Source organism: Leifsonia sp. Leaf336 (assembly GCF_001423695.1).
Classification (GTDB): domain Bacteria; phylum Actinomycetota; class Actinomycetes; order Actinomycetales; family Microbacteriaceae; genus Leifsonia.
The window spans coordinates 1,291,705-1,347,161 of record NZ_LMOZ01000001.1 but is presented as its reverse complement, the minus strand read 5'-3'; the positions used below and the strand labels follow the sequence as shown (position 1 = coordinate 1,347,161).

Sequence of the window (55,457 nt, the reverse complement as noted above, 5' to 3'; positions counted from 1 at the left end):
GAGGCCCTCGACGCGCTCGAGGCCGACCACGACTTCCTCACCGCGGGCGGCGTGTTCACCCCGGAGCTCATCGAGACCTGGATCGAGTACAAGCGCGAGAAGGAGATCAAGCCCCTCGCGCAGCGCCCGCACCCGTTCGAGTACGAGCTGTACTACGGGGTCTGACGACCGCAGTCACCAGTGGAAGGGCCGCATCCCGAAAGGGTGCGGCCCTTCCCGCGTTCCGGTGCGCGCGCGGCCGCTGACCGCTACGGTTGTCATTGGCTGTTGCGGAGCGAACACCGAGGAGGTGCCCGATGGGCGACAGGGATCTGAACGCGGTGCTCGCGGAGATCGACGGACAATTGTCCAGCCCGGCCTGGACCCGCATCCGCAATGACGATCGTGCCGAGTGGCTCGGCCACTTCGTCGGCGGCATCGCGCTCGCCGTCGGTCTGCGACCGATCGAGCACCTGGACTCGGGGGTCAGGATCGACGACGGAGGGATCTTCTCGGCGAAAGTGGTCGTCTTCACCGACCGGACCATCGTGTTCGCGGACGCTGCCGGTGCGAGCATCAACCCGTACGACGTCAAGACGCTCGTCGTCGCCCGGCCACGCCACGGCCTCTCGCAGCTGACCATCTCGGACGCGAACTCGACGAACCGGCGCGATGTCTTCGATCGGTGGCCGGGCGACTTCACGGTCACCGCGGAGTGGTCCTACGGGGCCAAGGTGACCTTCCCGCTCAGCCCGATCGAGTCGGACGACCATCGCCTGCGGTTCACTCGCTTGTATGCATCGCTGATCGAGGCGCTGGGCGAATAGGGATCACTTGACGCACGGCACTCCACCGGACGGCAGAGGTGCTGTCGGGTCGGTGTAGGTGCCGTTCGGGCCGGCCGGATGCGTGGGCGCAGGTGTCGGCGCGGGCGTGGGTGCCGACGAGGTCACCGGTGGGGTCGCCGGCGAAGGCGAAGCCGTCGCCGCTCCCGCGTTCAGCAGCTGCTGCACGACGGCGTGGATCTGCGCCGGATCCACCAGGTTGACATCCTTGCCGTCCTTCACCCCGTAGCCGGTGATCGGCAGGGTCGTGAAGGTGATGTTGCCGCCGGCGAGGTGCTGCGCCTCCGACGCGAAGCTCAGGAGGTCGAAGCCGGAATCCAGGGCGATGTTCTGCTTGGCCGTCGAGATCAGGGAGGACAGCGTCGCCGGGTTCGCGAAGGTGTCGGCTTTCTTGAGCTTGGTGGCGAGCGAGACGATGAACGCCTGCTGGCGACGCTCTCGGTCGAGGTCGGTGAAGTTGAGAGCCGGGTTGCTCTCGTCGCGTCGCTGACGCACGAAGCTGACCGCCTGCGACGCCGTCAGCTGCTGGACCCCTGCCGCGAAGTCGGCGCCCGAGTACGGGTCCTTCGTGGCCTGCGCAACGCATACCGTCACGGGCTGCACGGCCTGGGCGACCTGGTAGAACGCAGCCATCGTCACCTCGACGAAGTGGTCGATGCGCACGCCGCCGAGGAAGTCCGAGACCGTCTGGAGCTCGGTCTGGCGCGCGAAGGTGCGCGCCTGCTGGTATGCGTCGGCCTGGCTGAGGCCTCCCGCGTTCGTCAGCTCCGTCAGCTTCTGATCGAGGGCGAGTCCGTAGGCCTCCTTGATCTTCGACGCGGACACTCCATCGGGGCTGCCGGAGAGCGGGGCGTAGTCGTCGCGCGGGATCGAGATGCCCACGGCCTTCTTGCCGCCGGCCGGGATGTGGATCAGCATCAGGACGTTGGCGTTGTAGCCGCCGTCCGACTGGTCGCCGGCGTGCAGTGCGTCGTACACGTCCTTCGGCAACGGGTCGCCGTTCTCGTCGAGGCGGCTGTCGAGGCCCATCACGAGGATGTTGGTCTCCGCGACGTCGTGCTTCTTCCCGGCGCCTGGGAGCGCGACCGTCGAACGGTGCAGGCCGTTGGACAGGTCGACATACGAGTACAGGGCGAAGCCGCCGACCGCCACGACCAGAGCCGTCACGACGGCGACGACCGAGAGGACGATCCGTTTGCGCACGGAGGGACGCCGAGCCCCCGCGTGCGCGACGTTCGCCCTCTCGGGCACGTCGGAGCCGTCCGAACCGGACGGGAAGGCGGGGTCGGGTTGCGCAGTCGGGTTCATCGGCCCGATCGTCCCACCGTTCTGCAGGAGGGAAAGGAAACGGGCGACGGACTCCCAGGTAGACGTGTTCCCGCGAAGCACCCGTCGGACTAGATTCGGTCGCGCCGGGGCCGATCGGACTCCGCGACTGATCGGAGACCACCATGGCCCGCTATCTCCTCCTCTACCGCGCCGACCCCGAGGCGATGGCCTCGATGCCGGAGCCCACTCCCGAACAGGCCGAGCAGATGAACGCCGCGTGGAACGCCTGGGCGCAGCAGGTCGGCAGCGGCCTGATCGACTTCGGCGCGCCGACCGCGGCAGTCTCCGACGGCGCCGACCGCAGCGTCGGTGGCTACACGCTCATCGAGGCGGATGGCGCCGATGCCGTCGAGAGCCTGCTCACCGGCCACCCGCACCGCGCGATGGGCGGCACGATCGACGTCTACGAGCTGACGCCGGTTCCGGGGATGTGAACCGCGATTCCCTGAGATTCGACCTGGCAGGACACGCCGACAGGGGTCGGGGATGGACGGGAGCGCCCTGCCAGGCAGCTGGTGCGCTCACCCCGACGGGATGAGCGTGAAGTCGTCCTCCGGGCGCACGATGCCTGTCGCGAAGGCGGCGAGGGAGTCGGCGCGGGAGTCGATCCGCCAGTCGTTCGTGGAGCGCTCCCCTCCGACGTAGCTGGTGATCGCGAGGCTGAACCAGGAGAAGCCGATGATGTCGGCGTTCTTCGGGTCGGCGAAGCCGTCGAAGAAGCTCTTCACCCACGTCGGTTTGTGGCCGTCCGTCTCGGAGGCGCCCACCTCGGCGAGGAGGATCGGCTTGGTCGTGAGCGTTCGCAGCTGGGCGAGGCTGCGGTCGAACGTGTAACCGAACGTGAAGTCGTTGCCCGCACGCCACGGCGGCCGCAGGTAACCCGACAGGCCGACCCAGTCGACGTAGTCGTCTCCCGGGTAGTAGCCGGCAAGGAACTGCTGAGTCGCGTGCGTGGCCGGCTCCAGGTTGTTGACGATGTTCGGAGCCCACAGCCAGATGACGAGATCGTTGGCACCCTCCTGCTGGAAGATGTCGTGCACATGCCGCCACATCGTCACGTAGTCGCCGACGCTGTTGCCGTTGATGGGCTGATTCGATCCGTTCAGCTCCGACCAGGGGTACCAGGTGCCGTTCATCTCGTGGTCGAGACGAATGGCGAGCGGGAGGCCGGTGGCCACGATGGCCTTGGCGTACTGGTGCAGGTAGGCGTCGAAGCCTCCGCCGATGATCTTCGGGAGCGAGTAGTCCGGAGCTGAGTTGCTGTTGTTGCCGGCGGAGATGGGCCGGGACTCCCAGGTCATCAGCGGGAGCCTGCCCTGCTGCCACGCTCGCGTGACGGCGCTCGCCCGGAAGTTCTCGTCCCAGCCGGAGAAGTATCCGACCAGATCGGGCGAGACCCCGATCTTCTTGGACGTCGCGTCGAAGGTCGCCCAGTTGAACGGCGCCTGATCGGTGTACATGCCGAAATAGCGCTTGTCCGGGTGGAGGAGCGTCGCGCGGTCCGGAGCGGTGATGGCACTCGCAGTCCGGGCGCCACTACCGCTGCTGCCGACGTGGTTCGCGGTGGCGCCGCCCGAGGCGGTGTGCGGCGATGCCGCCGTGCCGCCCTGCTGCTGCGCCTGCAGCGCAGAGACCTGTCCCCTCGCCGCGGCGAGCTGCTGGTGCAGAGCAGCGATCTGCGCGGCGTGCGCTGCGGCCGCGGCCGACGCGGCCTGCTTCGCGCTCGTGAGTCTTCCCTGCTGCGATCCGATCGTTCCCTTGGCCGCCGTCAGCTGCTTCTTCAGGACGACGTTCTGGGCGGCGAGAGGGTCGACGGCCTGCGCTATCGTGTCCGCCGCCTTCCGCACCGGGCTGTCGGGCGACGACCAGACGAACCAGGAGATGGCCCCGAGCAGCACGACGAGAGCGGACGCCGCCACGGCAGTGAACCGGGCGTTGGTGCGGCTGCGCGCCCAGAAACGGGAGGAGGAAGTCGACATGGTGTCACCTCCGGATCGGGAGGGTGGTGCGTCCACATCGTCGGGAACTCTGGTGGCCCCATCTTGGGGGTCACCCTGCTCATCAGCAACGGCCGAGAACGAGAGTTTACGAGCCGGAAACGTCAGCCGGTCGGCGTCGGGCGCTGCTGGACCCCGTAGAACGAGCGCTCGAAGACCGCGCGGGCCCGTCGGGTGACTGCCAGGTAGTCCTCCTCGACCCGGCTCGCGGAACCGGGCGGGTACTCCATGAGCCTGGCCACGCCCTCCAGCGCCACCCGGTCGGCCGGCAGCACGTCGGCGGTCTTGTTGGTCCACAACGTCATCGCCGATCGGGCCCGGGAGGCGAACAGCCAGGCGTCGTGCAGCTTCGCGGCGTCCTCCGCGTCGATGAAGTCGTGCTCCACCGCGACCGCAAGAGCCTCCAGGGTGGAGGTCGTGCGCAGCGCGGGGATCGCTGCCGCGTGCTGCAGCTGGACGAGTTGCACGAACCACTCGACGTCGCTGAGCGAACCGCGGCCGAGCTTGAGGTGGCGCGACGGGTCGGCGCCCTGCGGCAGCCGCTCGTTCTCGACGCGCGCCTTGATGCGTTTGACCTCACGGATCTCCTGCTCGCCGATGCTCGCGGGATACCGCACCTCGTCGGCGACCGTCTCGAAGTCTGCGAGCAGAGCGGCGTCGCCCGCGACGCCGCGGGCGCGGAGGAGCGCCTGCGCCTCCCAGGTGAGCGACCAGCGGCGGTAGTACGCCCGGTAGGCGTCGAGGGAGCGCACCGCCGGACCGTTCTTGCCCTCCGGTCGCAGTCCGATGTCGAGGTCGAGCGGGAGGCGGCTGTCTTCGGTGAGACGGTTGAGCTCGGCGACGATGGCGAGAGCCGCCTTGTGCACCCCGTCTTGGTCGGCCGCGAGCGGTCGGAAGACATACATCACGTCGGCGTCGGAGCCGAAACCGAGCTCGCGGCCCCCGAAGCGCCCCATGCCGATGATCGCGAACTCGAGCGCGTCGGCGTCCCCGCGCTCGGCGCGGATCGCCGACAGCACGCCGACGATGACGTTCTCGGTGACATCCGTGAGCCCCCGGGCGAGCTCCTCGATCGTGCTGAAGCCCAGGATGGCGGAGAACGCCAGGCGAAGCACCTCGCGCCGGCGGACGGCGCGCAACGACGCCGCAGCCGTGGCCGCCGACTCGTGCCTGCCGAGGATCGCGACGGTCTCCTCCCGCAACTCCTCGGCGGTGCGCGGACGGAGGTCCTCCTCCGACTCCAGCCACGCCACCGATTCGGGGATGCGGCCCAGCAGTTCGCCGGCGAACCGCGAGCCCGACAGCACGCGCGTGAGCCGTTCCGCGGCGCCGGTGGAGTCGCGCAGCATCCGCAGATACCAGTGCGTCGAGCCCAGGTCTTCACTGAGGCGGCGGAAGGTGAGAAGGCCGTAATCGGGATCCGGTCCGGCGGCGAACCATTGCAGGAGGACCGGCAGAAGGTGACGCTGGATGGTGGCCCGCCGCGAGACGCCCGCGGTGAGGGCGGCGATGTGCGCCAGCGCACCGCGCGGATCGCGGAACCCGATCGCGGCCAGACGCGCCTCCGCCTGCTCGCTGGTGAGCCCGGCGCCACCGTCGGCGGTCGTCGCGTCTGTGAGCCGGCTGTCTTCGTTGGTCGCCGCGACCGCGCTCAGCAAGGGCCGGTAGAACAGCCGCTCGTGGAGGCCGCGGACGCGGTGCTTGATCTCGTTCCAGCGCACCATCAACTGCTCGGCGCTCGGCGCCAGCCCGGTCGCCCGGGCGAGCACGCGGACGTCGCCCTCGTCGCGCGGCATCAGGTGCGTGCGGGTGAGGTGGCGGAGCTGGAGGCGGTGCTCCATGAGCCGCAGCGTGCGGTAATCCTGCGAGAAGGCCGCCGCTTCCTCGCGCCCGATGTACCCCTGGGCGGCGAGAGCGGCGAGTGCGGAGAGGGTGTCGCGCTGGCGCACCAGCTCGTCGGTCTGGCCGTGCACGAGCTGCAGCAGCTGCACGGTGAACTCGACGTCGCGCAGGCCGCCAGGCCCGAGTTTCAGCTGGTAGTGCACCTCGTCGTCGGGGATGTTGTCGGTGACGCGCTCGCGCATCCGCTGCACTGACTCCACGAAGTTCTCGCGCGACGCGCTGCTCCACACCTTGGGGGCGAGCGCGGCGACGTAGCGGGCTCCGAGGTCGGCGTCACCGGCGAGCGGGCGGGCCTTGAGCAGCGCCTGGAACTCCCAGCCCTTGGCCCAGCGATCGTAGTAGGCGATGTGGGATTCGAGCGTGCGCACGAGGGCGCCGTCCTTGCCCTCCGGCCGCAGGTTGGGGTCGACCTCCCAGAGCCCCGGCTCGATGGCCGGCTCGTGGATGCCGCGCTGCGTGAGCATCGCCAGCCGGGTCGCGATGTCGACCGCCCGGCCCGCACTGAGGCCGGCGGACTCCACGCCCTCCGTCACGTAGATCACATCGACGTCGCTCACGTAGTTGAGCTCACGCGCACCGGCCTTGCCCATGCCGATGACCGCGAACGGCGTCGCACGCACCTCGGCCTCCGGGAAGCGACCCGGCCCGGTGCCGATCGTCTGGCGGCGTGCGACGGCGAGGGCGGCCTCGAGCGCGGCGGCGGCGAGGTCGGAGAGCGCGGCGGCGACCCCGTCGAACCCGCCGACCGGGTCCTCCTGCTCGAGGTCGAAGCTCGCGATCTGGACGAGACGCCGGCGGTAGCGGACGCGTAGGGCGACGCGGGCCTCGTCGTCCTCCAGTGTCGCGACGCCGTCGACGGCTCCCACCGACTCGAGCAGGTCGGCGCGCAGCTCGTCGGCGGTCGGCAGCGAGGTGATCGGGTAGTCGAGAGCGCTCAGCTCCGTCGGCTGCCGCAGGAAGAACTCGGCAGCGCCCTCCGACGCCCCGATCACGCGCAGCACCCGGCGGGCGTCGTTGCGCGACGGCACGTAGCGGGCCGACTGCACCGGAGCGTGCCGCAGCAACCGCAGCGCGAGAGCCAGCGCGGTGTCCGGGTCGGCCGCCGCCGAGAGTGCGGGCAGCAGATCGTCGACGTCGAAGCCGGTCAGCTCGACCAGCTCGTCCAGCTGACCGCGCACCGAGCTCAGCCCCACGAATCCGGCGCGTGCGAGCGCGGTGAGGGAGAGCTGCTCGCGCGTCACGACTTCGGTCAGAGGATCTCGAGGTTGGTGCGCAGCTCGAACGGCGTCACCTGCGCGCGGTACTCGGCCCACTCCCTGCGCTTGTTGAGCAGGGCGTAGTTGAACACCTGCTCCCCCAGCGTCTCGGCGACGAGCTCCGAGTCCTCCATGAGGGCGATCGCGTGGTCGAGGCTGGCGGGGAGCTGGTTGTAGCCGAGAGCACGGCGCTCGGCGTCGGACAGCGCCCAGACGTTGTCCTCGGCCTCCGGAGGCAGTTCGTACTGCCCCTCGATGCCCTTGAGGCCCGCGGCCAGCATGAGCGAGAACGCGAGGTAGGGGTTGGCCGCCGAGTCGATCGCCCGGTACTCGACGCGCGAGCTCTGGCCCTTGTTGGGCTTGTAGAGCGGCACCCGCACGAGCGCCGAGCGGTTGTTGTGACCCCAGCAGACGAAGCTGGGAGCCTCGTCGCCGCCCCAGAGGCGCTTGTAGGAGTTGACGAACTGGTTGGTGACCGCGGTGATCTCGGGAGCGTGCTTGAGCAGGCCCGCGATGAACTGGCGGCCGACCTTCGACAGCTGGTACTGCGCACCGGCCTCGAAGAACGCGTTGGTGTCGCCCTCGAACAGCGACATGTGGGTGTGCATGCCCGAGCCCGGGTGCCCCGAGAGCGGCTTGGGCATGAACGTCGCGTAGACGCCCTGCTCGATCGCCACCTCCTTGATCACCGTGCGGAAGGTCATGATGTTGTCGGCCGTGGTCAGCGCATCGGCGTAACGGAGGTCGATCTCGTTCTGGCCGGGGCCGGCCTCGTGGTGGCTGAACTCGACCGAGATGCCGAGGTCTTCGAGCATCCGCACCGACCGGCGACGGAAGTCGTGCGCCGTGCCGCCCGGCACGTTGTCGAAGTACCCGGCCGAGTCGACGGGCTCCGGGCCCTCGTCGCCGAAGGTGGAGGACTTGAGGAGGTAGAACTCGATCTCGGGGTGCGTGTAGAAGGTGAACCCGCGGTCGGCGGCCTTCTCGAGCGTGCGCTTGAGCACGTTGCGCGGATCGGACACCGACGGCTGCCCGTCGGGCGTCGTGATGTCGCAGAACATGCGGGCGGTCGGGTCGACCTCCCCGCGCCACGGGAGGATCTGGAAGGTGGTGGGGTCGGGATGCGCGAGGAGGTCGGACTCGAACGCGCGCGTCAGCCCCTCGATGGCGGAGCCGTCGAAGCCGAGGCCCTCGGAGAACGCGCCCTCGACCTCCGCCGGCGCGATCGCCACCGACTTGAGCGTGCCGACGACGTCGGTGAACCACAGCCTCACGAACTTGACGCCGCGTTCCTCGATGGTCCGAAGAACGAAGTCGCGCTGCTTGTCCATCCTGCCCCTTTCGTCAGCTTTCCCAGACTAGTGGCTTCGTGCTCGGATACGAGCCGAATCGCGCCTCGGACGCGTCACTAGACTGAGGCGCATGAGCGAGCAGTCCCCTGTGCCCTCCGTCCACCCCTTCACCTCGTCGATGGAGTCGCTGAAGCGGGTGCGCACCCGCCACTTCCAGGCGGCCAAGGAGGAGGGGTCGCCGTTCACCGGCCTGACCAGCTACGACATGCTGACGGCCCAGATCTTCGACGAAGCGGGGATCGACTTCCTGCTGGTCGGCGACTCCGCCGGCAACAACGTCCTCGGCTACGACACGACCCTCCCGGTGACGGTCGACGATCTCATCCCGCTGACCCGCGCGGTCGCCAAAGCGGTCAAGCGCGCGTTCGTCGTCGCCGACATGCCGTTCGGCTCGTACGAGACCGGCCCGCAGGAGGCGCTGCACACCGCCGTGCGCTTCATGAAGGAGACGGGCGCGCACGCGGTCAAGCTCGAGGGCGGCGAGCGCAGCGCGAAGCAGATCCGGCGCATCGTCGACGCCGGTATCCCGGTGATGGCGCACATCGGCTTCACCCCGCAGAGCGAGCACGGGCTCGGCGGCCACCTCGTGCAGGGCCGTGGCGAGGGGGCGGCGCAGGTGCTGGCCGACGCCCACGCGGTCGAGGAGGCCGGCGCGTTCGCCGTCGTGATGGAGATGGTTCCCGCCGACGTCGCGCAGCGCGTGACGCAGGAGCTTCGCATCCCGACGATCGGCGTCGGCGCCGGACCGCACGTCGACGGCCAGCTGCTGGTGTGGACGGACTGGGCGGGGTTCACGACCGGCCGCATCCCGCGGTTCGTGAAGCAGTACGCCGACCTGAAGGGCGTCCTCTCGGAGGCCGCGCGCGCGTACAAGGAGGACGTCAAGGGCGGGCAGTTCCCGACGGAGGAGCACAGCTTCTAGCCGGCGGCCCGATCAGCCGGAGGTCGCCCGCCGTTCGACCCGTCTCCGGTCGTCCCGGTGCGCGTCGCGCAGGGCCTCCAGGGCGCGGTCGAGCGTGGCCGCGCCGGGGTTGACGACGCAGACCCAGCCGAGGGCTCCGTAGAGCGGATGCGGGAGGAAGACGTCCTCCGCGCCGTAGTCCACCTCGGCGCCGGGATCTCCACCGGCAGGAACGACGAGCTCGGCGGCGGTCTTCGCCCCCACGTGGATGTTCAGCCGCCACCGGTCGGGGGCGTCGAGACGGGACGCGGCGTCGTCGGGGTAGTCCTTCGTCACGATCGTCGCGTACGGCTGCCGGTTGGTCGGCACCTGCCCGTCCGGCGCGAAGTAGAAGAAATGGTCGCCCCAGGAGACCTCCGGGAACACGCTGCCCGCCTGCGGAGCGAGCTCGAGCACGCCGTCGAGGCCCCTGACCTCTGAGAGAATCCGTTCCATCGTCATGGTTCGAGTGTCTACTTGAAGTGGTTATGGAGGGTTTGCCGATGAGCGATCCGGGCGCCGATGCCGGCGGGTCCTTCTCGACCAGCCGGTTGGCCTCAGCGAGCGGCTACTCCGTGCAGCAGATCCGCGATCTCGAACGGCTCGCGGTGATCCCGCCTGCGGTTCGTCTGCCGAACGGCTACCGCCGGTTCAGCCGGCAGCACCTCGTCGCCCTGCGCGCGTACCGCGGCCTCGCGGTCGCGGTCGGTCCCGTCGCGGCGCGCGCAGCGATGCGCGAGCTCCGTGCGTCCCCGTTCGACGAGGCGGTCGCTCGAATCGTGGCGCTGCACGTGGTGCTCTCCGGTGCGCGCGACGACACGGTGGCCGCTCTGCGCGCGCTCGAAGCCATCGTCGACGAGCGCGTCCACGACGCTGCCGCCCTCCCCGAGGATGCGCTGACCATCACCGAGCTCGCGCTGGCGCTCGGCGTGCGTTCCTCGACACTGCGGTTCTGGGAGCAGGAGGGCCTGGTCTCGCCGGAGCGCGATGACGCCACCGGCGCACGCCGGTATCCGCCGGAGGCGGCGCGGGACGCTCGGATCGTCCGCGCACTTCGCGCCGGCGGCTACGGCATCCCGCAGGTGCGGGCCGTGCTGGCAGCACTGGTCGGCGCCGGCGGCTCCGGCGAGGCGCGCGAAGCCCTGGAGAGGCGGCTCCGGAGCATCGCGGAGCAGTCCGAGGCGCTCCTGCGAGCCGGCGCGGATCTCGCCGACTTACTGACGCCTCCGGCCGGCGGCACTGCGAAGAGTACGGGCTAACGGCCCTCTTCGGCGTCCTCTTCCGCCCACTTCGCGCTGTTCTCGCGGAGCTTCTCGAGGGCGTTCTCGGCCTCGGCCCGGGTGTCGAACGGGCCGACACGGTCGGGTGCGGGCGACAGGAAGCCCTGCTCGACCTGGCCGGTCTTCATGTTGTACCAGTACTTGTGCTCGGCATCCTGGCGGATCCCGTAGTCGTTCTCGCCGGTCATAAGCTTGATCCTATGCCCAAGGATTCCGCCGGTCACCTGATCCCGGGCCGCGTCACCGCGATGCGCCCCGTCCCCTCGCGCATCCCGCGACCGGAGTACGTCGGCAAGCCCGGTCCGACGCCGTCGGACCGCGGTGACGTGTACACGCCAGAGGAGGTCGAGCTGATCCGCGAGTCCGGCCGGATCGCGGCACGGGCGATCGAGCGGGTCGGCCAGGCGGTGCGCTCAGGGGTCACCACCGAGGAGCTCGATGCGATCGGCCACGAGTTCCTGATCGAGCACGACGCCTACCCGTCGACCCTCGGCTACCGCGGCTACCCCAAGTCGCTCTGCAGCTCGGTCAACGAAGTCGTCTGCCACGGCATCCCCGACGACACCGTTCTGGAGGACGGCGACATCATCAACATCGACATCACCGCGTACAAGAACGGCTTCCACGGCGACAGCAACCAGACCTTCATCGTGGGCACGGCCTCCCAGGAGGTCACGCTGCTCGTCGAGCGCACCAGGGAGGCGCTGAACCGCGGCATCAAAGCCGTCGCGCCCGGACGCCAGGTCAACGTGATCGGCCGCGCGATCGAGTCGTACGCCAAGCGCTACGGCTACGGCGTCGTGCGCGACTTCACCGGGCACGGCGTCGGGGCGACCTTCCACTCGGGCCTGATCATCCCGCACTACGACTCGGCGCCCGCGTTCGACGACGTGATGGAGGTCGGGATGGTGTTCACGATCGAGCCGATGCTGACCCTGGGCACGTACGAGTGGGACATGTGGGCGGACGACTGGACGGTCGTCACCCGCGACCGGAGCATCACCGCCCAGTTCGAGCACACTCTCGTGGTCACCGAGCAGGGCGCGGAGATCCTGACGCTGCCGTGACCGGCGCCGGTGACGGCGCGGGCGTCGATGCGACCGCAGCCTTCGCGGCCCCGGCCGACGGGAGCACGAACGAGATCCCGGCGCCGAGCAGGGTGGCGGCCGACGCCACCCAGAACGCCAGGTCGAACGCGGCCGTGAGGCTCGCCCCGCCCTGCACCGCCGCCTGCAGGAGCACCGCGAACAGCGCAGTGCCGAACGACCCGCCGAGCTGCTGGGCCGTTCGCGTGAGGATGCTCGAGTGCGCGATCTGCTCACCGGCGAGGCCCTGGTACGACGCGACCATGAGCGGCATGGTGACGGCCCCGAGGCCGAAGCCCCTGACGAAGAGCGCGACGAGAAGCAGCGGGTCGGCGGCGGAGGCCGGGCTCAGCGCGAACGGGACCGTCGCGACGGCGACGATCGCGAAGCCGACCACGGCGATCCAGCGCGCGCCGACGCGATCGATGAGCCGACCGGCGATCGGACGGCAGGCCAGCGTTCCCAGTCCTTGCGGCACCAGTAGGAGGCCGGCGCCGAGCGCGTCGGTGCCGCGCACCTGCTGCCAGAAGAGCGGGAGGAGCAGCATCGCTCCGTAGAGCGCGACGCTCGACAGGAAGAGCAGGGTGGAGGCCGACCAGACGGATCGCACACGCAGCAGCCGCACATCGACCAGCGCGTTCCCGCGCCTCCGGAGCGCCCAGAATGCGAACGCCGCGACGAGCCCCGCGCCGCCCGAGAGCGGAAGCCAGGCGTCGACCCGGCCGAAGCCGCCGGGCTGCACCGAGTTCGAGAGCCCCAGCAGGAGGCCCGCGAGACCCGGAACCAGCAGCACGACACCGACGACGTCGAGCCGGCGCTCGGGGTCGCGACCGCGGTCGGAGGGCAGCATCCGCCAGGCCAACAGGAGGCCGACGACCGTGAACGGGATGTTGACCCAGAAGATCCAGCGCCAGTCCCCCAGCGCCAGGATGAGCCCACCGAGCACCGGACCGAGCACGGGGCCGGCCATCGCCGGCAGCCCGATGACGGCCGACACCCGGCCGAGCTGCCTGCCGCCGGCGACCTCCATCACCAGCGTCGTCATCACGGGCAGCATCAGGCCGCCCCCGACGCCCTGCAGGACGCGGAACGCGATCAGCGACTCCGCGTTCCACGCCAGCCCCGAGAGGATCGAGCCGGCCAGGAAGATCGCCAGCGCTACCATCCAGACCCGCTTGCCGCCGAACCGGGCCAGGAGCCACGCGGAGAGCGGCACCGTGGCGGCGAGCGCCAGCAGATAGCCGGTCGTCACCCACTGGATCTGCGCGACCGAGGTGTGCAGGTCGATCGCGAGCGTATGCAGCGCGACGCTGAGGATCGTCGTGTCGAAGACGACCGCCAGCGCGCCGATCACCAGCGCGGTCGCGGTCCGGACGACCGTCTTGTCGAGCTTCTCCGCCATAGCTGCTCCTTAAGATGCGGACATGTATCTAATTCACCATCACGATAGCTCTCTTCGATAAGATGCACAAATGGATCTTGACGAGTCCCCCGCCCGCCGCCGGCGGGGCGCCGAGCTCGAGTCGGCGCTGCTGGAGGCCGCGTGGGACGAGCTGGACGAGAACGGCTACTCCGCCCTGACGATGGAGGCCGTGGCCGCGCGCGCAGGCACCAGCCGTCCGGTGATCGCACGCCGCTGGCCCACGCGCAGCGAGCTCGCACTCGCGGCCATCCGCCACCATTTCGCCGCCGAGCCGATCCAGGTACCCGATCACGGCACCCTGCGCGACGACCTCCTCGACTATCTGCGGCAGGCGAACGAGCGCCGCAGCCAGCTGGCGGTGCCGCTGATGCTGCGCTTCAACGGCATCCTGGGAGACGGCAACGGCGGCCTCGCCGACCTCCGCGATCAGCTCATCGGCGGCCGCCCCACCGGACTGGACGTCCTCCTCGACCGCGCGCAGGCCCGCGGCGAGCTCGACCGCGTGACTCTGCCGCCGATGGTGGAGCAGCTGCCGTTCATGCTGCTGCGCCACGAGCTCCTGATGCGGATGGGCCCCGCCGATGACGCGACGATCGTCTCGATCGTCGATGACGTCTTCCTGCCGCTCGCCACCGGCGGAGCCGCCGCAGGGTAGATTCGTGGGCATGAGCGCGCAGAACCACGCAATCGGAATCGACGTCGGCGGAACGGGCATCAAGGGGGCGCTGGTCGACCTCGAGACCGGGGAACTGCTCAGCGACCGGGTCAAGCTGCCGACCCCGGAAGGCGGAAAGCCCGACGACATCGTGGAGACCACGAAGGAGATCGTCGAGAAGCTGGCCGCCGAGGATCCGGACGCGCCGGTCGGCGTGTGCTTCCCGGCGATCGTCAGCCATGGCGTCACGCTGTCGGCGGCCAACGTCTCCAAGAAATGGATCGGCCTCCACGCCGAAGAGCTCTTCGAGAAGGGGCTGGGCCGCGACATCCACTTCGTCAACGACGCCGATGCAGCCGGCTACGCCGAGACCCGGTTCGGCGCAGCGAAGGGACGGGACGGGCTGGTCATCATGACGACGCTCGGCACGGGCATCGGCTCGGCCCTCATCTACGACGGAGTGCTCATCCCGAACGCGGAGCTGGGTCACCTCGAGATCGACGGCCACGACGCGGAGTCCCGCGCCGCCTACTCGGCGAAGGAGCGCGAGGAGCTCTCCTGGGAGAAGTGGGCCAAGCGCCTCCAGAAGTACTACTCGACGGTCGAGTTCCTGTTCACGCCCGACCTCTTCATCGTCGGCGGCGGGGTGTCGAAGAACTATCAGGACTTCCTGCCGCTGCTGGATCTCAAGACCGAGATCGTGCCTGCGGTGCACCGCAACAACGCGGGCATCCTCGGGGCGGCGGCGCTGGCGGTCCGCGGCGAGCGCCGCGACGCCGGCGAGCGCGGGCGGTCGGCCGAGGTGGGCATCCCGCCCGAGAGTTAGGAGCGAGAGCCCATGTCGCGTGGTCATCTCCGGGTCATGCTCGGCGCGGCACCCGGCGTCGGTAAGACCTACGCCATGCTCGAAGAGGGCAAGCGACTCCGGGCTCTGGGCAAGGATGTAGTGGTCGCGGTCGTTGAGACCCACGGCCGCGCTGCCACCGCTGCCCTCCTCGGCGGGCTGGAGGTCGTGCCCCGCCGCACGGTCGAGCATCGCGGCGTCGAGCTCAGCGAGCTCGATCTGGACGCCGTGCTCGCCCGCCGGCCGGAGGTCGCCCTGGTGGACGAGCTGGCCCACACCAACGCCCCCGGCCTCCAGAACGAGAAGCGCTGGGAGGACGTGGAGGCGATGCTCGCCGCCGGCATCGACGTGATGTCGACGGTCAACATCCAGCACATCGAGTCGCTGAACGATGTCGTCGAGCAGATCACCGGCGTGCAACAGCGCGAGACGATCCCCGACGCCGTGCTGCGCCGCGCCGACCAGATCGAGGTCGTCGACCTCGCACCGCAGGCGCTGCGCGACCGGCTGGCCGAGGGCGTCGTCTATCCGGCAGCGCGGGTGGACGCGGCACTGTCGAACTACTTCCGCCTCGGCAACCTGACCGCACTGCGCGAGCTCGCCCTGCTCTGGCTGGCCGACGAAGTCGACTCCGCGCTGCAGAGATACCGCGCCGAGCACGGCATCGCCGGCAAATGGGAGGCTCGCGAGCGCGTCGTGGTCGCCCTCACCGGCGGCCCGGAAGGCGAGACGCTGCTGCGCCGCGGCGCGCGCATCGCCGCCCGCTCGGCCGGCGGGGAGCTGCTGGCGGTCCACATCACCAGCCAGGACGGCCTCCGCGAGGCCACGCCAGGAGCACTCGCCTCCCAGCGCGCCCTGGTCGAGCAACTCGGCGGCAGCTACCACCAAGTGGTCGGCAGCGACATCCCGCGCGCGCTCGTCGACTTCGCGCGCGGTGAGAACGCGACCCAGCTGGTGATCGGCGTCTCGCGGCGCAGCCGGCTCGCCGCGCTGCTCACCGGGCCGGGGATCGGCGCGACCGTTATCCGGGAGTCCGGAGACATCGACGTGCACATCGTGTCCCACTCGCGAGCGGGAGGGCGGTTCCCCCTCCCCCGGCGACGGGGCGCGCTGACCCTGCGGCGACAGGTCTACGGCTTCCTCCTGGCGCTGATCGGCGGACCGCTGCTGACACTGCTGCTGGTGAACTCCCGCTCCTCCGACTCGATGACGGCCGACGTTCTCAGCTACCAGTTGCTGGTCGTGATCGTCGCCCTGGTCGGCGGGATCTGGCCCGCACTGTTCGCTGCACTGTTCTCCGGGCTGACGCTCGACTTCTTCTTCGTGGACCCCCTGTACACGATCACGATCGCCGAGCCGTCCCACCTGGTCGCGCTCGTGCTCTTCCTCGTCATCGCCGCGCTGGTCAGCCTGGTCGTCGACCAGGCCGCGCGCCGCACCCGGGCGGCGCAACGGGCGGCGGCCGAGGCGGAACTCCTTGCCACGGTCGCCGGCGGCGTCATCCGCGGTGAAGACGCCCTGCAGGCGCTGGTGACCCGCACGCGCGAGGCGTTCGGCCTGACCGGCGTGCGGCTCCTCGACGGCGACGAAGTGATCGCCACAGACGGAGAGCCGGCGGACCCCGCCCACACGCAGCGCATGCCGGTCGGCGAGCGCGGCACGCTCGAGCTCTCGGGCCGCGACCTGGAGGCCGCCGACCGGCGCCTGCTGGCCGCGATCATCGCCCAGCTGGATGCCGCGCTGGAGCACAGGGACCTCGCCGCCACCGCCAGCGAACTCGGGCCGCTCGCCGAAACCGACCGCGTGCGGAGCGCCCTCCTCGCGGCGGTCGGCCACGACCTCCGCCGTCCGCTGGCCGCCGCGACCGCGGCCGTCACCACCCTGCGACAGACCGACGTCTCCCTCGACGAGGCCGACCGGGAGGCGCTCCTGGAGACCGCGGAGGACAGCCTCCGCGCGCTGGCGACCCTCGTCACCAACCTGCTCGACGCGAGCCGGGTGGAGGCCGGCGTGCTCGGGGTGTCGCTCGCACCGACCGAGATCGACGATGTCATCCCGCCCGCTCTGGACGAGCTGGGGCTCGGTCCCGCCGAGGTGGACCTCGACCTTCCCGAGGGAATCCCCGCTGTGATCGCCGACGGCGTGCTCCTGCAGCGGGTCCTGGTGAACCTGCTGGGCAACGCACTGCGTTTCTCGCCGCGCGACCAGCCTCCCGTCATCGCGGCGAGCGAGTTCGGGGGCACGGTGCAGCTGCGGGTGATCGACCACGGGCCTGGCATCCCCGGCGAGCGCCGCGAGGCCGTCTTCCAGCCGTTCCAGCGTCTCGGCGACACCGACAACGACGCGGGGATCGGCCTCGGCCTCGCGCTGTCGAAGGGATTCGCCGAGGGCATGGGCGGCACACTGGAGGCCGAGGACACGCCGGGAGGCGGCCTCACGATGGTGGTCTCGCTCCCCGCGGCCACCGACCGCACGGCCACCGACCGCACGGCTACCGAACACACTGCTACCGATGACACGGAGGGACAGCGATGAGGATCCTGATCGCCGACGACGACCAGCAGATCCTCCGCGCGCTCCGCATCCTGCTCGGGGCGCGCGGTTACGAGGTGATCACCGCCCAGACGGGCGCCGAGGCGCTGTCGCAGGCGGTCGAGCACCATCCCGACCTCGTCATGCTCGACCTGGGAATGCCGGAGCTGAACGGCATCGAGGTCATCGAAGGGCTGCGTGGCTGGTCGTCGGTGCCGATCCTCGTCGTCTCCGGTCGCACGGGCTCCGCCGACAAGGTGGACGCGCTCGATGCCGGCGCCGACGACTATGTGACGAAGCCCTTCGCGGCGGACGAGCTGCTCGCGCGCATCCGCGCCCTGACCCGCCGCCAGTCGAGCTCCTCCGACGAGCCCGCGGTGCGGTTCGGGGACGTCACGGTCGACCTCGCGGCGCACCAGGTGCTCAGACGCACGGCCGACGGCGAGAGCCCCGTGCGCCTCACCCCCACCGAGTGGGCGATCCTGGAGGTGCTGCTGCGCAACCCGCGCCGGCTGGTGACCCGGCAGGCGCTGCTCACGCAGGTCTGGGGTCCGCAGTACACGAACGACACCGGCTACCTGCGGCTCTATCTGGCGCAGCTGCGCAAGAAGCTCGAGCCCGTGCCCTCCGCCCCGCGCTACCTGCTGACGGAGGCAGGCATGGGCTACCGCTTCTCCCCCGACCCCGAGCCAGGGGCCGAGTGAGCGGAAGCTCGTGAGCGGAACGGGACGGCCGATACGCCGGGTTCTGTCACGGCGCTCGCGCGCCGCGGACGGCCATCTCTCTCGGGACGACGTTGCCGCCGCCCTCTAGCGGTCTACCCGGGGACGAGGCGAGCCACCTCATGGTCCCCTGTCTGACCTTGCTCCAGGCGAGGTTTACCCAGCCGGCCGAGTCACCCCGGCCGCTGGTGGTCTCTTACACCACCGTTTCACCCTTACCGCGCACTCGCGTGCGAGGCGGTCTGCTCTCTGTTGCACTTTCTCGCGGGTCACCCCGGGTGGGTGTTACCCACCACCCTGCTCTGTGGAGCCCGGACGTTCCTCGGCAGCCCGCTCGCGCGGGCCGACGCGACCGTCTGGCCGTCCCGTTCCGGCCTCCACCCTAGCGCAGAGCAGCTGGCCGGCAGCCCGGCGATCACAGTCGGGTCAGAGTCCCGATTCCTCGTTGCGGATGAGGATGGCGCCGCTGTCCGGGCACAGCACGACGTCGTCGTCGGCCGCACGGCGGATCTCGGCGAGGTCGGACTCGGTGAGCTTGACGTTCGAGCCCATCGACACCCCGCGCACGAGGAGGGCGGCGCCCAGACCGTAGCGCGCGCGCTGGCGCTCGTACAGGGCGACCAGGTCGTCCGGGAGTGCTCCGGCGATGGTGGCCCGGTCGCGGGCGAGGGCGTCGCGCTGGGCGCCGACGGTTCCGGCCTCGGCGTCGCGCGCGGCCTCCAGCGTCTGCACCCGGCTCTCGAGCTCGGAGCGCTCGGCCTCGATGGCCGCCAGCGCGCCCTCGAGGGATTCGACGCGCTCCATGACGGTGAGCTCGATCTCCTCGAGGTCGTTCTGCCGCTTGCCGAGGGAGGCGAGCTCGGCTTCGAGCGCCTGCACATCCTTCATCGACGACGTGTGCTGCACCCGCTCGGTGTCGCGGCGCTTGCGCGCCTCCACGATCTCGACGTCCGACTCGACACGCTTGAGCTCGGACCGGGCGTCCTCGACCTCGCCGGTCGCCGCGATCCAGCGCGCCCGGAGAGCGTCGACCTCCGGCTGAAGGGCGGCGAGCTCTTTGGCCTGCGGGAGGTTCTTGACGGCGTGGTCGAGCTGGCTGAGCCGCGTGTCGGCGGCTTGCAGCCTCAAGAGCTCGTTCTGATCGGAGGGGCTGGCTTTCACAGTGCTCTGCTCTCTGCTGTCGTGTTCATCGCTGTCGTGTTCATCGCTCGGGTGCTCGGTGTGTTCATCGTCGCTGATGGAGGCTCATTGCAGGATGGCGAAGTCCCACGGGTCGGTGCGCAGCTCGCTGACCGTGACCTCCACACCGGGGAGAGCGCCGCGCAACGCCTCCGCCGCCGTGTCGAGCCACAGCCACTCGCTCGCCCAGTGCGAGACATCGAGCAGGGCGGGGCCGCCGCCGAGCACCGCCTGCTCGCGCGCCTCCGACGCGGGATGATGCCGGAGGTCGGCAGTGATGTAGACGTCGGCGCCTCGGACGGCCTCCGTCGCGAGCAGCGAGTCGCCCGCGCCGCCGCACACGGCGACCCGCGAGACCGGCTGGTGATAGTCGCCCGCCGCGCGCACGCCGCCCGCGGTGGGCGGCAGCAGGTCGGCGACGACCCGGGCGAGGGCTCCGAGCGTCGTCGGCTCGCGGAGCGTGCCGACGCGCCCGATGCCGGTGATGCCGTCGGGCGCCGGCTCGATCGGAGCGGTGTCGACGAGTCCGAGCTTCGCGGCCAGCACGGCGCTGGTGCCGTCGGCGACGACGTCGGCGTTGGTGTGGGCTGCGATGAGGGCGCAGTCGGCGCGGATCAGCGTGGCCAGGAGGGCGCCCTTGTAGCGGTCCTCGGCGATGGAGGTGACACCGCGCAGCAGAAGCGGATGGTGTGCGATGACGAGGTCGGCATCGAGGCCGACGGCTTCGTCGACGGTGGCGGCCACGGCGTCCACCGTGAGGAGGATGCGGTCGACCGGAGCCTCCGGATCGCCCGAGACCAGGCCGGGCGCATCCCACCCTTCCGCGCCGGCGATCGGCCAGAGCGATTCGACGACCTCGCAGACGGAACGGAGAGTGTGCGGCACGCAGTAGAGCCTACGTGATCGGCCTCCGGCCCGGCTGCGGCGGCAAAGGAGGAGAGGCAAAGGAGGAGATCCGGCCCCGCGACCCACGGATCTCCTCCGTCGACCGCCCTTCACGACCTCCACAGCTCGGATCTCCTCCGTTGGCCACGGACACGGCTATGCCTGCGCGCGCTCCTGGCGGCGGACGGCGGGCACGGCCGAGACGATCGGGGTGAGGAGGCCGACAGCGAGCGCGATCACGACGCCGATGTTGCTCGCGCCGATGCCCGCGTTCGGGTCGGCGCCCAGCAGCCGGAAGAGGTAGCCCTCCCACGCGAGCCAGGGCAGCGGCGAGCTCACGAATCCGAGGCCCACCGCACTGGCCACCACGAGCATCGCCAGGTTCGTCCACCGCCAGTCCGGATAGACGCCGCCGCGGTTCACCAGCGACGCCTGATGGAACCGACGGGTGCGCAGCATCATCTCGCCCGTGAACAGCCCGGCCCACGCCGCCACCGGAACCGCCAGCGTGGTGGGGAGGCCGCGCAGCACGTCGTCGAGGTCGCGCACCGTGAGCGCCAGGGCGATCCCGGCGAGCGCGATCGCACCGCCGACGACGACGGTGCTCCACCGCCTCCCGATCCGGACGCCCAGCGCGTCGAGCGTGAAGCCTCCCGAGTACATCGTCAGCACGAGAGCGGAGATCAGGCTGAGACCGACCGCGAGCAGCAGCGGCACCGGGTACCAGACCGGCAGGCCGAGCCGGGTCAGCCCGGCGACGGGGTCGCGCGCGAGGGCGGCGGCCAGCGGCGGGTCGGAGGCGGCGAGCAGACCGCCGTAGGAGACGAGCACGAACGGCGGCACCCCGGCTCCGAAGGTCGCCCAGAGCATGCCGGCGGCGCCGGAGGACTTCGGGTGCTGATAGCGGGCGACCTCCGCGCTGCTCATCGCCCACGCCAGCCCGACGTAGCTGAACACGAGGACGGCTCCGGTGACGACGTGGGTCCACAGGGCGTCGGGCACGGCGAGCGCCCGCGAGAGGTCGACGTGCCGCCAGGTGGCGGCGATCATCACGACGATCAGCACCGCGGAGGCGATCGTCAGCACCAGCTGCACCCGCGCGAGCAGCCCGTAGCCGTAGAACGCGACGGCGCCCGCGATCCCCACCGTGAGCAGGAGCGCGAACGCAGTCGGTCCGACACCGAGCAGCGACCAGCCGCCGGCGATCGCCACCGATCCCGCCGCCGAGCCCGCCAGCCACAGCAGCACTGCGCCCCAGAACACCTTGGTGACCAGGGCCAGCGCGGTCGGCACGGCGTTGCCGAGCAGCCCGAAGGTGGCGCGGGAGACGACCATCGTCGGCTGCCCGCTCCACTTGCCCGCCAGCGTGCCCAGCCCCAGCGGGAGGAACGAGAGCGCGACACCGACGAGCGTCGCGACCAGCAGCTGCCGGAGGCTGAGCCCGAGCAAGAAGAGGGTCGCGCCCACCCCGACGCTGATCAGGGAGGACGTGCCGGCGAACCACAGCCAGAACAGCCGGGACGCCCTCCCGGCCCGCTGCTCCAGCGGCGTCGGCTCCAGATCGGCGGTCTCCGGGACGAACGGCGGGGGCGGCGCCGGCGGGGCGCCGAAGAGAACGGAGCCGTCGGCCAGCCGCGGCGTCGCCACAGGCGTGGGGGCGCCGGCCCGCACGTCGTCGGCGTCGTCTGCGACATCCCGGTCGATGTGGTCGGGACTCGTGGTCGTCGCGCCGAGGTCGTGCGCGACCAGCGGCTCCTGGGCGGCGAGCGGCACGACCGCCGGCGCGGACGGCAGCACGTCCGAGACGAGGGGCACGGGCTGGGAGTCGCGCGGAGCGAACTCCTCCGGGACGAACCCGAGCGGCTCGATGCGCGCGGCCGACGTGGCGGCCTCGCCGTGCCCGCCGCCATCGGGCTCGCTCTCCTGCGGAGCCGACGGCGCCTCCATCGCGACGGTCGGGAACTTCGGGGGCGCGACCTCGTCCGCGACCTCCTCTGCGACCCCGGCCGCCGGTGCCGGAGGCTGCGCTCGCGCCACGCGCTGCGGCTGCGGCACCGCCGCGCCGACCCAGGCGCTGTACGTCGGCTGCGGTCCGGTGTCGCGCCTCCGCACCGGGAGGTCGTCGAAGCTGATCAGCTGCGTCGGCGGCCCGACCCAGGCGTCTTCGTCCTCGTCGTCCGCGGGTCGCTCGGTCGCGGGCTCGGTCTCGGGCTCGGCCTCTGGCGCCGGGGCTACAGACCCCTCCGCCCCCACGACCGGAACGGCCGACGTCGCCGCCCGGGCCTGCAGCACCGACTGCAGGTGGGCGATCGCCGCCGTGGTGTCGTGCACCCGCAGGTCGGCGTCCACGATCGCCGTGACCTCGTCGTCGCTGAGCGATGCGGCATCGGGCCGCGACGCGGTCGGCCCGGCGATGATCGGGATGGCCGCGGTGACGCGATCGACTTCGGCCTGGAGGGCGTCGGCCAGCTCGTCGTCGCTGTGACGGATCCTGCGGTCCGGCTCGGCGATGCCTTCCCCCTCCACACCATCGGCCATGCCCGAAGCCTACGACGCGAACGTCTGGCGGGTCAGGGGTCATCCGCGCCCTGGGCGAAGTACCATCGTCTCGATGAGCACGCCGATCCCGACTCCGTACGAAGACCTGCTGCGCGACGTCCTCGCGAACGGCAGTCACAAGTCCGACCGCACCGGGACAGGCACGCGCAGCGTGTTCGGCCGCCAGCTGCGGTTCGACCTCGCAGAGGGCTTCCCTCTGATCACGACCAAGCGCGTCCACTTCAAGTCGATCGCCTACGAGCTGCTGTGGTTCCTCCGCGGCGAGAGCAATGTGGGCTGGCTGCGTGACAACGGCGTGACGATCTGGGACGAGTGGGCCGACGAGCGCGGCGAGCTCGGCCCCGTTTACGGCGTGCAATGGAGGTCGTGGCCTGCTCCGGACGGAACGCACATCGACCAGATCCAGCAGGTGATCGACACGCTGCGCCGCGACCCCGACTCCCGCCGGATCATCGTGTCCGCGTGGAACGTCGCCGACATCCCGGACATGGCCCTCGCGCCCTGCCACGCGTTCTTCCAGTTCTACGTCGCCGACGGCCGGCTCTCGTGCCAGCTCTACCAGCGCAGCGCCGACATGTTCCTCGGCGTCCCCTTCAACATCGCCAGCTACGCCCTCCTCACCGCGATGGTCGCGCAGCAGGTGGGACTCGAGCCGGGCGAGTTCGTTTGGACGGGCGGCGACTGCCACATCTACGACAACCACGTCGAGCAGGTGACCGAGCAGCTCACGCGTGATCCGTATCCCCCGCCGACGCTGCGCTTCACCCGCACGCCGGAGAGCATCTTCGACTACCGGTTCGAGGACTTCTCCGTCGAGGACTACCAGCACCACCCGGCGATCCGCGCGGCCGTCGCCGTATGAGCCTCGCGCTCATCTGGGCCGAGGCCCACGACCGGGTCATCGGCGCCCGCGGCGTGATGCCGTGGCACCTCCCGGAGGATCTGAAGCACTTCCGCGAGCTGACCGGAGGCGACCCCGTGGTGATGGGACGCCGCACCTGGGAGTCGCTCCCCGAGCGGTTCCGTCCGCTTCCCGGCCGCGACAACATCGTGGTGACGAGACAGGCCGATTACTCCGCGCCGGGGGCGACAGTCGTCCACGCGCTGGAGGACGCACTCGCGTCGTCCGCGGCCGCGACCACCTGGGTGATCGGCGGCGCCGAGCTCTACGGCCAGGCCCTCCCGCTCGCCGACCGCGTCGAGGTCACCGAGATCGACCTCGACGTGGCGGGCGACACCGTCGCGCCCGCGCTCGGCATGGAGTGGACCGCGACGGCGGACGCCTGGCAGGAGTCCGCGGGCGGGCTGCGCTACCGCTTCATCCGCTACGTCAGGTGAGGCCGGCCACCAGGTTCACCGTCGCCGCGACGATCACCGTTCCGAAGACGTAAGACAGCAGTGTGTGACGGAGGATCGTCCGGCGGATGTAGGAGCTGGAGATGTTCGTGTCCGACACCTGGAACGTCATCCCGAGAGTGAGGGAGAGGTACGCGAAGTCGCTGTACTGCGGCGGATCGTCCTGGTTGAAGTCCACACCGCCGTCGTTGCGGTAGTAGATGCGCGCGTACCGCAGCATGTAGATCGTGTGGACGAGCAGCCAGGACAGCGCGACGCTCAGCACGGCGAGCAGGGCGACTCCCAGCTGCGCGCCGCCCTTGAGGTTCCGTGCGTCGACGAGAACCCACACGACGGCCACGACGCTCGCCAGGGCGGCGATGATCAGCACCAGGTCGGCGGTCCTGCGGCCCGGGTCCTCCAGCGTCGCGTGGCTCCGGGTGGTGGAGGCGTCCATGCGCCACACGCTCGTCCAGATCCACAGGATGTAGACCAGGCACGCGGCCGCCCAGCCGGCGATGACCGCGTGGTGGACGGCATCGAAGAACGACGTCGCGACCGCGACGACGACGCCGACGGCCAGGGCGATGTACATCTTCAGCCGCGTGTGCCCCCGCCCGCGCTTCACTTCGTTCGTCACACTCCGGATGTTCGCACAGCGCGACCGGGCATCCCGCTCAGCGCGCCGGTACGATCGGATTGTGACCACCGCTCCCGCTCCCCTCGCCGACCTCGACACCGAAGCGCTGCGCGCCGCACACGCGGAGTTCGCCCGTGCCTACGACGACCTCAAGTCCCGCGGCCTCGCGCTCGACATCACGCGCGGCAAGCCGTCGGCCGAGCAGCTCGACCTCTCGAACGAGCTGCTGCACCTGCCCGACGGAGCGTTCCGCGACGCCGCCGGCACCGACCTGCGCAACTACGGAGGCCCGAACGGCCTGCCGGAGCTGCGCGCGATCTTCGCCGACGCACTGCGGGTGCCTCCCGCGCAGCTCCTCGCGCTCGGCAACGCCAGCCTCACGATCATGCACGACACCGTCGCGCAGGCCCTCCTCCACGGCGTCCCCGGCGGCGACCTCCCCTGGAGCCACCAGCCGATCTCGTTCCTCGCGCCGGTGCCGGGCTACGACCGCCACTTCACCATCTGCGAGCGCTTCGGCATCCGCATGATCGCGGTCCCGATGAACGACGACGGCCCCGACATCGAGACGGTCGAGACGCTGCTCGCCACCGACGACAGCATCAAGGGCATGTGGTGCGTGCCGGTGTACTCCAACCCCACAGGTGCGGTCTACAGCGAAGAGGTCGCGCGGGCGCTGGTCTCGCTGCCCGCGGCGCCCGACTTCCGGCTGTTCTGGGACAACGCGTACGTCGTGCACCACCTGACGGACGAGCGCCCGGAGCCGATCGACGTCCTGGCCCTGGCCGCCGAGGCGGGCAACCCCGACCGTCCGCTGATCTTCGCCTCCACGTCCAAGGTCACGTTCCCCGGGTCCGGTGTCGCCTTCATCGGCGGCTCCGAGACGAACATCGCCTGGTTCCAGCACAACTCGGCGGCGCAGAGCATCGGTCCCGACAAGCTGAACCAGCTGCGTCACGTGCAGCTGCTTCGCGACGCCGACGGGCTGGCGGCGCACATGGAGAAGCACCGCGCCATCCTCGCGCCCAAGTTCGCCGCCGTCGACGAGGCGTTCCGCGCTCGTCTGCAGCCGTGGGGAGCCGGCGCGTGGAACGCACCGCTCGGCGGCTACTTCGTCAGCCTCGACGTGCTCGACGGCTGCGCGAAGCGAGCGGTCCAGCTGGCCAAGGAGGCCGGGATCGCGGTCACGCCGGCCGGCGCGACCTTCCCGTACGGCGAAGACCCGCGCGACGCGAACATCCGCATCGCGCCGACCTTCCCGCCGTTGGCGGAGCTGTCGGAGGCCCTCGACGGCCTGTGCACGGCGATCCTGCTCGCGGAGGCCGAAGCGCTGCTGGCCGAGCGGAACTGACGTGGGCGCGCTTCCGCGCGACTCGACGGGTTCCTCCGGGGCCGAGCGGCCCTGGGTGGTCCGCCCGGCCGTGGAGGCCGACTGGCAGGCCTATCGCGCGATCCGGCTGGAGATGCTCGAGGACACTCCCATCGCGTTCCTCGAGACGCGGGAGGCCGCCCAGGCGCACCCCGAGGAGCACTGGCGCCGCCGCGCGGCGAACGGCTCGGCCTCCAGCGAGCTGTTCGGCGCGGTGACGCCCGACGGGCGCTGGATCGGCACCATGGGCGGCTTCCACGCGGCGAGCTCGCCCGACCCACACCTGGTCGGCGTCTACGTGACACCCGGATGGCGCGGCCGGGATCACGGTGTCGCGGACGCGCTCCTCACGGCCGTCCTGGCGTGGGCACGCCGGCGCTCCGGCCGCCTCCTGCTCGAAGTCCATGAGAGCAACGTGCCCGCCATCCGCTATTACGAGCGCCACGGCTTCGCCTTCACGGGCCGCACGCTGCCCTATCCGCTCGATCCCACGACCCTCGAGCTGGAGATGGCGGTCGACCTCTAGTTCCGCGATGCGGTGAGCCCGGGTGAGCCCGGAGTGAGCCCGGGGTTCAGACCTCTCCGAAGCCGCCCTCGATGATCTCGACCAGTGCGTCGACCGCGGCTTCGCCGTCGTCGTCGGACGACGCGATCGTCGCTGTCGCGCCGGCGGTCAGCCCGAGCGACATCACGCCGAGCAGGCTCTTGGCGTCCTTGCCGTTGACGGTCACCTTCACGGGGAAGGTGTTCGCCAGCTTCACGAACTCCGCGGCGGGGCGCGCGTGCAGCCCTTGCGGGTTGCGCACCAGCACTTCACGCACATAGCCGGCCTCGCCGCGCGTGCCGCCCTCGGCAGGCTGTGGGGCCGCAGCCTCGGCCGGCGGCGCCTCGGCGGCCTCCGCGCCGCCCCACGCCGCGCGCGCTCCCTCGACGGCGGCGGCCACGCCCTCCAGGTCGGCGCCGGTCTCGGCGGCCACCGCCGCCGCGACGCCGCCCTCGACGAACGGCCCGTCGACCACGCGCACGCGCGCACGCTCGTCGTCCGGCAGGAGGTCCAGCACCGTCTCGGCCGTCAGCAACGCGGAGCCGAGGTCGCTGACGACCACGACGCCTGCGCCCTGGTCGGCCTCCCCCACCGCGGTCATGACCTTGCCGAAGCTCGTGCCGATCCCGTCGTCGTCCGTCCCGCCCGCGGGCAGCAGCCTCACCGACGGCGCCATCTGCCCGGCGAGGGCGACGGCGCCGGCGGCGAGCTGCGAGCTGTGCGAGACGAAGACGATCCCGACCGTCGCGCTCATTCCGCGGTCTCCGCCGCGGCCCTCAGGATCAAGGCCGTCGACTGGGCTCCGGGGTCGCGGTGGCCGGCGGAGCGTTCACCGAGGTAGCTCGCGCGGCCCTTGCGGGCGACGAGCGGGATGGTCGCGTCCGAGCCCTTCTCGGCCGCATCGGCGGCGGCGGCCAGGATCGCGGCCGGGTCGGCCCCCGCGGCGAGGGAGGCCGAGGCCGCCTCCACCGCGGGGGTCCAGGCGTCGATCATCGTCTTGTCGCCCGGTTCCGCCTTGCCGCGGGACACGATCCCGTCGCGCGCCGCCGCCAGCAGCGCCACGAGCGCCTCCCCGTCGATCGCCTGCGCATCGCCCACCGGCTCTGCCGCCTTGAGGAAGGCGGTGCCGTAGAGCGGTCCGGAGGCTCCACCGACCGTGGAGATGAGGGTCATCGCGATCGAGCGCAGCGCCGCCGACGGCGTCGCGTCGTCCGGCAGCTTCGCCAGCGCGTCCACGGACGCGCGCATGCCGCGGTCCATGTTCTCGCCGTGATCGCCGTCGCCGATCTCCCGGTCGAGCGTGTTCAGCTCGCCTTTGTGCTCGGCCACGGCCTGCGCCGCTGCCGAGATCCAGGACGAGACCCAGTCCGTGTCCAACGCCATGCGTGTTTCCTTCCTCTCGTCACCCGTGTCGTTCGGTGTGCTGTCGTTCTGCGGGCCCGTCAGACGCCCCAGCGGAGCGCGGCGGTGTGCACCGGAGCGTCCCACAGGGCGGTCAGCTCGTCGTCCAGCTTCAGCACCGAGATGGAGGCGCCCTGCATCTCGAGCGAGGTGACGTAATTGCCGACCAGCGACCGGCCGAGCACGATGCCCTTCTCGTCCAGGATCTCCGCAGCGCGGCGGAACAGGATGTAGAGCTCGGACAGCGGGGTGCCGCCCATCCCGTTCACGAACAGCAGCACCGTGTCTCCCGACGAGAACGGCAGATCCGTGAGGATCGCGTCCATCATCCGGTCGACGAGCCGGTCGGCCGGCTCGATCTTGATGCGCTCGCGGCCCGGCTCGCCGTGGATGCCGACGCCGAACTCGATCTCGTCCTCCGGGAGCACGAAACCGGGCTCGCCCGCGTGCGGGACCGTGCCGTCGGTCAGCGCGAGGCCGATCGAGCGGACGTTGGCGTTGACCTTCTCGGCGACCGCGGTCACCGCGTCGAGGTCGTCGCCGCGGTCGGCTGCCGCCCCCGCGATCTTCTCGACGAGCACGGTTCCTGCGACGCCGCGACGCCCGGCCGTGTAGAGCGAGTCCTGCACCGCGACGTCGTCGTTGGTGACGACGGCGCGCACCGTGATGCCCTCCGCGCCCACCAGGTCGGCGGCCGTCTCGAAGTTGAGCACGTCTCCCGTGTAGTTCTTGACGATGTGGAGCACGCCGGCGCCGCCGTCCGCAGCCTTGGTTGCCTCCACGATCGGCATCGGCGTCGGGGAGGTGAACACCTCGCCGGGAACCGCGGCGTCCAGCATGCCCTTGCCCACGAATCCGGCGTGGAGCGGCTCATGGCCGCTGCCGCCGCCGCTGACCAGGCCGACCTTGCCGCGCACCGGGCCGTCGGCCCGGGAGACGAAGCGGGGGTCCTGCGACACCGCGACGATGTCAGCGTGAGCTCGGCCGAAACCCGCCAAGGACTCGGCCACGACGTCGGGTACGTCGTTGATGAGCTTCTTCATTGAAAACCCTTCCTTCCACTTGCTGTCGGTGCTTGCTACATCAGTGCGTAGCCGCCACCCATTCCTCGAGCTTCGCGGCCGCAGCCCCGGAGTCGATCGCCCGGGCGGCGACCTCCATTTGTGTACGGAACCGATCCAGGATGGACTCCTGGACCCTCGACGGGTCGGACGCGAGCTCGTACGACACGAGCCCGGCCGCCGCGTTGAGCAACACGATGTCGCGCACAGGGCCATCCTGGCCCGCGAGCACGGCACGCACGACAGCCGCGTTGTACGCGGCGTCCTTCCCGAGCAGATCCTCGATCCTGGCGCGCGGGATGCCCAGATCGCGCGGGTCGATGTCGTGCTCGGTGACGAGCCCCCTGGAGACCTCCCAGACGTGGCTGTGACCGGTGGTGGACAGCTCGTCGAGGCCGTCGTCTCCGCGGAAGACCAGCGCGGTCGCACCGCGGGTCTGGAAGACGCCGACGATCAGCGGGATGCGATCGAGCGTCGCGACCCCCACGGCCGACGCCTCCGGGCGCGCCGGGTTGCACAGCGGCCCGAGGAAGTTGAACACCGTCGGCACCCCGAGCTGCGAACGGACGGGGCCCGCATTCGCGAAGCCGGGGTGAAAGGCGCTGGCGAACGCGAACGTGATCCCGGTGCGGCGCAGCACCTCGGCCACCCGCTCGGGCGGCAGCGTCAGGTCGATGCCGAGCGCCGCGAGCACGTCGGACGATCCCGACGACGAGCTGGCCGCCCGGTTGCCGTGCTTGATCACGGGCACCCCCGACGCCGCGGCGACGATGGAGGCCGTCGTTGACACGTTCACGGTGCCGAAACGGTCTCCTCCGGTGCCGACGATGTCGAGCGCCATCGGGTCGACGGGGAGCGGGACGGCGTGGTCGAGGATGGCGTCGCGGAACCCGACGATCTCGTCGACGGTCTCGCCCTTGGCGCGCAATGCGATCAGGAACGCGGCGAGCTGGGCCTCCGTGGCCTCGCCCGACATGACCTGATCCATGGCCCAGGCCGCGTCCGCCACGCTCAGGTCCTCGCGGGCGAGAAGTGAGGTGAGCACGGACGACCAGGACTGCATTTGCGTCATAGTGCGATCCTATTGGGAGGCGACACGCCACGGGGAGCAGGGGCTTTGTACCAGGTGTAAGGCTGCCCTTACCCGAATCGAGGCGAATTCGTGCCTTTCAGGTGAGAAAACCACGGCTTCTTTTCAGCCATAATGGGTTTTGTGACGAGCACCTCCATTTCTCCTGCAACGAGTGCGCCGGCGATCAACCGGCCCAATGTCGTGGCCGTCGGCACGATCGTCTGGCTCGGCTCAGAGGTGATGTTCTTCGCGGGTCTCTTCGCGATCTACTTCACGCTCAAGTCGACGTCGCCCGATCTGTGGGCCGCCGAGACGCAGCACTTGAACATCCCGTACGCGGCCGTGAACACCACGATCCTGGTGCTGTCCTCTGTGACCTGCCAGATGGGCGTGTTCGCCGCGGAGCGCCTCCAGCCGCGACGCAGCGGCGGCGTGCTCCAGTTCTGGAAGTGGGGCCTCGTCGAGTGGTTCGCCCTCTCGTACATCATGGGCGCCATCTTCGTGTCCGGCCAGGTGCTCGAGTACGCAACGCTCGTCTCCGAGGGCATCGCGTTCGACGCCAACGCCTACGGCTCCGCCTTCTATCTGACGACCGGCTTCCACGCCCTCCACGTCACCGGCGGCCTCATCGCCTTCCTGCTCGTCATCGGCCGCGCCTTCGCGGTCAAGACCTTCGGCCACAAAGAGGCCACGAGCGCCATCGTCGTGTCGTACTACTGGCACTTCGTCGACGTCGTGTGGATCGGACTGTTCGCGGTCATCTACATCATCCGATAGATCAACAGGAGCTGACCTCACCTCATGCGTCCCCGCGTTCCCGGCACCCAGAAGTCTCGCGCCACGGCACCCAGCCGCACTAAGGCAGCGCGCAAGACCGGTCGCCGCCACCCGCTCGCCACCGTCGCCCTGCTCGCCATCGGCCTCGGCCTCACCGGCGGCGCGTACGCCGCGTTCACCACCACGACGGCCTCGGCCGACACCGCTTCGGTCCAGACGGCCTCCCAGTCGCAGATCGCGCAGGGCGAGAAGCTGTTCCAGGCCAACTGCGCCACCTGCCACGGCATGGACGCCCAGGGCACGGTCAACGCACCGACCCTGATCGGCGTCGGCGCCGCCGCTGTCGACTTCCAGGTCGGCACCGGCCGCATGCCCATGCAGATGCAGGGGCCGCAGGCCGAGCAGAAGCCGGTGCAATTCTCCGACGCCGACGTCGCGGCCCTCGCCGCCTACGTCGCGTCGCTGGCTCCCGGCCCCTCGGTCCCCGAGCAGAAGTACCTCGACGGCAAGGGCGACGCCGCAGCCGGCGCCGAGCTCTTCCGCATCAACTGCGCGATGTGCCACAACGTCGCCGGCGCGGGTGGTGCGCTCACCGAGGGCAAGTTCGCCCCGCCGCTGACCGGTGTCAGCGCCAAGCACATCTACGAGGCCATGATCACCGGCCCGCAGAACATGCCGGTGTTCAACGACCTGAACATCTCGCCCCAGGGCAAGGCCGACATCATCACGTACCTCAAGTACATCCAGAACAACCCGTCCCCGGGCGGCTTCGAGCTCGGCTCGCTCGGCCCGGTGGCCGAGGGACTCTTCCTCTGGATCTTCGGCCTGGGCGCCATCGTCGCCCTGACCGTGTGGATCACGGCGAAGTCCAACTGACCGTTCTGTCGTACTTGTAGAAGCACAGCGTAAGAAGGAGAACAATGGCACAGGACGAGAACGGCGGTCACGAGCTGACGCCAGCCAGTTCGTCGGCCGTCGACGTGCACCGGACCGGAGACCCCGGAACGGCGGTGATCATCCGCGACGCCGTCGAGAACCCCGGTTTCCCGCCGCACCGCCCGCGGGTGACCGACCTCGACCCCAAGAAGGAGCGGCGCGCCGAGCGCACCGTCTACACGCTGTTCTATCTGTCCATCGCGGGCTCCGTGTGGGCGGTCGCCGCCTACATGGCGTTCCCGATCAACGACAGCGACCCGGGCTCCGTGCGTCTGAACAACCTGTTCATCGGCCTCGGCATCGCCCTGGCCCTGCTCGCCATCGGCATCGGCGCCGTGCACTGGGGCAAGGCCCTGATGCACGAGAAGGAGGGCGTCGACCTCCGCCACCCGGTCCGCGGTTCCGAGCAGACCACCGAGCGCGCGGCCGAGATCTTCCGCCAGGCCGACCAGGAGTCCGGCTTCAACCGCCGCACCCTGGTGCGCAACAGCCTGATCGGCGCGCTGATCGCCTTCCCGCTTCCCGCCGTGGTCCTGTTCCGCGGCCTCGCGCCGCAGGGCGAAGACCCGGCCGAGCTGCTCTCGCAGACCATGTGGGCCAAGGGCATCCGCCTGACGCGCGACCCCTCCGGCACCCCGATCAAGGCGTCCGACGTCACGTTGGGCAGCGCCTTCCACGTCATTCCGGAGGGCCTGAACGACGCTCCGGACATGCTGGAGCAGAAGGCCAAGGCGGCCGTTCTGCTCATGCGCCTCAAGCCCGAAGACCTGCACGTCTCCAAGGGCCGTGAGAACTGGAATTACGACGGCATCGTCGCCTACTCCAAGATCTGCACGCACGTCGGGTGCCCGGTGGCGCTCTACGAGCAGCAGACCCACCACCTGCTGTGCCCGTGCCACCAGTCGCAGTTCGACATCACGCACGAGGCAGAGGTCATCTTCGGACCGGCGAAGCGGCCATTGCCGCAGCTGCCGATCACCGTTGACGCCGACGGTTACCTGGTCGCCCGCAGCGACTTCCACGAGCCCGTCGGCCCGAGTTTCTGGGAGCGCCATTGAGCACCACGACCGCCGCACCTCCTGCGGCAGAAACCACGGTCAAGAGCGGCGGCTTCACAGCGGCGGCCGCCAACTACATCGAGGACCGCACCAGCATCTCCGGCGCGGTCAAGGAGTTCGGTCGCAAGATCTTCCCGGACCACTGGTCCTTCCTGCTCGGTGAGGTCGCCCTCTACAGCTTCATCGTCATCCTGCTGACGGGAACGTTCCTGACGTTCTTCTTCCAGGCGTCGATGGCCGAGGTCGTCTACAACGGCTCGTACGTGCCGCTCAAGGGCATCCACATGTCCGCGGCGATGGAGTCCACGCTCAACATCTCGTTCGAGGTGCGCGGCGGCCTGCTCGTGCGCCAGATCCACCACTGGGCGGCGCTGCTGTTCGTGGCCGCGATCGGCCTGCACATGCTCCGCATCTTCTTCACGGGTGCGTTCCGCAAGCCGCGCGAACTCAACTGGGTGATCGGCTTCACGCTGTTCATCCTTGCGATGGCCGAGGGCTTCACGGGCTACTCGCTCCCCGACGACCTGCTGTCCGGCAACGGCCTCCGCATCATCGACGGCCTGATCAAGGGCCTCCCCGTCGTCGGCACCTGGATCTCGTTCCTGCTCTTCGGCGGCGAGTTCCCGGGCACGGCGATCGTCGGGCGCCTCTACACGCTGCACATCCTGCTGCTTCCGGCGCTCGTGGTCGCGTTCATCGCGCTGCACCTGGTGTTCGTGGTCGTCCACAAGCACACGCAGTACGCCGCTCCCGGCCGCACACAGGGCAACGTCGTGGGCTACCCGGTCCTCCCGGTGTACGCCGCGAAGGCCGGCGGCTTCTTCTTCATCGTGTTCGGTGTCGTCGCGCTCATGGCGTCGCTCTTCACCATCAACCCGATCTGGAACTACGGCCCGTACGACCCCTCCCCCGTCTCCGCCGGCACCCAGCCCGACTGGTACATCGGCTTCGCGGACGGCGCCCTGCGTCTGGTTCCGCCGGGCTGGGAGTTCGTCTGGCTCAACCGCACCTGGTCGTTCAACATCATCGTGCCGGTCGTCATTCTCGGTGTCTTCATCGTGACCGTGATGATCTACCCCTTCATCGAGGCGTGGATCACCGGCGACAAGCGCGAGCACCACATCCTCGACCGTCCGCGCAACGCGGCCACCCGCACCGCCATCGGTGCTGCCGGCGTGACGTTCTACGCGGTGTTCTGGGCTGCGGCGTCGTCCGACATCATCGCCACGCACTTCATGCTGACGATGGAGGGCGTGATCCACACGCTCCAGGCGCTGCTCTTCGTCGGTCCGGTCGTCGCGTACTTCCTCACCAAGCGCGTCTGCCTCGCGCTCCAGAAGAAGGACCGTTCGGTCGCGCTTCACGGCTACGAGACGGGCCGCATCGTCAAGCTCCCCGGTGGCGAGTTCATCGAGGTGCACGAGCAGCTCAGCGACTACGAGCGCTGGCGTCTGGTGAGCTTCGAGGCGTACGAACCGCTGATGATCCGCCCGAACAAGCGCGGCAAGATCACGGCCGGCACGCGGATGCGCGCGAGCCTGTCCCGCTGGTTCTTCGAAGACCGTCTCGTCCCGCCGACCCGCGGGGAGCTCGAGTCGGGTCACGGTCACCACTGATCCGCTGAACCTTCCGTGGAAGCGCCGATCGTCATCGACGATCGGCGCTTTCCCGTTTCCACCGCCGCTCGGCTTCCACGCCCGGCACGTCCGAGGAGCTTCCTGTGACCGATCCGGCCCGTCCCGCGCTCGCCCGTCTGGCCTCCTGGTTGCGCTGCCCCGTGTGCGGACGTGACCTGGAGCCCCTGGACCGGCTGACCCTCGGCTGCGCCGAGGGTCACCGCCACGACGTCAACAAGCGCGGCTACGTATCGTTGCTCGGGGGCGGCAGCAAACTGGTCGGCGACTCGGCCGAGATGCTGGACGCCCGCGACGTGGTGCTCGAGGGAGGCGCCTTCGCCCCCATCGCCTCAGCGGTCGCGGCAGCCGCCCAACCCGCCGAGGGCTCGCGGACCCTCGACGCCGGTGCCGGCACGGGCTACTACCTGCGAGCCGCCGTCGCGAGCGCGCCCGACGCGATCGGCCTGGCGATGGACCTCTCCCCCGCCGCAGTCGCCCGCGCCGCGCGTTCGTCGGCACGCGTCGATGGCCTGGTCGCCGACACTTGGCGTCCGCTCCCCGTCCGCTCGCAGAATGTGGACGTCGTGCTCGACGTCTTCGCTCCGCGGAATCTGCCCGAGTTCCACCGTGTGCTCCGCCCGGGCGGCCGGCTCGTGGTGGTGGTGCCACGTGCGGACCACCTCGGATCGCTCCGGCAGGCCGGCACGATGCTCGACATCCCGACCGACAAGGCCGAAGACGTTATTGCGGCCGCAGGCGCCCTGTACGCCCCGCTGACGCGCGAACACGTCAGTTACGCACTCGCACTCGACGACGCCCTCCGAGTCGCTCTGGCGGGCATGGGACCGTCAGCGCGTCACGCGGACGCGGCACCCGCCCCAGCCGACGAGACGACCGTCTCCGTCGACGTGCTCAGCTTCGAAGCGCGCTGACCTCCGGCGTCCAGACGACGCAGAAAGGCCGCCTCCCGGAGGAGGCGGCCTTTCGGATCGAACGTTCGCGTTCGGCTCAGCGGGCGAAGAAGCCCCGGTAGTACTCGTAGACCCAGCCGACGATGCAGACCAGAGCGAAGGCGACACCGATGAAGCAGATCCAGAAGCCGACCGCGAGGCCGAGCATCACCAGAGCCGCCGCGGCACCGAGGGCCACCGGCCACCAGCTCCACGGGGAGAAGTGACCGAGTTCCGGGTCGCCGTCGTCGATGTTGGCGTCGAGCTTGTCCTCGGGCAGCTCACCGCCCTGGGAGGCGTGCGAGCGCCCGACGTAGAAGGCGATGAAGGCGGCGAGGATGGCGCTCAGAGTGAGCGCCACGGTGCCGACCCACTCGACCTTCATGTGCATCGGGTCGAGGAGGCTCCACAGCGTGTAGACGATCGCCGAGAGGAGGAAGAAGGCCGAGAGGATCCAGAAGAGGATTGCGTTAGCTCTCATGGGTTCACTTCACCTTGCTGTCTGCGATGTCGAGCACAGGGGCATCGGGGGCGTCCTTGCCGCCGCCGATACCGATCGGGATGCCGGCCTCCGGGTGGTTCAGGTCGAATGCCGGCGACTCCGAACGGATCCGCGGGATGGACGTGAAGTTGTGCCGCGGCGGCGGGCAGGAGGTCGCCCACTCGAGCGAGCGTCCGTAGCCCCACGGGTCGTTGACGGTGACCTTCGGCGCGTTGCGCGCCGTGAGGTAGACATTGACGAAGAACGGGATCATCGAGACGGCCAGGATGCCCGCACCGATCGACGAGACCTGGTTCATCCACGTGAAGCCGTCGGACGGCAGGTAGGTCGCATACCGTCGGGGCATGCCGACAACGCCCAGCCAGTGCTGGATGAGGAACGTCGTGTGGAAGCCGATGAACAGCAACCAGAAGTGCCACTTGCCCAGCCGGTCGTTGAGCATCTTGCCCGTCCACTTGGGCCACCAGAAGTAGAACCCGGCGAACATCGCGAACACGACGGTTCCGAACACCACGTAGTGGAAGTGCGCCACGACGAAGTACGTGTCGGACACGTGGAAGTCGAGCGGCGGCGACGCGAGGATGACACCGGTCAGACCACCGAAGGTGAACGTGATGAGGAAGCCGATCGACCACAGCATGGGCGACTCGAACGTCAGCGATCCACGCCACATCGTGCCGATCCAGTTGAAGATCTTCACACCGGTCGGAACAGCGATGAGCATCGTCATCAGTGAGAACCAGGGCAGCAGGACCGAGCCGGTCACGTACATGTGGTGGGCCCACACCGTGACGGACAGGGCCGCGATCGAGATCGTCGCGTAGATCAGGGTCTTGTACCCGAAGATCGGCTTGCGGCTGAACACCGGGAAGATCTCGGACACGATGCCGAAGAACGGCAGCGCGATGATGTAGACCTCCGGATGCCCGAAGAACCAGAACAGGTGCTGCCAGAGCAGCGCCCCTCCGTTGGCCGCGTCGTAGATGTGCGCGTCGAACACGCGGTCGGCGGCGAGCGCGAAGAGCGCCGCAGCCAGGACCGGGAAGGCCATGAGCACGAGGATCGACGTGACCAGGATGTTCCACGTGAAGATCGGCATGCGGAACATGGTCATGCCCGGGGCGCGCATCGTGATGATGGTGGTGATGAAGTTCACCGCACCGAGGATCGTTCCGAAGCCCGACAGACCGAGGCCGACGACCCAGAGATTGCCTCCGACGCCGGGTGAGAACGTCGTACTCGACAACGGCGCGTAGGCGAACCACCCGAACGAGGCGGCACCCTGCGGGGTGAGGAAGCCGGCGACCGCGATCAGCGATCCGAACGAGTAGAACCAGTACGCGAGAGCGTTCAGTCGCGGGAACGCCACGTCGGGAGCGCCGATCTGGAGCGGCATGAGCACGTTGGCGAACCCGGCGAACAGCGGCGTCGCGAACATCAGCAGCATGATCGTGCCGTGCATCGTGAACAGCTGGTTGTACTGCTCCTTGGTCTGAACGACCTCCAGGCCCGGCTCGAACAGCTGGGCGCGGATGATCAGCGCCATCACGCCGCCGATCAAGAAGTAGATGAACGACGAGATGAGGTACATGTACCCGATCGTCTTGTGGTCCGTCGACGTGATGTAGTTCACGAGGATGTTGCCCTTGCGCTCTACCCCGTTCGCGGTGAGGAGAGTGGGCTTCGGAGCGGCAGGAGCGGTGGTCGCTCCCGGCGCCGGTGCTGTCGTCGTCATGCGTCTGTCCTACTCGTTGCCGGAATCACTCGTTGCCCGTAGGGGCGCCCGTGCCGGGCAGGTTGTTGTTGCGGTCGTACTCCGACCCCAGCTGCCCCTCGAAGCCCTTGTCGCGGAGGGACTGGATGTGAGCGTCGTACTCGCTCTGCGAGACGATCTTCACGTTGAAGAGCATCGCGGAGTGGTACTCGCCGCACAGCTCGGCGCACTTGCCGACGAAGGTTCCCGTGCGGCCGGTGGTCGAGAAGTACATGTAGTTCGTCTTGCCCGGGATGACGTCCTTCTTGTAGAGGAAGGCGGGCACCCAGAACGAGTGGATCACGTCGCGCGAGTCGAGCTGGATCGTGACCTTCTTGTTCTCGGGGAGGTAGAGCGTGGGGATCTGGCCCTCTTGGACGGTGCCGGGGGCGGCACTCGAGTCGTCGGGCTGGGCCTGGATTCCCGGGTCGTACACGTTGTCGGTGACGTAGTTGAAGTCCCACGCCCACTGCTTGGCGTAGACCTGGATCTTGAGGTCGGGGTGCGCGTACGGCTGCTCGATGGCGTTCTGGTCGCGCGCGGTGAAGGCGAAGAAGCCGAGCACCAGGATGAGCGGGACGATCGTGTAGAAGATCTCGATCGGCATGTTGTAGCGCAACTGAACCGGGAGGCCGGTCTGGCCCTTGCGGCGTCGGTAGACGATGACCGCCCAGAGGATCAGGCCCCACACGACGATGCCCACGATGAGAAGGACGATCCAGCTCGTCACCCAGAGACCGCTGATGCGCTCCGTGTGATTCGTGACGGGCTGCTCGCCCTCGACGAAGCCCGGCAGGAAGCCGTGGAGCTGGGCCTGCGTGCAGCCCGCGAGGACGATAGCGAGTGTCGCTGCGATCGGGATGGCAGCCCATCGGAGACGGCGATTGTGACGCACCGGTGACCTTTCGAGAGACTCGGGGACAGTTCACATGCAACTGTATGTGGCGTTATCTACCCTACTCCGCCGGACACCCGGTTTTGAACACAAAGGGCCGCCCACAAGGGGCGGCCCAGAGGTGTTTTCTATGCTATAGACGGCTCAGTGGAACGAGTCTCCGCAGGCGCACGACCCCGTCGCGTTGGGGTTGTCGATGGTGAATCCCTGCTTCTGGATGGTGTCCTCGAAGTCGATCGTCGCGCCGTCCAGATAGGGGACGCTCATCTTGTCGACGATGACCTCGACCCCCTCGAAATCGACCGTGGCGTCGCCGTCGAGCATGCGCTCGTCGAAGTACAGCTGGTAGATCAGACCGGAGCAGCCGCCGGGCTGCACGGCGACGCGCAGGCGCAGGTCGTCGCGGCCCTCCTGCTCGAGCAGGCTCTTCACCTTGCCCGCTGCGTTGTCGGTCAGGCCGACGCCGTGGGCTTTGGTCGCGGTCAGCGCTGTGTCGGTCATGGGGCTCCTCACACGAGTGTCGAGAGTTCGATTGCGAAATCTGCGTCGATTGTACGTCGCTTTGTCGGGAGAACGCTCACCAGCGCTACAGCACTCAGCTCTCGCGTCGGTCGAGCCGGGCCAGAAGCAGGGCCTCCGCGAGAATCGCCCGCTTGAACACCCCCAGGTGCAGCGACTCGTTCGGGCTGTGCGCGCGGGTGTCGGGGTCCTCGACCCCCGTCACCAGGATCTGGGCCTCCGGGAACTCGCGCACCAGGTCGGCGATGAACGGGATCGACCCCCCGACGCCGGTCTCGACCGCGTCCTTTCCCCAGGCGTCGGCCATCGCCTGCTTGGCCTCTGTCGCGGCCCATCCGGCCGTGTCGACGAGGAACGCGTCGCCGGTGTCGACGTCGCTGATCTCGATGTGTGCGCCGAAAGGCGCGTGCTCGCGCAGGTGGCGCTCGAGTGCCGCGTAGGCCTCCGAGGCGTGCTGCCCCGGTGCGACGCGCGCGCTCAGGCGTACGGCGACGCTGGGGAGGAGGGTGTTGGAGGCGTCCACGACGCTCGGCGCGTCGATCCCGGTGATCGTCACGGTCGGCTGCGACCACATCCGCGACAGGATCGGTCCGGTCCCGATCGGGGTGACGCCGGGCAGCAGCGCGGCCTCCTCGTGGAACTGCTCCTCGCTGAGCGCCGGCGGCTCCGCCGCGTCGTCGTGCGAGCGCATCCCCTCGACGGCGACCGACCCGTTCTCGTCGTGCAGCGTCGCCAGCAGGGCGACCAGCGCGAGCATGGCGTCGGGCGCCGCTCCCCCGTACATCCCGGAGTGCGAGGCGTGCTCCAGCGTGGACACCGTGAGCTTGAAGGTCACGTTCCCGCGAAGCGAGACGGTGAGGGCCGGCGTGTCCACGTCGACGTTGTCCGAGTCGGCGACGACGATGACGTCGGCCGCCAGCGCCGCCTTGTTCTGCTCCAGGAAGTTCGCGAACGAGCGCGAGCCGAACTCCTCCTCGCCCTCGATGAAGACCGCGAGGCCGAGGTCGAAGTCGGGGCCGAGGGCCTCGACCAGCGCCCGCACGCTCGCCACGTGTGACATGACGCCCGCCTTGTCGTCCGCGGCGCCGCGGCCGTAGAGCCGGTCGCCCCGCACGGTCGGCTCGAACGGAGGGGTGTCCCAGTTCGCGGCGTCGCCCTGGGGCTGCACGTCGTGGTGGGCGTAGAGCAGCACGGTCGGGCGGCCGTTCTTCGCCGCGCGGGTCGCGAGCACGGCGGGCTGACCCAGGGTCTCCCCCGAAATCGGCGCCTGTTTCACCTCCACGCTGTCGAACGCGCCCGTCTCGCGCAGCAGCCCGGCGACCGCATCGGCGCTCGCGCGCACGTTCGCGGGGTCGTAGGCCGCCCACGAGACCGACGGGATGCGCACCAGGCGCGAGAGCTCGGCGATCGTAGCGGGGAGGCCGGTCTCGACGGCGGCCCGGACGCGCGCTTCCGCCGCGTCGGTCTCCCCGCCTGCGATTCGGCCGGAAGGAGTCTGCTGGGAGTCTGTCATGCGGGTAATCTTAAACGGACCCCTGAAACGAAGGCGCAAGCGTTGGCGAAACGACAGAACCCGGCGGCCGAGGCGGAGACGCCCGCCGTCGAGACCCCCGAAGAGACCGCAGCCCGGCTCACGCAGGGCAAGGGCGCTCCCACGCCCTCCCGTCGTGAGCAGGAGGCCGCCCGCAAGCGGCCCCTAGTGCCCACCGACCGCAAGGAGGCGGCTCGCACGGCGCGCACCAAGCAGGCCGAGGCTCGCGAGAAGGCCCGGGTCGGCATGGCCGCGGGCGACGAGCGCTACCTGACCGCCCGCGACCGCGGACCGCAGCGGCGCTACGTGCGCGACTACGTCGACGCTCGCTTCAGCATCGGCGAGTTCCTCATCCCGGTCATGCTGCTGGTCATCGTGCTCAGCTTCCTGCCGTGGCAGTTCATGCAGCTCTGGGGCCTCGTCGCGCTGTGGGCGTTCTTCCTGATCGCGGTCATCGACTGCATCGTCCTCGGCTTCGTGGTCACCAAGAAGATCGGCGACAAGTTCGGCAAGACCAAGGTCGAGCGCGGCCTCAAGTGGTACGCCGCCATGCGCGCGCTGCAGCTGCGTGTCATGCGCCTGCCGAAGCCGCAGGTCAAGCGCGGACACTTCCCCAGCTGACGTGACGATCGTCGCAGCGGCGGACGGCTCCGCCCTCGGTAACCCCGGTCCGGCCGGATGGGCCTGGTACGTCGATGACGACCACTGGTCGGCGGGCGGCTGGCCGCACGGCACCAACAACATGGGCGAGCTCATGGCGGTCATCGACCTCCTGGAGTCGACCGCGCACGTCGACGACGACCTGCGAATCCTGTGCGACAGCCAGTACGTGATCAACTCGGTCACCAAGTGGATGCCGGGCTGGAAGCGCAAGGGCTGGCGCAAGTCCGACGGCTCCCCCGTTCTGAACCGCGAACTCCTCGAACGCCTGGATCGCGCACTGCACGGCCGCAGCTACACGTTCGAGTGGGTCAAGGGGCACGCCGGCCACGATCTCAACGAGGCCGCCGATCTGCGTGCCCGAGCGGCCGCCACCGCGTACCGCGACGGCGACGCGATCCCGATCGGCCCGGGCTGGCCGGGGGCCGCGGTGCACGAGCCCGCACCCGCCCTGGCCGTCGCCGAGCCGGTCGCGCCGAGCCCCGCACCGGCGCAGACGAGCGTCGAGCTCGAGCTGTTCGACGACCTCCTGAGTGCCGCCGAGACCGACGAGGAGATCGTCCGCCGGCTCGAGCGCGAGCTCATCGAGCCCGCTGTCCGCTCCGACGCCTCCCGCGTCGCCGCCCTCCTGCACCCCGAGTTCGAGGAGATCGGTCGCTCGGGAACGCTGTGGGGGCGCGACGCGATCCTGGAGGCGCTGGCCGAGGAGGACTCCGCTGCGGCCGAACTCGCCATCCTCGGAACCGAGCGCATCGGCACGGACGCGATCCTGCTCACCGCACGCACGGTCGACGAGCGCGGAGCCAGCCTGCGCAGCTCGCTGTGGCTGCGCAGCAGCGGCCGGTGGCGCCTACGCTTCCACCAGGGCACGCCGGAGGCGTAACAGCCCGCGGTTGATCTGGCGCGCCCAGAGCGGTCCGCGGTAGAGGAACGCCGTGTACCCCTGCACGAGAGTGGCGCCGGCGTCCAGCCGGTGCTGCACGTCCTCCGCCGTCTCGACGCCGCCGACCGAGATCACGCACAGGTCTGCGGGAACGTGCGCCCGGATCAGCCGGAGCACCTCGAGCGACCGGGCGGCCAGCGGGGCACCCGATAGGCCGCCGGCCCCGGCGGCCTCCACGACGGCCGGATCTGTCGTCAGGCCCTCGCGCGAGATGGTGGTGTTCGTGGCAATGATGCCGGCAAGTGCGAGCTCGACGGCCAGGCCCGCGATCTTCTCGACCTGCTCGTCGGTCAGGTCGGGGGCGATCTTGACCAGCAACGGTGTCGAGCCTGCCACTTCCTTGACCGCGCTCAGCAGCGGTGCGAGCAGTTCGAGTTCCTGGAGGCCGCGCAGACCGGGCGTGTTCGGCGAACTCACGTTCACGACCAGGTAGTCGGCGACCGGGGCGAGCGCCCTGGCGCTCGTCAGGTAGTCCTGCGTGGCGTCTTCGACCGCGACGACCCGGCTCTTGCCGATGTTCACGCCGAGCACCGGCCGCTGCCCTGCGCGCCGCACCTTCAGGAGGCGGTTGGCGGCATCACCGGCACCGTGGTTGTTGAAGCCCATCCGGTTGATGACCGCGCGGTCCGGTATCAGCCGGAAGAGTCGCGGCCGGTCGTTGCCCGGCTGTGCGAGAGCGGTGATGGTGCCGACTTCGACGTGCCCGAATCCGAGGTCGCCGAGCCCGATCACGGCCTCCCCGTCTTTGTCGAACCCGGCCGCGACGCCGAACGGCGACGCGAACCGCAGCCCGAGCGCCTCGACGGCGAGCGACGGGTCGGGCGCCGTGAACCGGCGGACAAGGCCGCCCAGCCCGACGGCCGGGAGTGCGCGGATCACCAGGAAGGCGAGGTGGTGCGCGCGCTCGGGATCGAGCTTCGACAGGACGAGGGAGAAGAGTGTGCGATACATGCCGGTACGAGAATACCGCGCGGCGTGGACCGAGCCGTCAGGCCTCCATCACGCCTCGACGTCGACCGGCTCGCCGTGGTGCTCGACGCGCAGCTGCTGGATGGCCTCTTCGAAGTCTTCGAGGGAGTCGAACGCCTGGTAGACGCTCGCGAACCGCAGATAGGCGACCTCGTCGAGCTCGCGCAGCTCGGGGAGGATGGCGAGGCCGATGTCGTTGGCCTCGATCTGGGAGGCACCGGTCGAGCGGATGGTCTCTTCGACCTTCTGGGCGAGCACCGCCAGGTCGGAGTCGGTCACCGGGCGGCCCTGACAGGCCTTGCGGACCCCGAGCACGATCTTCTCGCGGCTGAACGGCTCGACGACACCGCTGCGCTTGATCACGCTGAGGCTCGCGGTCTCCGTAGTCGAGAAGCGACGGCCGCACTCCGGGCACTGCCGACGCCGCCGGATGGAGAGCCCGTCGTCGCTCGTTCGGGAGTCGATGACACGGGAGTCCGGGTGGCGGCAGAAGGGGCAGTACATGCAGCAGATCTTATCGCGCGGTGGAGCTTGGGGCAGCGCGGAGCGATGCTGCGACCCCAGCGCCGAGGGAGCCTGCGACCGAGGTCAAGAGCCTGCAGCCGAGGTCGCTCACTCGAAGCGGATCGTCACCGCTTCGCCGTGCGCAGGGAGGTCCTCCGCGGCGGAGAGCGCCACGATGCGGTCGGCGACCGTGCGGAGGGCGTCGCGGTCGTACCGGATCACCTGCTGCGGACGCAGGAACGAATACGCGCCGAGGCCGGCCGAGAACCGGGCCTGGCCGCCGGTCGGAAGGACGTGGTTGGAGCCGGCGAGATAGTCGCCGAGGCTGACCGGCGCGGTCGGGCCGACGAAGATCGCGCCCGCGTTCTGGATGAGCGCCAGCAGGGCATCCGTGTCGGACGTCTGCAGCTCGAGGTGCTCCGGCCCGTAGGCGTTGCTGAACGCGGCGGCCGCAGCGAGGTCGTCGACCAGCACGATCGCCGACTGCGGGCCGCCGAGCGCCGTGCGCACGCGATCGGCGTGCTTGGTCGCCCCCGCGAGCGCGTCGAGTTGCGCGGACACGAGGTCGGCGAAGGCAGGGCTGTCGGTGACGAGCAGGGAGGCCGCGGCCTCGTCGTGCTCCGCCTGGCTGATGAGGTCGGCGGCCACGTACCGGGGGTCGGCGGAGTCGTCGGCGATCACCAGGATCTCGGTCGTCCCGGCCTCCGAGTCGATGCCGGTCTGACCGCGCACGACGCGCTTGGCCGCCGCGACGTAGATGTTGCCGGGGCCGGTGATGACCTGCACCGGGTCGAGCGCGATGCCTTCGACGCCGTAGGCGAGAGCGCCGATCGCTCCGGCGCCTCCCATCGCGTACACCTCGTCGATGCCCAGCAGGCCGGCGGCGCCGAGGATGACCGGGTGCACCGCACCGCCGAACTCGCGCTGCGGCGGGCTCGCCAGCGCGACCGACGAGACGCCGGCGACCTGGGCGGGGACCGCGTTCATCACGACGCTCGACGGGTAGACCGCCTTGCCCCCCGGAACGTAGAGGCCGGCGCGCTCGACGGGCTGCCAGCGCTGCACGATGGTCGCGCCCGGGCCGATGCGGGTCTCCGCGGCCGCCGGAACCTGCGCGGCCGTCGCCTCGCGCACACGCGCGATCGCCTCCTCCAGGGCTTCCCGCACCTGCGGCGCGAGGGCCCCGACCGCGGCGGCGATGTCGGAGGCCGGCACGCGGATCGACGCGGGAGCCCCGCCGTCGAACCGCTCGGCCTGCTCGGCGAGGGCAGCCGCTCCCCGGGCCCGAACGTCATGGATCAGCTCTGCGGCGACCTCCATCGCGACCTGGACGTCGACGACGGGACGGGGAACGAGCCGCTCGAAGGCGGCGCGAGTAGGCTGGACTCCGCGGAGATCGATGGTGTTCATCATGGCCGTAACAGCCTATCCGCTCCCGACTCCCCCGCCTCGGGCAGTGTCCGCCCCTGAAACGCCCTGCGGGAATCCCCGACGTCGAACGGTGCTTCTTAACCTTTATGAACGATGTGACCACCGACCGCACACCCGACCTCTCCGCGTTCCGCCAGGCCTTCCGCCGGCACGCCGCGGGAGTGGCCATCGTCACCGCCCAGACGGCGGACGGAACACCGGTCGGCTTCACGGCCACGTCGCTCGCGTCGCTCGCCGCCGTCCCTCCGCTGGCGACGTTCAACATGGCGCTCTCGGCGTCGAGCTGGCCGGCGATCGCGGAGACCGAGCGCGTCGTCATCCACATGCTCGGGGTGCGCAACAAGGGCGTCGCCGAGATCCTGTCGGACGACAACTCGCGGCGCTTCCTCGGCGACCATTGGCATCGCGGACCGCACGGCCTCCCCGTCATCAACGATGTGACCTCGTGGATGGTCGGCCGCATCGTCGAGCGGTTCCCGGTGCACAACAGCGCGGTGGTCGTCGTGCAGATCGAAGGCGGAGAGCTGGGCGAGCCCGACGAGCCGCTGCTCTACCACGAGCGCCGCTACCACCGGCCCAGCGAGCTGGACTGAGAGCGCACATTCGTGACGATTGTCGACTTTCGTGGCACGAATGTCGACATTCGTGACGAAAGAGACTCGCTAGACCAGGCAGTTGGGGCCGAGCAGGCCCTTCAGCTCGCCGTAGAGGTCGGGCGACAGCTTGACCTGATAGCGCGGGAGGTTCTGGACGCGCATGACGCCGCCATCGATCAGGCCGAGCTTCACCTCGTTCTGCCCCTCATGGCGGCGGAAGATCTCGTCCAACCGGTGGGCGATCTCCTCAGTGGCGCGGCGGTTCTGCACCGCGATCATCAACGTCCCCCCACCCTCGTCGACCTGGCCGAGGTCGGGTGACATGAGCGAGTAGGCGTGGAGGTTCATGCCGTCGTCTCGAAGACTCACACGGCCGCGCGCGACGACGATGGAGTCGCTCTGCAGCATCGAGGAGTACTCCTGATACGCCTTTCCCATGAACATGACCGTGATCTCGCCACCGAAGTCCTCGACCTGGATCATCCCGTACTGGTTGCCCGAGGCCTTTGCAACCCGATGCTGCACGCTCGTGACGAGCCCGGCGATGGTTACGGTCTCGCCGTCCTGGATGTTCTCCGACGCGAGCAGGTCGGCGATCGAGGTGCTCGCATGCTTGGCGAGAGGCAGTTCCAACCCTGCCAACGGATGGTCGGACACGTAGAGTCCGAGCATCTCTCGCTCGAACGCGAGCTTGGTCTTCTTGTTCCACTCCGGCCGCGGCTCGATGTAGTGCTGTGTCTGAGCCGTCTCGTCCTCACCCCAGAGACTGTCGAAGTCGAACCCGATATCGCCATTGGCCTCGTTGCGCTTGATCTTCACCGCAGACTCCACGGCCTCCTCGTGCACCGTGAGGAGCGAACTGCGCGTGTTCCCGAGCGAGTCGAACGCGCCGGCCTTGATCAGCGACTCGACCGTGCGCTTGTTCGCGGCGTGGATCGGCACCTTGTTGAGGAAGTCGTGGAACGACTCGAAGCGCCCCTTGCTCTCGCGGGCCTCCCTGACACCTTCGACGACGTTCGCGCCGACGTTGCGCACGGCGCCCATGCCGAAACGGATGTCCTCTCCGACGGCCGCGAAGTAGAGGTTCGACTCGTTGACGTCGGGCGGCAGCACCTTGATGCCCATGCGCCGGCACTCGTTGAGGTAGAGGGCCATCTTGTCCTTGGAGTCGCCGACGCTGGTGAGCAGCGCCGCCATGTACTCCGCGGGGTAGTGGGCCTTGAGGTAGGCCGTCCAGTACGAGATGACGCCGTAGGCGGCGGAGTGCGCCTTGTTGAAGGCGTAGTCGGAGAACGGCAGGAGGATCTCCCACAGCTTGCCGACGGCCGCCATCGAGTAGCCGCGATCGACCATGCCCTGCGAGAAGCCCTCGAACTGCTTGTCGAGCTCGGACTTCTTCTTCTTGCCCATCGCGCGACGCAGGATGTCGGCCTGTCCGAGTGAGAAGCCCGCGACCTTCTGCGCGATCGCCATGACCTGCTCCTGATAGATGATCAGGCCGTAGCTGGTCGAGAGGATGTCCTCCAGGGGCTCCGCGAGCTCCGGGTGGATCGGTGTGATGTCTTGCAGACCGTTCTTGCGCAGCGCGTAGTTGGTGTGCGAGTTCGCGCCCATTGGGCCGGGTCGGTACAGCGCGATCAGTGCCGAGATGTCCTCGAAGTTGTCGGGCTTCATCAGGCGCAGCAGCGAGCGCATCGGGCCGCCGTCGAGCTGGAACACGCCGAGCGTGTCTCCGCGCGACAGGAGCTCGTAGGCGGGCCGGTCGTCGAGCTCGAGGTCCTCCAGGACGAGGTTCACACCGCGGTTGTCGCGGATGTTGTCGAGCGCATCGTTGATGATCGTCAGGTTGCGCAGACCCAGGAAGTCCATCTTGATCAGGCCGAGCGACTCGCACGCCGGATAGTCGAACTGCGTGACGATCTGGCCGTCCTGCTCGCGCTTCATGATGGGGATGACGTCGATGAGCGGATCCGACGACATGATGACGCCGGCCGCGTGCACCCCCCACTGGCGCTTGAGGTTCTCGAGCCCGAGCGCCGTGTCGAAGACGGTCTTGGCCTCCGGATCCGTCTCGACGACGGTGCGGATGTCGACGGCCTCCTTGTAGCGCGGGTGCTCCTTGTCGAAGATCCCGGTCAGCGGGATGTCTTTGCCCATGACGGGCGGCGGCATCGCCTTGGTGAGCTTCTCGCCCATCGAGAACGGGAAGCCGAGGACGCGACCGGAGTCTTTCAGCGCCTGCTTGGCCTTGATGGTGCCGTACGTGACGATCTGCGCGACGCGCTCCGACCCGTACTTCTCGGTCACGTACTTGATGACCTCGCCGCGGCGGCGGTCGTCGAAGTCGACGTCGAAGTCGGGCATGGAGACGCGGTCGGGGTTGAGGAAGCGCTCGAAGATGAGGCCGTGCTGCAGCGGGTCGAGATCGGTGATGCGCATGGCGTAGGCGGCCATCGAGCCGGCGCCCGAACCACGGCCCGGCCCGACGCGGATGCCGTTGCGCTTGGACCAGTTGATGAAGTCGGCGACGACCAGGAAGTAGCCGGGGAAGCCCATCTGCGAGATGACGCCGATCTCGTAGTCGGCCTGCTTGCGCACCTCGGGGGTGATGCCGTTCGGGTAACGCTCCTCGAGCCCCTTCTCGACCTCTTTGACGAACCAGCTCTGCTCGTTCTCGCCCTCGGGCACCGGGAAGCGCGGCATGTAGTTCGCCGCGGTGTCGAACTTCACGTCGACGCGCTCGGCGATCGCCAGCGTGTTGTCGCACGCGTCGGGGTGGTCGCGGAAGAGCTGACGCATCTCCTCCGGCGTCTTGAGGTAGAACTCGTCGGCGTCGAACTTGAACCGGTTGGGGTCGTCGAGCGTCGAGCCCGACTGCACGCACAACAGCGCGGCGTGGCTCTTGGCGTCCGCGGCGTGCGTGTAGTGGAGGTCGTTGGTCGCGACGAGCGGGATGCCGAGCTCTTTCGCGAGCCGGATCAGGTCGCTCATGATCCGGCGCTCGATGCCGAGCCCATGGTCCATGATCTCGGCGAAGAAGTTCTCTTTTCCGAAGATGTCCCGGAACTCCGCCGCGGCCTTCTTGGCCTCGTCGTACTGGCCCAGCCGCAGGCGCGTCTGAACCTCGCCCGACGGGCAGCCGGTGGTCGCGATGATCCCCTTCGAGTACCGGCTGAGGAGCTCGCGGTCCATGCGCGGCTTGAAGTAGTAACCCTCGATCGAGGCGTAGGACGACAACCGGAACAGGTTGTGCATCCCCTCGGTCGTGGCCGCGAGCATCGTCATGTGCGTGTAGGCGCCGGAGCCCGAGACGTCGTCGCCCCCGCCGTCTCCCCAGCGCACACGGGTCTTGTCGGTGCGGTGGGTGCGCGGCGTCAGATACGCCTCGGTGCCGATGATCGGCTTGATGCCCGCGTCGGTCGCCGTGCGCCAGAAGTCGAAGGCGCCGAACATGTTGCCGTGGTCGGTGATGGCCACGGCCGGCATGCCCTGCTCGACCGCGGCCTCGATGAGCGGTTTGACGCGTGCGGCCCCATCGAGCATGGAGTACTCGCTGTGGACGTGGAGATGGACGAACGAATCAGTCGAAGGCACTGGTGCTCCGGGTCGAGGTTTGGGCTTAAGACTACGTCTGACCTACGACGCTCGGAGCACGTCGAGAGCGTGTTGCAGATCCTCGGGGTAGGTCGTCGTGAACGTGACCCACTCCCCCGTCGCGGGGTGCTCGAACGCGAGCTGGACCGCATGCAGCCACTGGCGGGTGAGCCCGAGCCGCGCCGACAGGGCGGGGTCGGCCCCGTACATGGCGTCGCCGGCGCACGGGTGCCGCTGGGCCGCCATGTGGACGCGGATCTGATGCGTGCGACCGGTCTCGAGATGGATCTCGAGCAGGCTGGCCGACGGGAACGCCTCGATCGTCTCGTAGTGCGTCACGGAGGGCTTGCCGCCGGCGACGACCGCGAACTTCCAGTCCGACCGCGGGTGGCGCCCGATGGGCGCGTCGATGGTGCCGGTGAGCGGGTCGGGGTGTCCCTGTACGACGGCGTGGTAGATCTTCTCGACGGTGCGGTCGTGGAAGGCCCGCTTGAGGACGGTGTAGGCGTGCTCCGACTTGGCCACGACCATGAGCCCGCTGGTGCCGGCGTCGAGGCGGTGCACGATGCCGGGGCGCTCGGCGGCCCCGGAGGTCGAGATGCGGAAACCCGCGGCGGCCAGTGCCCCGAGCACGGTCGGGCCCTCCCAGCCGACGGAGGGATGCGCCGCCACACCGACGGGCTTGTCGATCACCACGATGTCGTCATCGTCATGGACGACAGTCAGCTCGGGGACGGCGATCGGCACGATGCGCGCCTCCTGACGCGGCTGCCAGCTCACTTCGAGCCAGGAGCCTGCCGTCAGGCGATCGGACTTGTCGGCCTGGCGGCCGTCGACCGTGACGCCGCCGGCCTCGGCGATCTCGGCCGCGAAGCTGCGCGAGAAGCCGAGCAGCTTGGCGAGCCCGGCGTCGACGCGCGACCCGTCGAGACCGTCGGGGATGGGGAAACTGCGCGACTCCATCAGGACTGCGGGGCGCCCGGCTTGTCGACGTGGGAGGGCTCGTCCGCCGGGGCGGGCCGGTCGTCGTCCGCGTTCTCGTCGTACGCCATCTCGTCGTCCTCGGTCTCGTCGTCCTCCTCGCTCGGGCGCCGGCCGTCCAGGCCGATGCCGCGCAAGGTGAGGATGAGGAACAGCACCATGCTCGAGACGATGGCGACGTCGGCGAGGTTGAAGATCGCGGGCAGCAGCGGGATCTGCAGGAAGTCGACGACGTGGCCGACTCCGAAGCCCGGCTCGCGGAAGAGCCGGTCGGTCAGATTTCCGAGCAGACCGCCGAGCAGGAGGCCGAACAGGATCGCCCACGCGGTCGAGCGGATGCGCGGCGCGTACCAGATGACGAAGCCGAGCACGCCGACGCCGACGATGGAGAAGATCCAGGTGGAGCCGCTGCCGATCGAGAACGCGGCACCGGGGTTCTTGACGAAGTGGAACTGGAGGAGCTGCCCGAGGACCTGGACCTGTTGGCCCTCGTAGAGGTTAGCGACAACAAGGACCTTGGCGATCTGGTCGACGAGGTACACGCAGAGCGCGACCACGGCGAGGATCGCCAAGGCCCTGATGCTGACCTTGGTCCTCGAAGGACTAGCCTCCAAAGCCGGGGAAGACCGGGGGCTGTGCGCCCTGGTCCTGGCTGTTGGCGTCACCCGAGCCGGCGGGGACCGGGGTCGGCACGCTGCCGGTGCCCTGAGCCGGACGACCCTGCCCGAAACCGGACGGCGCGGCGGCGGGCTGGCTGTCGAGGTCGCGAAGCTGACCCTCGATGTAGCCCTTCAGGCCCTGACGGTAGTCGCGCTCGAAGGTGCGGAGCTCGTCGATGCGGCGCTCCAGACCGGTGCGCTCCTGGTCGAGTGCGCTGATCTGCGCACGCTGCTTGGACTCGGCCTCCGCGACGATGCGGGCGGCGGTGGCGTGGCCCTCCGCGATGAGCGCGTCGCGCTTCTCGACACCCTCGCGCACATGCTCCTCGTGGAGGCGGCGCGCGAGCTGGAGGAGGTTGTTGGTCGCGTTCGGGTCGTTCGCGTCGGTCGCACCACCGGCGGCGAACCCGGCAGCGGCACCAGCGGCGGCGGCCGGCGCGGCGGACGCCTGCTGCCGAGCGGTCTCGGCCTCGTGCTGCGCGGCGGCGAGGCGCTGCTTGAGCTCGTCGTTCTCCTGCTGGAGGCGCTGCACCTCGCCGTTGTCGGCGGCCGCGGCGGCTGCGACGGGAGCGGCCGGAGCGGCGCCGCCGCTGCGCTGCAGTTCGGCGATGCGGGAGTCGGCCGCGACGAGGCGCTGCTTGAGCTCGTCGCTCTCCTGGGTCAGACGACGCAGTTCGACGACGACCTCGTCGAGGAAGTCGTCGACCTCGTCCTGGTCGTAGCCCTCACGGAACTTCGTCGGTTGGAACCGCTTGTTGACTACATCTTCCGGAGTCAGCGCCATGGCAAGCCACCTTCGATCATGAAAAAGACGAACATTGAGTGCGTTCAGCCAACGCTAGCAAAGTGCGCCGCGAGAGCGCACTCCGCCGCACCCGTGGTGCGTCGGCCTCGACCACATTACAACGGGTGCGCGCCGCGCTCCGACACCGACGCTCGCCAACCTCCCAGGGAGGCCGCGCTCAGGTGAAGCTCAGGGTCACATACAAGCCGATGATGACGACGAGCATGGTGAGGCTCCAGCCGAAGTCGATCGCGACGGGCCCCATCGACAGCGGCGGGATGATCCGGCGGAAGAAGCGGATCGGCGGGTCGGTGACCACGTACGTGGACTCGGCGAGGACGAGTCCGAAGCCCCGCGGGCGCCATTGCCGTGCGAAGGTCCGCACCAGGTCGAGCACGAACCGCGCCCAGAGCACGAAGAAGTAGATCAGGAGGACGTAGTAGAGGACGTTCGCGATGATCGAGAGGACAAGCACGCTTCCAGTATGAACGACCGAGAATGCACGAAAGCGCACCGCCCGGCCGGACGGTGCGCTTTCGTACGGAGGCTGTCAGGCCTGCGCGAAGAAGGAGGCGTCGACGTCTGCGTCCTGGCCGCCGTGCTCTCCGGAGACCACGACGTGCGACGGGGAGAGCAGGAACACCTTGGGAGTCACCCGCTCGATCTTGCCGTAGAGGCCCTGCGAGAGGCCGCTCGCGAAGTCGATGAGACGGCGCGCGTCGCTCTCGCTCATCTGCGAGAGGTTGATGATCACCGGGATGCCTTCGCGGAAGGACTCGGCGATCGCCTGCGCGTCGCGGTACTGGCGGGGGTGGACTGTGAGGATCTCGTTCATTTCCTGTACCGAAACATTCCGTGCGGTGGACGATTTGCGCAGCGGGGTGACCGGAGCGCGACCGGCCACGGGGGCGACCGGAGCGGGGTGCGGGACGGGCTGGACGGGCGCAGGCGCAGGAGCTTCGCGGCGCGGCTGGTGCTGCGCCTGCTCCTGGGGCTGCTCGTCGAACTCCAGCTCCTCGTCGGCGAGGCCCAGGTAGACCATCGTCTTCTTCAGCGGGTTGGCCATGCGCTTCCTCCGTGTAGACCGGTGCGCCGACGCCTCGCACGCACTGTATGAACCTTCTCCCTTTCGAGATTAACCAAGGGTCGGCCGATTCCCGGTAATGGCCGTGCCGATCCGAAGGTGTGTCGCGCCGGCCGCGATCGCCTCGCGGTAGTCCTGCGACATCCCCGCCGAGATGGCGACGGCATCCGGCGCGAGTGTCCGGACGCGTTCGCTCGCCCGGCGCACCCGCTCGAAAGCGCGAGCCGGCTCCTCGTCCAGCGGCGCCACGGCCATGACGCCGAGCAGTCGCAGCCCCGGCGTCTCGAGCACCCGCTCGACCAGCGCTTCGAGGTCCCGGTCCGCCACGCCTCCGCGGCCGGGGTCGTCGGTGAGGTTGAGCTGCACGAACGCGTCGACCACGTCCTCCTCGGAGGCGAGTGCGTCGACAAGGGACGAGCGGTCGATCGAGTGGATCACCCGGGCGTAGCGCCGCACCTGGCGGGCCTTCTTGCTCTGCAGCTGCCCGACGAAGTGCCAGCGCAGGCCGAGGTCGGCGAGCTCGGTCGCCTTCTCCTGCGCTTCCTGGTGCCGGTTCTCCCCCACGTCCTGAACGCCGAGCGCCGCAAGCTCGCGCACGAGGGAGGCCGGGTGGAACTTCGTCACGACGATGGTCGTGAGCTCCTCCGGCGCGCGGCCGGCGGCCCTGGCGGCATCGGCGATACCGCCGCGGACCGCGGCCAGCCGCTCGGCGAGCGCGTTACTTGAGGAAGTCGGGGATGTCGAGGTCGTCATTCTCGTCGTCGAACGCCGGGTCCTTCTGGGCCGTCTCGGTGACCGGGGTCTCGCCGGTCGCGTGCCACTCCGTCGCGGGGGCCTCCACCTCGCCGGCCTCCACGATCGCGGAGGAGGAGGCGGCCGCCTCCTCGGGTCCCGTCTCGACGAAGGTCGAGCGGCGCGTGTCGGCCGCGGCCTGCACCGACTTCGGTTCGCCGCCGTCGAAGCCTGCCGCGATGACCGTGACGCGCACCTCGTCGCCGAGGGTGTCGTCGATGACCGCACCGAAGATGATGTTGGCCTCGGGGTGCACGGCCTCCTGCACCAGGCGGGCCGCGTCGTTGATCTCGAAGATGCCGAGGTTCGATCCGCCCTGGATGGAGAGCAGCACGCCATGGGCGCCGTCGATGGAGGCCTCCAGCAGCGGCGAGGCGACCGCCAGTTCCGCCGCCTTGATGGCGCGGTCGGCGCCGCGCGACGAGCCGATGCCCATGAGCGCCGAGCCTGCGCCCTGCATCACGGACTTCACGTCGGCGAAGTCGAGGTTGATGAGGCCGGGGGTGGTGATGAGGTCGGTGATGCCCTGGACGCCGGCGAGGAGCACCTGGTCGGCGGTGGAGAACGCCTCCAGCATGCTGATGCCGCGGTCGCTGATCTCCAGCAGCCGGTCGTTCGGGACGACGATGAGGGTGTCGACCTCTTCTTTGAGGCGCTGAACGCCGGACTCGGCCTGCTGCTGGCGACGCTTGCCCTCGAAGGAGAACGGCTTGGTGACCACACCGATGGTGAGCGCGCCGATCGACTTGGCGATGCGCGCGACCACAGGCGCGCCGCCCGTGCCGGTGCCGCCGCCCTCACCTGCGGTCACGAAGACCATGTCGGCACCCGCGAGCGCCTCCTCGATCTCCTCCGCGTGGTCCTCCGCCGCCCGGCGGCCGACCTCGGGGTCGGCTCCGGCGCCGAGGCCGCGGGTGATCTCGCGACCCACGTCGAGCTTCACGTCGGCGTCGCTCATGAGCAGCGCCTGGGCGTCCGTGTTGATGGCGATGAACTCAACGCCGCGCAGGCCGAGCTCGATCATGCGGTTGACGGCGTTCACGCCGCCGCCGCCGATGCCGACGACCTTGATCACGGCGAGGTAGTTCTGGTTTGCTGTCACTTCCGGCCTCCACGGGAACCTTCAACCTCAACTCGAGGCTTAAAGTTATGCTGAGTATGCAATTCTCAATTCGACGGTAGAGGCGCTTTGCCTCCACCCGCCGCAGCTTCCAGGCGTGTCGGCAAAGTGAGCCTCCAACCCGGTCATCCCGTCGTCACACTGTGCGGCGACGAGACGTCGTAGCGGCGCGCGTCGGGCGCTCCCTTCAGGAGCGCGGCGAGGTCCGCCGACTTGAGCGCGGAGTCCTCCGCGCTCCCCCAGACGACCGTCGCACCGCTGCCGCGCAGCGTGAACGACACGTCGTCCTTGGTCTTCGCCGAGATGGTGTCGACCCTCCCGAGCACGTCGGTGGGCAGCGACGCCAGCACGGCGGAGGCCGCGGCGAACCCGGAGTCGGCGTTCGCGTCGGCCGCCGCACCGGTGGCCGAGATCAGCGGGAAGTCCGCCGGCCGCGTCGCGCTCGAGGAGATCGGGACCTTCGCCTCGTCGACGAGCACGAACGCCGACCCCTGCTGCACGACGCCGATCGGCTGACGCTCGACGATCCGGACCACGAGAGTGTCGGGCGGATGGCTCTCGAGCGTGTAGCTGCGGATGAGCGGGAACCCCGCGAGGTCGCTCGAGATCTCGGCCTG

54 protein-coding genes and 1 other RNA gene (2 of these 55 only partly in view) are annotated in these 55,457 nt (G+C 69.6%); 22 read left to right on the top strand and 33 right to left on the bottom strand.

The window, feature by feature from the left end:
* Positions 1 to 165, top strand: the final stretch of a protein-coding gene (gene glnA / locus ASF88_RS06550) for a type I glutamate--ammonia ligase (protein ID WP_055915700.1). Its footprint begins 1,260 nt before the window's first position; 165 of the gene's 1,425 nt are visible here — the last part of the coding sequence; its start codon lies beyond the left edge, outside the window; it ends in the stop codon at positions 163 to 165.
* A gap of 131 nt (positions 166 to 296) precedes the next feature.
* Positions 297 to 806 (top strand): hypothetical protein, encoded by a 510-nt coding sequence (locus ASF88_RS06545; protein WP_055915698.1) that lies wholly within the window; start codon positions 297 to 299, stop codon positions 804 to 806.
* Positions 807 to 809: 3 nt separating this feature from the next.
* Here the strand turns inward: ASF88_RS06545 and ASF88_RS06540 are convergent, their stop codons facing one another.
* Positions 810 to 2,132, bottom strand: a complete 1,323-nt coding sequence (locus tag ASF88_RS06540; RefSeq protein ID WP_082518779.1) for an LCP family protein — start codon at positions 2,130 to 2,132, stop codon at positions 810 to 812.
* Positions 2,133 to 2,275: 143 nt separating this feature from the next.
* Between ASF88_RS06540 and ASF88_RS06535 the strand changes: the two genes are divergently transcribed.
* Positions 2,276 to 2,587 carry a YciI family protein gene (locus ASF88_RS06535; protein ID WP_055915696.1) on the top strand — a complete coding sequence of 104 codons (312 nt, stop codon included), beginning with the start codon at positions 2,276 to 2,278 and terminating at the stop codon, positions 2,585 to 2,587.
* An 87-nt stretch (positions 2,588 to 2,674) separates the two neighbouring features.
* Here the strand turns inward: ASF88_RS06535 and ASF88_RS06530 are convergent, their stop codons facing one another.
* From ASF88_RS06530 to glnA (ASF88_RS06520), 3 genes are all read right to left on the bottom strand, one after another.
* A complete protein-coding gene (locus ASF88_RS06530; RefSeq protein WP_055915694.1) occupies positions 2,675 to 4,132 on the bottom strand; it encodes a glycoside hydrolase family 26 protein in 1,458 nt (485 codons plus the stop codon).
* Between the two features lie 122 nt (positions 4,133 to 4,254).
* Entirely contained in the window at positions 4,255 to 7,293 is a 3,039-nt protein-coding gene (locus tag ASF88_RS06525) for a bifunctional [glutamine synthetase] adenylyltransferase/[glutamine synthetase]-adenylyl-L-tyrosine phosphorylase (protein ID WP_055915692.1), read from the bottom strand.
* 8 nt (positions 7,294 to 7,301) lie between these two features.
* Positions 7,302 to 8,639, bottom strand: a complete 1,338-nt coding sequence (gene glnA, locus ASF88_RS06520) for a type I glutamate--ammonia ligase (RefSeq protein ID WP_055915690.1) — start codon at positions 8,637 to 8,639, stop codon at positions 7,302 to 7,304.
* 91 nt (positions 8,640 to 8,730) lie between these two features.
* Between glnA (ASF88_RS06520) and panB the strand changes: the two genes are divergently transcribed.
* The gene (panB, locus tag ASF88_RS06515) at positions 8,731 to 9,582 is read left to right on the top strand and encodes a 3-methyl-2-oxobutanoate hydroxymethyltransferase (RefSeq protein ID WP_055915689.1); all 852 of its coding nucleotides are present in this window, start codon (positions 8,731 to 8,733) and stop codon (positions 9,580 to 9,582) included.
* A 12-nt stretch (positions 9,583 to 9,594) separates the two neighbouring features.
* Here the strand turns inward: panB and ASF88_RS06510 are convergent, their stop codons facing one another.
* On the bottom strand, positions 9,595 to 10,062 hold the full coding sequence (locus tag ASF88_RS06510) for a DUF6194 family protein (protein ID WP_055915687.1): 468 nt from the start codon (positions 10,060 to 10,062) through the stop codon (positions 9,595 to 9,597).
* Positions 10,063 to 10,103: 41 nt separating this feature from the next.
* Between ASF88_RS06510 and ASF88_RS06505 the strand changes: the two genes are divergently transcribed.
* Entirely contained in the window at positions 10,104 to 10,859 is a 756-nt protein-coding gene (locus ASF88_RS06505; RefSeq protein WP_055915685.1) for a MerR family transcriptional regulator, read from the top strand.
* Here ASF88_RS06505 and ASF88_RS06500 read toward each other — a convergent pair.
* On the bottom strand, positions 10,856 to 11,068 hold the full coding sequence (locus ASF88_RS06500; RefSeq protein WP_055915683.1) for an SPOR domain-containing protein: 213 nt from the start codon (positions 11,066 to 11,068) through the stop codon (positions 10,856 to 10,858). The genes ASF88_RS06505 and ASF88_RS06500 overlap by 4 nt on opposite strands.
* Before the next feature lie 12 nt (positions 11,069 to 11,080).
* Between ASF88_RS06500 and map the strand changes: the two genes are divergently transcribed.
* On the top strand, positions 11,081 to 11,947 hold the full coding sequence (gene map / locus ASF88_RS06495; RefSeq protein WP_055915681.1) for a type I methionyl aminopeptidase: 867 nt from the start codon (positions 11,081 to 11,083) through the stop codon (positions 11,945 to 11,947).
* On the opposite strand, the gene ASF88_RS06490 is transcribed toward map, so the two are convergent.
* On the bottom strand, positions 11,910 to 13,367 hold the full coding sequence (locus ASF88_RS06490; protein WP_055915679.1) for an MDR family MFS transporter: 1,458 nt from the start codon (positions 13,365 to 13,367) through the stop codon (positions 11,910 to 11,912). The genes map and ASF88_RS06490 overlap by 38 nt on opposite strands.
* A gap of 70 nt (positions 13,368 to 13,437) precedes the next feature.
* On the opposite strand from ASF88_RS06490, the gene ASF88_RS06485 reads away from it, so the two are divergent.
* Genes ASF88_RS06485 through ASF88_RS06470 form a run of 4 tightly spaced genes read left to right on the top strand, consistent with a single transcriptional unit; the run spans position 13,438 to position 18,123 of the window.
* Positions 13,438 to 14,043, top strand: a complete 606-nt coding sequence (locus tag ASF88_RS06485) for a TetR/AcrR family transcriptional regulator (protein ID WP_055915676.1) — start codon at positions 13,438 to 13,440, stop codon at positions 14,041 to 14,043.
* Between the two features lie 10 nt (positions 14,044 to 14,053).
* Positions 14,054 to 14,869 (top strand): polyphosphate--glucose phosphotransferase, encoded by an 816-nt coding sequence (gene ppgK / locus ASF88_RS06480; protein ID WP_055915675.1) that lies wholly within the window; start codon positions 14,054 to 14,056, stop codon positions 14,867 to 14,869.
* A gap of 12 nt (positions 14,870 to 14,881) precedes the next feature.
* Positions 14,882 to 17,422: a DUF4118 domain-containing protein gene (locus ASF88_RS06475; RefSeq protein ID WP_055915673.1), complete on the top strand. Its 2,541-nt coding sequence runs from the start codon at positions 14,882 to 14,884 to the stop codon at positions 17,420 to 17,422.
* Positions 17,419 to 18,123, top strand: coding sequence for a response regulator (locus ASF88_RS06470; protein ID WP_055915670.1), 705 nt, complete (start codon positions 17,419 to 17,421; stop codon positions 18,121 to 18,123). The genes ASF88_RS06475 and ASF88_RS06470 overlap by 4 nt, the downstream gene beginning before the upstream one ends.
* Positions 18,124 to 18,139: 16 nt before the next feature.
* On the opposite strand, the gene rnpB is transcribed toward ASF88_RS06470, so the two are convergent.
* From rnpB to ASF88_RS06455, 4 genes are all read right to left on the bottom strand, one after another.
* Positions 18,140 to 18,509, bottom strand: an RNA gene (rnpB, locus tag ASF88_RS08965) — RNase P RNA component class A.
* Positions 18,510 to 18,567: 58 nt separating this feature from the next.
* Positions 18,568 to 19,302, bottom strand: coding sequence for a zinc ribbon domain-containing protein (locus ASF88_RS06465; protein WP_055915668.1), 735 nt, complete (start codon positions 19,300 to 19,302; stop codon positions 18,568 to 18,570).
* Positions 19,303 to 19,386: 84 nt separating this feature from the next.
* The gene (locus ASF88_RS06460) at positions 19,387 to 20,205 is read right to left on the bottom strand and encodes a Nif3-like dinuclear metal center hexameric protein (RefSeq protein WP_055915666.1); all 819 of its coding nucleotides are present in this window, start codon (positions 20,203 to 20,205) and stop codon (positions 19,387 to 19,389) included.
* A gap of 156 nt (positions 20,206 to 20,361) precedes the next feature.
* Positions 20,362 to 22,743, bottom strand: a complete 2,382-nt coding sequence (locus ASF88_RS06455; RefSeq protein ID WP_055915664.1) for a purine-cytosine permease family protein — start codon at positions 22,741 to 22,743, stop codon at positions 20,362 to 20,364.
* Between the two features lie 73 nt (positions 22,744 to 22,816).
* Here ASF88_RS06455 and ASF88_RS06450 point away from each other — a divergent pair, with 73 nt between their 5' ends.
* Together ASF88_RS06450 and ASF88_RS06445 are read left to right on the top strand one after the other, a co-directional pair.
* A complete protein-coding gene (locus ASF88_RS06450; protein WP_055915662.1) occupies positions 22,817 to 23,626 on the top strand; it encodes a thymidylate synthase in 810 nt (269 codons plus the stop codon).
* The gene (locus ASF88_RS06445; RefSeq protein ID WP_055915660.1) at positions 23,623 to 24,102 is read left to right on the top strand and encodes a dihydrofolate reductase; all 480 of its coding nucleotides are present in this window, start codon (positions 23,623 to 23,625) and stop codon (positions 24,100 to 24,102) included. Before ASF88_RS06450 ends, ASF88_RS06445 begins: the two co-directional genes overlap by 4 nt.
* Here ASF88_RS06445 and ASF88_RS06440 read toward each other — a convergent pair.
* A complete protein-coding gene (locus ASF88_RS06440) occupies positions 24,095 to 24,739 on the bottom strand; it encodes a DUF1345 domain-containing protein (RefSeq protein WP_055915658.1) in 645 nt (214 codons plus the stop codon). The genes ASF88_RS06445 and ASF88_RS06440 overlap by 8 nt on opposite strands.
* A gap of 61 nt (positions 24,740 to 24,800) precedes the next feature.
* On the opposite strand from ASF88_RS06440, the gene ASF88_RS06435 reads away from it, so the two are divergent.
* On the top strand, positions 24,801 to 26,090 hold the full coding sequence (locus tag ASF88_RS06435) for an aminotransferase class I/II-fold pyridoxal phosphate-dependent enzyme (protein ID WP_055915656.1): 1,290 nt from the start codon (positions 24,801 to 24,803) through the stop codon (positions 26,088 to 26,090).
* 1 nt (position 26,091) lies between these two features.
* Entirely contained in the window at positions 26,092 to 26,634 is a 543-nt protein-coding gene (locus ASF88_RS06430) for a GNAT family N-acetyltransferase (protein ID WP_055915654.1), read from the top strand.
* 46 nt (positions 26,635 to 26,680) lie between these two features.
* On the opposite strand, the gene dhaM is transcribed toward ASF88_RS06430, so the two are convergent.
* From dhaM to trpD, 4 genes are read right to left on the bottom strand one after another with little or no spacing between them, the layout of a single operon-like run.
* The gene (gene dhaM / locus ASF88_RS06425; protein ID WP_055915652.1) at positions 26,681 to 27,406 is read right to left on the bottom strand and encodes a dihydroxyacetone kinase phosphoryl donor subunit DhaM; all 726 of its coding nucleotides are present in this window, start codon (positions 27,404 to 27,406) and stop codon (positions 26,681 to 26,683) included.
* Positions 27,403 to 28,035 (bottom strand): dihydroxyacetone kinase subunit DhaL, encoded by a 633-nt coding sequence (dhaL, locus tag ASF88_RS06420; RefSeq protein WP_055915650.1) that lies wholly within the window; start codon positions 28,033 to 28,035, stop codon positions 27,403 to 27,405. Before dhaL ends, dhaM begins: the two co-directional genes overlap by 4 nt.
* A 59-nt stretch (positions 28,036 to 28,094) precedes the next feature.
* On the bottom strand, positions 28,095 to 29,096 hold the full coding sequence (gene dhaK, locus ASF88_RS06415) for a dihydroxyacetone kinase subunit DhaK (RefSeq protein WP_055915648.1): 1,002 nt from the start codon (positions 29,094 to 29,096) through the stop codon (positions 28,095 to 28,097).
* A gap of 40 nt (positions 29,097 to 29,136) precedes the next feature.
* Positions 29,137 to 30,186 carry an anthranilate phosphoribosyltransferase gene (trpD, locus tag ASF88_RS06410; RefSeq protein WP_055915647.1) on the bottom strand — a complete coding sequence of 350 codons (1,050 nt, stop codon included), beginning with the start codon at positions 30,184 to 30,186 and terminating at the stop codon, positions 29,137 to 29,139.
* Between the two features lie 132 nt (positions 30,187 to 30,318).
* On the opposite strand from trpD, the gene ctaE reads away from it, so the two are divergent.
* The 5 genes from ctaE (at position 30,319) to ASF88_RS06385 (ending at position 35,505) form a co-directional block, all read left to right on the top strand.
* Positions 30,319 to 30,963, top strand: coding sequence for an aa3-type cytochrome oxidase subunit III (gene ctaE / locus ASF88_RS06405; protein ID WP_055915645.1), 645 nt, complete (start codon positions 30,319 to 30,321; stop codon positions 30,961 to 30,963).
* 24 nt (positions 30,964 to 30,987) lie between these two features.
* Positions 30,988 to 31,839, top strand: coding sequence for a cytochrome bc1 complex diheme cytochrome c subunit (gene qcrC, locus ASF88_RS06400; RefSeq protein WP_082518776.1), 852 nt, complete (start codon positions 30,988 to 30,990; stop codon positions 31,837 to 31,839).
* Positions 31,840 to 31,883: 44 nt separating this feature from the next.
* Positions 31,884 to 32,957: a cytochrome bc1 complex Rieske iron-sulfur subunit gene (gene qcrA, locus ASF88_RS06395; protein WP_055915642.1), complete on the top strand. Its 1,074-nt coding sequence runs from the start codon at positions 31,884 to 31,886 to the stop codon at positions 32,955 to 32,957.
* The gene (qcrB, locus tag ASF88_RS06390; RefSeq protein ID WP_055915640.1) at positions 32,954 to 34,573 is read left to right on the top strand and encodes a cytochrome bc1 complex cytochrome b subunit; all 1,620 of its coding nucleotides are present in this window, start codon (positions 32,954 to 32,956) and stop codon (positions 34,571 to 34,573) included. Before qcrA ends, qcrB begins: the two co-directional genes overlap by 4 nt.
* A 104-nt stretch (positions 34,574 to 34,677) precedes the next feature.
* Positions 34,678 to 35,505 carry a methyltransferase domain-containing protein gene (locus ASF88_RS06385; RefSeq protein ID WP_055915638.1) on the top strand — a complete coding sequence of 276 codons (828 nt, stop codon included), beginning with the start codon at positions 34,678 to 34,680 and terminating at the stop codon, positions 35,503 to 35,505.
* A 76-nt stretch (positions 35,506 to 35,581) separates the two neighbouring features.
* On the opposite strand, the gene ASF88_RS06380 is transcribed toward ASF88_RS06385, so the two are convergent.
* The 5 genes from ASF88_RS06380 to ASF88_RS06360 form a co-directional block, all read right to left on the bottom strand.
* Complete coding sequence (locus tag ASF88_RS06380) at positions 35,582 to 36,004, bottom strand: cytochrome c oxidase subunit 4 (protein ID WP_055915637.1); 423 nt, start codon at positions 36,002 to 36,004, stop codon at positions 35,582 to 35,584.
* Positions 36,005 to 36,008: 4 nt separating this feature from the next.
* Complete coding sequence (gene ctaD / locus ASF88_RS06375) at positions 36,009 to 37,760, bottom strand: aa3-type cytochrome oxidase subunit I (RefSeq protein ID WP_055915635.1); 1,752 nt, start codon at positions 37,758 to 37,760, stop codon at positions 36,009 to 36,011.
* A 25-nt stretch (positions 37,761 to 37,785) separates the two neighbouring features.
* Positions 37,786 to 38,673, bottom strand: a complete 888-nt coding sequence (gene ctaC, locus ASF88_RS06370; protein ID WP_055915633.1) for an aa3-type cytochrome oxidase subunit II — start codon at positions 38,671 to 38,673, stop codon at positions 37,786 to 37,788.
* Between the two features lie 144 nt (positions 38,674 to 38,817).
* Entirely contained in the window at positions 38,818 to 39,174 is a 357-nt protein-coding gene (gene erpA / locus ASF88_RS06365) for an iron-sulfur cluster insertion protein ErpA (protein WP_055915631.1), read from the bottom strand.
* Between the two features lie 94 nt (positions 39,175 to 39,268).
* Positions 39,269 to 40,705 carry a dipeptidase gene (locus ASF88_RS06360; protein ID WP_055915629.1) on the bottom strand — a complete coding sequence of 479 codons (1,437 nt, stop codon included), beginning with the start codon at positions 40,703 to 40,705 and terminating at the stop codon, positions 39,269 to 39,271.
* A 42-nt stretch (positions 40,706 to 40,747) separates the two neighbouring features.
* Here ASF88_RS06360 and ASF88_RS06355 point away from each other — a divergent pair, with 42 nt between their 5' ends.
* Both ASF88_RS06355 and ASF88_RS06350 read left to right on the top strand, forming a co-directional pair.
* Positions 40,748 to 41,344 carry a DUF3043 domain-containing protein gene (locus tag ASF88_RS06355; RefSeq protein ID WP_055915627.1) on the top strand — a complete coding sequence of 199 codons (597 nt, stop codon included), beginning with the start codon at positions 40,748 to 40,750 and terminating at the stop codon, positions 41,342 to 41,344.
* A 1-nt stretch (position 41,345) separates the two neighbouring features.
* Positions 41,346 to 42,266, top strand: a complete 921-nt coding sequence (locus ASF88_RS06350) for a ribonuclease HI family protein (protein ID WP_055915625.1) — start codon at positions 41,346 to 41,348, stop codon at positions 42,264 to 42,266.
* On the opposite strand, the gene ASF88_RS06345 is transcribed toward ASF88_RS06350, so the two are convergent.
* The 3 genes from ASF88_RS06345 to hisD form a co-directional block, all read right to left on the bottom strand.
* Positions 42,234 to 43,277, bottom strand: coding sequence for a quinone-dependent dihydroorotate dehydrogenase (locus ASF88_RS06345; RefSeq protein WP_055915623.1), 1,044 nt, complete (start codon positions 43,275 to 43,277; stop codon positions 42,234 to 42,236). The two genes, ASF88_RS06350 and ASF88_RS06345, sit on opposite strands and share 33 nt — an antisense overlap.
* Before the next feature lie 48 nt (positions 43,278 to 43,325).
* The gene (nrdR, locus tag ASF88_RS06340; RefSeq protein WP_055915621.1) at positions 43,326 to 43,799 is read right to left on the bottom strand and encodes a transcriptional regulator NrdR; all 474 of its coding nucleotides are present in this window, start codon (positions 43,797 to 43,799) and stop codon (positions 43,326 to 43,328) included.
* A 108-nt stretch (positions 43,800 to 43,907) separates the two neighbouring features.
* Positions 43,908 to 45,212, bottom strand: a complete 1,305-nt coding sequence (gene hisD / locus ASF88_RS06335; RefSeq protein ID WP_055915619.1) for a histidinol dehydrogenase — start codon at positions 45,210 to 45,212, stop codon at positions 43,908 to 43,910.
* A gap of 104 nt (positions 45,213 to 45,316) precedes the next feature.
* Here hisD and ASF88_RS06330 point away from each other — a divergent pair, with 104 nt between their 5' ends.
* On the top strand, positions 45,317 to 45,823 hold the full coding sequence (locus ASF88_RS06330; RefSeq protein WP_055915617.1) for a flavin reductase family protein: 507 nt from the start codon (positions 45,317 to 45,319) through the stop codon (positions 45,821 to 45,823).
* 69 nt (positions 45,824 to 45,892) lie between these two features.
* Here the strand turns inward: ASF88_RS06330 and dnaE are convergent, their stop codons facing one another.
* From dnaE to ASF88_RS06285, 9 genes are all read right to left on the bottom strand, one after another.
* Complete coding sequence (dnaE, locus tag ASF88_RS06325) at positions 45,893 to 49,369, bottom strand: DNA polymerase III subunit alpha (RefSeq protein ID WP_055916786.1); 3,477 nt, start codon at positions 49,367 to 49,369, stop codon at positions 45,893 to 45,895.
* A 93-nt stretch (positions 49,370 to 49,462) separates the two neighbouring features.
* A complete protein-coding gene (locus ASF88_RS06320; protein ID WP_055915615.1) occupies positions 49,463 to 50,383 on the bottom strand; it encodes an RluA family pseudouridine synthase in 921 nt (306 codons plus the stop codon).
* Positions 50,383 to 50,973 (bottom strand): signal peptidase II, encoded by a 591-nt coding sequence (gene lspA / locus ASF88_RS06315; RefSeq protein ID WP_055915612.1) that lies wholly within the window; start codon positions 50,971 to 50,973, stop codon positions 50,383 to 50,385. The genes ASF88_RS06320 and lspA overlap by 1 nt, the downstream gene beginning before the upstream one ends.
* 31 nt (positions 50,974 to 51,004) lie before the next feature.
* A complete protein-coding gene (locus tag ASF88_RS06310; RefSeq protein WP_055915610.1) occupies positions 51,005 to 51,844 on the bottom strand; it encodes a DivIVA domain-containing protein in 840 nt (279 codons plus the stop codon).
* A 178-nt stretch (positions 51,845 to 52,022) separates the two neighbouring features.
* Positions 52,023 to 52,319 carry a YggT family protein gene (locus ASF88_RS06305; protein WP_055915608.1) on the bottom strand — a complete coding sequence of 99 codons (297 nt, stop codon included), beginning with the start codon at positions 52,317 to 52,319 and terminating at the stop codon, positions 52,023 to 52,025.
* A 75-nt stretch (positions 52,320 to 52,394) separates the two neighbouring features.
* A complete protein-coding gene (locus ASF88_RS06300; protein ID WP_055915605.1) occupies positions 52,395 to 52,910 on the bottom strand; it encodes a cell division protein SepF in 516 nt (171 codons plus the stop codon).
* Between the two features lie 69 nt (positions 52,911 to 52,979).
* Positions 52,980 to 53,681, bottom strand: coding sequence for a YggS family pyridoxal phosphate-dependent enzyme (locus ASF88_RS06295; RefSeq protein ID WP_055915603.1), 702 nt, complete (start codon positions 53,679 to 53,681; stop codon positions 52,980 to 52,982).
* Positions 53,647 to 54,822 (bottom strand): cell division protein FtsZ, encoded by a 1,176-nt coding sequence (gene ftsZ / locus ASF88_RS06290; RefSeq protein WP_055915601.1) that lies wholly within the window; start codon positions 54,820 to 54,822, stop codon positions 53,647 to 53,649. Before ftsZ ends, ASF88_RS06295 begins: the two co-directional genes overlap by 35 nt.
* 143 nt (positions 54,823 to 54,965) lie before the next feature.
* A protein-coding gene (locus tag ASF88_RS06285) for an FtsQ-type POTRA domain-containing protein (protein WP_055915599.1) crosses the window boundary here: on the bottom strand, positions 54,966 to 55,457 show its 3' portion. It continues 549 nt past the right edge of the window; only the last 492 of its 1,041 coding nucleotides appear in the window; its start codon lies off the right edge, out of view; it ends in the stop codon at positions 54,966 to 54,968.

Excerpts from the sequence above, each read along its gene's own strand:
- map (WP_055915681.1), top strand. The coding sequence starts at position 11,081 with ATGCCCAAGGATTCCGCCGGTCACCTGATCCCGGGCCGCGTCACCGCG.
- hisD (WP_055915619.1), bottom strand. The coding sequence starts at position 45,212 with ATGATGAACACCATCGATCTCCGCGGAGTCCAGCCTACTCGCGCCGCC.
- ASF88_RS06295 (WP_055915603.1), bottom strand. The coding sequence starts at position 53,681 with ATGACGACCTCGACATCCCCGACTTCCTCAAGTAACGCGCTCGCCGAG.
- ASF88_RS06320 (WP_055915615.1), bottom strand. The coding sequence starts at position 50,383 with ATGGAGTCGCGCAGTTTCCCCATCCCCGACGGTCTCGACGGGTCGCGC.
- qcrA (WP_055915642.1), top strand. The coding sequence starts at position 31,884 with ATGGCACAGGACGAGAACGGCGGTCACGAGCTGACGCCAGCCAGTTCG.
- ASF88_RS06380 (WP_055915637.1), bottom strand. The coding sequence starts at position 36,004 with ATGAGAGCTAACGCAATCCTCTTCTGGATCCTCTCGGCCTTCTTCCTC.
- ASF88_RS06490 (WP_055915679.1), bottom strand. The coding sequence starts at position 13,367 with ATGGCGGAGAAGCTCGACAAGACGGTCGTCCGGACCGCGACCGCGCTG.
- dhaK (WP_055915648.1), bottom strand. The coding sequence starts at position 29,096 with ATGAAGAAGCTCATCAACGACGTACCCGACGTCGTGGCCGAGTCCTTG.
- ASF88_RS06470 (WP_055915670.1), top strand. The coding sequence starts at position 17,419 with ATGAGGATCCTGATCGCCGACGACGACCAGCAGATCCTCCGCGCGCTC.
- ASF88_RS06545 (WP_055915698.1), top strand. The coding sequence starts at position 297 with ATGGGCGACAGGGATCTGAACGCGGTGCTCGCGGAGATCGACGGACAA.
- ASF88_RS06445 (WP_055915660.1), top strand. The coding sequence starts at position 23,623 with ATGAGCCTCGCGCTCATCTGGGCCGAGGCCCACGACCGGGTCATCGGC.
- ASF88_RS06510 (WP_055915687.1), bottom strand. The coding sequence starts at position 10,062 with ATGACGATGGAACGGATTCTCTCAGAGGTCAGGGGCCTCGACGGCGTG.
- dnaE (WP_055916786.1), bottom strand. The coding sequence starts at position 49,369 with ATGCTCGATGGGGCCGCACGCGTCAAACCGCTCATCGAGGCCGCGGTC.
- ASF88_RS06310 (WP_055915610.1), bottom strand. The coding sequence starts at position 51,844 with ATGGCGCTGACTCCGGAAGATGTAGTCAACAAGCGGTTCCAACCGACG.
- ASF88_RS06530 (WP_055915694.1), bottom strand. The coding sequence starts at position 4,132 with ATGTCGACTTCCTCCTCCCGTTTCTGGGCGCGCAGCCGCACCAACGCC.
- ASF88_RS06360 (WP_055915629.1), bottom strand. The coding sequence starts at position 40,705 with ATGACAGACTCCCAGCAGACTCCTTCCGGCCGAATCGCAGGCGGGGAG.
- trpD (WP_055915647.1), bottom strand. The coding sequence starts at position 30,186 with ATGACGCAAATGCAGTCCTGGTCGTCCGTGCTCACCTCACTTCTCGCC.
- ASF88_RS06345 (WP_055915623.1), bottom strand. The coding sequence starts at position 43,277 with ATGTATCGCACACTCTTCTCCCTCGTCCTGTCGAAGCTCGATCCCGAG.
- ppgK (WP_055915675.1), top strand. The coding sequence starts at position 14,054 with ATGAGCGCGCAGAACCACGCAATCGGAATCGACGTCGGCGGAACGGGC.
- glnA (WP_055915690.1), bottom strand. The coding sequence starts at position 8,639 with ATGGACAAGCAGCGCGACTTCGTTCTTCGGACCATCGAGGAACGCGGC.
- ASF88_RS06535 (WP_055915696.1), top strand. The coding sequence starts at position 2,276 with ATGGCCCGCTATCTCCTCCTCTACCGCGCCGACCCCGAGGCGATGGCC.
- ASF88_RS06500 (WP_055915683.1), bottom strand. The coding sequence starts at position 11,068 with ATGACCGGCGAGAACGACTACGGGATCCGCCAGGATGCCGAGCACAAG.
- ASF88_RS06450 (WP_055915662.1), top strand. The coding sequence starts at position 22,817 with ATGAGCACGCCGATCCCGACTCCGTACGAAGACCTGCTGCGCGACGTC.
- ASF88_RS06540 (WP_082518779.1), bottom strand. The coding sequence starts at position 2,132 with ATGAACCCGACTGCGCAACCCGACCCCGCCTTCCCGTCCGGTTCGGAC.
- qcrC (WP_082518776.1), top strand. The coding sequence starts at position 30,988 with ATGCGTCCCCGCGTTCCCGGCACCCAGAAGTCTCGCGCCACGGCACCC.
- ctaD (WP_055915635.1), bottom strand. The coding sequence starts at position 37,760 with ATGACGACGACAGCACCGGCGCCGGGAGCGACCACCGCTCCTGCCGCT.
- ASF88_RS06505 (WP_055915685.1), top strand. The coding sequence starts at position 10,104 with ATGAGCGATCCGGGCGCCGATGCCGGCGGGTCCTTCTCGACCAGCCGG.
- ASF88_RS06455 (WP_055915664.1), bottom strand. The coding sequence starts at position 22,743 with ATGGCCGATGGTGTGGAGGGGGAAGGCATCGCCGAGCCGGACCGCAGG.
- ASF88_RS06330 (WP_055915617.1), top strand. The coding sequence starts at position 45,317 with ATGAACGATGTGACCACCGACCGCACACCCGACCTCTCCGCGTTCCGC.
- ASF88_RS06485 (WP_055915676.1), top strand. The coding sequence starts at position 13,438 with ATGGATCTTGACGAGTCCCCCGCCCGCCGCCGGCGGGGCGCCGAGCTC.
- nrdR (WP_055915621.1), bottom strand. The coding sequence starts at position 43,799 with ATGTACTGCCCCTTCTGCCGCCACCCGGACTCCCGTGTCATCGACTCC.
- dhaM (WP_055915652.1), bottom strand. The coding sequence starts at position 27,406 with ATGAGCGCGACGGTCGGGATCGTCTTCGTCTCGCACAGCTCGCAGCTC.
- ctaE (WP_055915645.1), top strand. The coding sequence starts at position 30,319 with ATGGGTTTTGTGACGAGCACCTCCATTTCTCCTGCAACGAGTGCGCCG.
- ASF88_RS06300 (WP_055915605.1), bottom strand. The coding sequence starts at position 52,910 with ATGGCCAACCCGCTGAAGAAGACGATGGTCTACCTGGGCCTCGCCGAC.
- dhaL (WP_055915650.1), bottom strand. The coding sequence starts at position 28,035 with ATGGCGTTGGACACGGACTGGGTCTCGTCCTGGATCTCGGCAGCGGCG.
- ASF88_RS06475 (WP_055915673.1), top strand. The coding sequence starts at position 14,882 with ATGTCGCGTGGTCATCTCCGGGTCATGCTCGGCGCGGCACCCGGCGTC.
- panB (WP_055915689.1), top strand. The coding sequence starts at position 8,731 with ATGAGCGAGCAGTCCCCTGTGCCCTCCGTCCACCCCTTCACCTCGTCG.
- erpA (WP_055915631.1), bottom strand. The coding sequence starts at position 39,174 with ATGACCGACACAGCGCTGACCGCGACCAAAGCCCACGGCGTCGGCCTG.